49 protein-coding genes, 2 tRNA genes and 1 pseudogene (1 of these 52 only partly in view) are annotated in these 57165 nt (G+C 69.5%); 33 read left to right on the top strand and 19 right to left on the bottom strand.

Annotated features, from left to right (window positions below):
* On the top strand, positions 1 to 285 hold the 3' end of the coding sequence (locus VFF97_RS10435) for a glycoside hydrolase family 6 protein (protein ID WP_325033435.1). It extends 1350 nt beyond the left edge of the window; 285 of the gene's 1635 nt are visible here — the last part of the coding sequence; the start codon falls outside the window, past its left edge; the stop codon is at positions 283 to 285.
* A 47-nt stretch (positions 286 to 332) separates the two neighbouring features.
* On the opposite strand, the gene VFF97_RS10430 is transcribed toward VFF97_RS10435, so the two are convergent.
* Positions 333 to 1748: a DEAD/DEAH box helicase gene (locus VFF97_RS10430; protein WP_325033434.1), complete on the bottom strand. Its 1416-nt coding sequence runs from the start codon at positions 1746 to 1748 to the stop codon at positions 333 to 335.
* Positions 1749 to 1977: 229 nt separating this feature from the next.
* On the opposite strand from VFF97_RS10430, the gene VFF97_RS10425 reads away from it, so the two are divergent.
* From VFF97_RS10425 to VFF97_RS10410, 4 genes are all read left to right on the top strand, one after another.
* Complete coding sequence (locus tag VFF97_RS10425) at positions 1978 to 3027, top strand: biotin/lipoate A/B protein ligase family protein (RefSeq protein WP_325033433.1); 1050 nt, start codon at positions 1978 to 1980, stop codon at positions 3025 to 3027.
* On the top strand, positions 3024 to 3926 hold the full coding sequence (locus tag VFF97_RS10420; protein WP_325033432.1) for a site-specific DNA-methyltransferase: 903 nt from the start codon (positions 3024 to 3026) through the stop codon (positions 3924 to 3926). The genes VFF97_RS10425 and VFF97_RS10420 overlap by 4 nt, the downstream gene beginning before the upstream one ends.
* 4 nt (positions 3927 to 3930) lie before the next feature.
* A complete protein-coding gene (locus tag VFF97_RS10415) occupies positions 3931 to 4917 on the top strand; it encodes an LLM class F420-dependent oxidoreductase (RefSeq protein WP_325033431.1) in 987 nt (328 codons plus the stop codon).
* A gap of 219 nt (positions 4918 to 5136) precedes the next feature.
* Complete coding sequence (locus tag VFF97_RS10410) at positions 5137 to 5994, top strand: hypothetical protein (protein ID WP_325033430.1); 858 nt, start codon at positions 5137 to 5139, stop codon at positions 5992 to 5994.
* Between the two features lie 82 nt (positions 5995 to 6076).
* Here VFF97_RS10410 and VFF97_RS10405 read toward each other — a convergent pair whose 3' ends face one another.
* Positions 6077 to 7654 (bottom strand): carboxylesterase/lipase family protein, encoded by a 1578-nt coding sequence (locus VFF97_RS10405; protein ID WP_325033429.1) that lies wholly within the window; start codon positions 7652 to 7654, stop codon positions 6077 to 6079.
* A 35-nt stretch (positions 7655 to 7689) separates the two neighbouring features.
* Between VFF97_RS10405 and VFF97_RS10400 the strand changes: the two genes are divergently transcribed.
* Positions 7690 to 9933: a glycoside hydrolase family 3 C-terminal domain-containing protein gene (locus VFF97_RS10400; RefSeq protein ID WP_325033428.1), complete on the top strand. Its 2244-nt coding sequence runs from the start codon at positions 7690 to 7692 to the stop codon at positions 9931 to 9933.
* Positions 9934 to 10028: 95 nt separating this feature from the next.
* Here VFF97_RS10400 and VFF97_RS10395 read toward each other — a convergent pair whose 3' ends face one another.
* Entirely contained in the window at positions 10029 to 11456 is a 1428-nt protein-coding gene (locus tag VFF97_RS10395) for an amidohydrolase family protein (protein ID WP_325033427.1), read from the bottom strand.
* Between the two features lie 174 nt (positions 11457 to 11630).
* On the opposite strand from VFF97_RS10395, the gene VFF97_RS10390 reads away from it, so the two are divergent.
* Positions 11631 to 12338, top strand: coding sequence for an SDR family NAD(P)-dependent oxidoreductase (locus VFF97_RS10390; RefSeq protein ID WP_325033426.1), 708 nt, complete (start codon positions 11631 to 11633; stop codon positions 12336 to 12338).
* A 148-nt stretch (positions 12339 to 12486) separates the two neighbouring features.
* Here VFF97_RS10390 and VFF97_RS10385 read toward each other — a convergent pair whose 3' ends face one another.
* A complete protein-coding gene (locus VFF97_RS10385; protein ID WP_325033425.1) occupies positions 12487 to 13389 on the bottom strand; it encodes an NAD(P)-dependent oxidoreductase in 903 nt (300 codons plus the stop codon).
* Positions 13386 to 14768, bottom strand: a complete 1383-nt coding sequence (locus VFF97_RS10380) for a Xaa-Pro peptidase family protein (RefSeq protein ID WP_325033424.1) — start codon at positions 14766 to 14768, stop codon at positions 13386 to 13388. Before VFF97_RS10380 ends, VFF97_RS10385 begins: the two co-directional genes overlap by 4 nt.
* Before the next feature lie 239 nt (positions 14769 to 15007).
* Here VFF97_RS10380 and VFF97_RS10375 point away from each other — a divergent pair, with 239 nt between their 5' ends.
* Positions 15008 to 15700, top strand: a complete 693-nt coding sequence (locus VFF97_RS10375) for a helix-turn-helix domain-containing protein (RefSeq protein WP_325033423.1) — start codon at positions 15008 to 15010, stop codon at positions 15698 to 15700.
* Positions 15701 to 15711: 11 nt separating this feature from the next.
* Here the strand turns inward: VFF97_RS10375 and VFF97_RS10370 are convergent, their stop codons facing one another.
* Both VFF97_RS10370 and VFF97_RS10365 read right to left on the bottom strand, forming a co-directional pair.
* The gene (locus VFF97_RS10370) at positions 15712 to 16770 is read right to left on the bottom strand and encodes a zinc-dependent alcohol dehydrogenase (RefSeq protein WP_325033439.1); all 1059 of its coding nucleotides are present in this window, start codon (positions 16768 to 16770) and stop codon (positions 15712 to 15714) included.
* Between the two features lie 5 nt (positions 16771 to 16775).
* The gene (locus VFF97_RS10365; protein WP_325033422.1) at positions 16776 to 17087 is read right to left on the bottom strand and encodes a Dabb family protein; all 312 of its coding nucleotides are present in this window, start codon (positions 17085 to 17087) and stop codon (positions 16776 to 16778) included.
* 148 nt (positions 17088 to 17235) lie between these two features.
* On the opposite strand from VFF97_RS10365, the gene VFF97_RS10360 reads away from it, so the two are divergent.
* Complete coding sequence (locus tag VFF97_RS10360; RefSeq protein ID WP_325033421.1) at positions 17236 to 18267, top strand: 2-dehydropantoate 2-reductase; 1032 nt, start codon at positions 17236 to 17238, stop codon at positions 18265 to 18267.
* On the opposite strand, the gene VFF97_RS10355 is transcribed toward VFF97_RS10360, so the two are convergent.
* Positions 18257 to 19093: an alpha/beta hydrolase gene (locus VFF97_RS10355; protein WP_325033420.1), complete on the bottom strand. Its 837-nt coding sequence runs from the start codon at positions 19091 to 19093 to the stop codon at positions 18257 to 18259. The genes VFF97_RS10360 and VFF97_RS10355 overlap by 11 nt on opposite strands.
* A gap of 196 nt (positions 19094 to 19289) precedes the next feature.
* On the opposite strand from VFF97_RS10355, the gene VFF97_RS10350 reads away from it, so the two are divergent.
* Together VFF97_RS10350 and VFF97_RS10345 are read left to right on the top strand one after the other, a co-directional pair.
* A complete protein-coding gene (locus tag VFF97_RS10350) occupies positions 19290 to 21296 on the top strand; it encodes a hypothetical protein (protein WP_325033419.1) in 2007 nt (668 codons plus the stop codon).
* Entirely contained in the window at positions 21293 to 22423 is a 1131-nt protein-coding gene (locus tag VFF97_RS10345) for a glycerate kinase (RefSeq protein WP_325033418.1), read from the top strand. Before VFF97_RS10350 ends, VFF97_RS10345 begins: the two co-directional genes overlap by 4 nt.
* Positions 22424 to 22441: 18 nt before the next feature.
* On the opposite strand, the gene galE is transcribed toward VFF97_RS10345, so the two are convergent.
* Positions 22442 to 23419: a UDP-glucose 4-epimerase GalE gene (galE, locus tag VFF97_RS10340; RefSeq protein WP_325033417.1), complete on the bottom strand. Its 978-nt coding sequence runs from the start codon at positions 23417 to 23419 to the stop codon at positions 22442 to 22444.
* Between the two features lie 246 nt (positions 23420 to 23665).
* On the opposite strand from galE, the gene VFF97_RS10335 reads away from it, so the two are divergent.
* The 3 genes from VFF97_RS10335 to VFF97_RS10325 all read left to right on the top strand — a co-directional run bounded on the left by VFF97_RS10335 (position 23666) and on the right by VFF97_RS10325 (position 27025).
* Positions 23666 to 24778 carry an NDMA-dependent alcohol dehydrogenase gene (locus VFF97_RS10335; RefSeq protein ID WP_325033416.1) on the top strand — a complete coding sequence of 371 codons (1113 nt, stop codon included), beginning with the start codon at positions 23666 to 23668 and terminating at the stop codon, positions 24776 to 24778.
* Between the two features lie 19 nt (positions 24779 to 24797).
* Entirely contained in the window at positions 24798 to 26246 is a 1449-nt protein-coding gene (locus tag VFF97_RS10330) for an aldehyde dehydrogenase family protein (RefSeq protein WP_325033415.1), read from the top strand.
* Positions 26247 to 26341: 95 nt separating this feature from the next.
* Positions 26342 to 27025: a ThuA domain-containing protein gene (locus tag VFF97_RS10325; RefSeq protein WP_325033414.1), complete on the top strand. Its 684-nt coding sequence runs from the start codon at positions 26342 to 26344 to the stop codon at positions 27023 to 27025.
* A gap of 107 nt (positions 27026 to 27132) precedes the next feature.
* On the opposite strand, the gene VFF97_RS10320 is transcribed toward VFF97_RS10325, so the two are convergent.
* The 3 genes from VFF97_RS10320 to VFF97_RS10310 all read right to left on the bottom strand — a co-directional run bounded on the left by VFF97_RS10320 (position 27133) and on the right by VFF97_RS10310 (position 30461).
* Positions 27133 to 27543 carry a GIY-YIG nuclease family protein gene (locus tag VFF97_RS10320; protein WP_325033413.1) on the bottom strand — a complete coding sequence of 137 codons (411 nt, stop codon included), beginning with the start codon at positions 27541 to 27543 and terminating at the stop codon, positions 27133 to 27135.
* 183 nt (positions 27544 to 27726) lie between these two features.
* On the bottom strand, positions 27727 to 29370 hold the full coding sequence (pgm, locus tag VFF97_RS10315; protein ID WP_325033412.1) for a phosphoglucomutase (alpha-D-glucose-1,6-bisphosphate-dependent): 1644 nt from the start codon (positions 29368 to 29370) through the stop codon (positions 27727 to 27729).
* Positions 29371 to 29462: 92 nt separating this feature from the next.
* Positions 29463 to 30461: an Ltp family lipoprotein gene (locus VFF97_RS10310; RefSeq protein WP_325033411.1), complete on the bottom strand. Its 999-nt coding sequence runs from the start codon at positions 30459 to 30461 to the stop codon at positions 29463 to 29465.
* A 292-nt stretch (positions 30462 to 30753) separates the two neighbouring features.
* Between VFF97_RS10310 and pheA the strand changes: the two genes are divergently transcribed.
* The 4 genes from pheA to menC are packed head-to-tail and all read left to right on the top strand — an operon-like array spanning position 30754 to position 34399.
* Positions 30754 to 31713: a prephenate dehydratase gene (gene pheA / locus VFF97_RS10305; protein ID WP_325033410.1), complete on the top strand. Its 960-nt coding sequence runs from the start codon at positions 30754 to 30756 to the stop codon at positions 31711 to 31713.
* Positions 31713 to 32156, top strand: a complete 444-nt coding sequence (locus VFF97_RS10300; RefSeq protein WP_325033409.1) for a pyridoxamine 5'-phosphate oxidase family protein — start codon at positions 31713 to 31715, stop codon at positions 32154 to 32156. Before pheA ends, VFF97_RS10300 begins: the two co-directional genes overlap by 1 nt.
* A 7-nt stretch (positions 32157 to 32163) precedes the next feature.
* Positions 32164 to 33267 (top strand): M20 family metallopeptidase, encoded by a 1104-nt coding sequence (locus VFF97_RS10295; RefSeq protein ID WP_325033408.1) that lies wholly within the window; start codon positions 32164 to 32166, stop codon positions 33265 to 33267.
* A 22-nt stretch (positions 33268 to 33289) separates the two neighbouring features.
* Complete coding sequence (menC, locus tag VFF97_RS10290) at positions 33290 to 34399, top strand: o-succinylbenzoate synthase (RefSeq protein WP_325033407.1); 1110 nt, start codon at positions 33290 to 33292, stop codon at positions 34397 to 34399.
* Between the two features lie 19 nt (positions 34400 to 34418).
* Here the strand turns inward: menC and VFF97_RS10285 are convergent, their stop codons facing one another.
* Positions 34419 to 35510 (bottom strand): LLM class flavin-dependent oxidoreductase, encoded by a 1092-nt coding sequence (locus tag VFF97_RS10285; RefSeq protein ID WP_325033406.1) that lies wholly within the window; start codon positions 35508 to 35510, stop codon positions 34419 to 34421.
* Between the two features lie 200 nt (positions 35511 to 35710).
* Between VFF97_RS10285 and VFF97_RS10280 the strand changes: the two genes are divergently transcribed.
* The 5 genes from VFF97_RS10280 to VFF97_RS10260 all read left to right on the top strand — a co-directional run bounded on the left by VFF97_RS10280 (position 35711) and on the right by VFF97_RS10260 (position 42157).
* Positions 35711 to 36718 (top strand): LacI family DNA-binding transcriptional regulator, encoded by a 1008-nt coding sequence (locus VFF97_RS10280; RefSeq protein ID WP_325033405.1) that lies wholly within the window; start codon positions 35711 to 35713, stop codon positions 36716 to 36718.
* Positions 36719 to 36966: 248 nt separating this feature from the next.
* Positions 36967 to 38757: a glycoside hydrolase family 13 protein gene (locus tag VFF97_RS10275; RefSeq protein ID WP_325033404.1), complete on the top strand. Its 1791-nt coding sequence runs from the start codon at positions 36967 to 36969 to the stop codon at positions 38755 to 38757.
* A 31-nt stretch (positions 38758 to 38788) separates the two neighbouring features.
* Positions 38789 to 40162 (top strand): ABC transporter substrate-binding protein, encoded by a 1374-nt coding sequence (locus VFF97_RS10270; RefSeq protein WP_325033403.1) that lies wholly within the window; start codon positions 38789 to 38791, stop codon positions 40160 to 40162.
* Between the two features lie 148 nt (positions 40163 to 40310).
* Complete coding sequence (locus tag VFF97_RS10265) at positions 40311 to 41279, top strand: sugar ABC transporter permease (RefSeq protein WP_325033402.1); 969 nt, start codon at positions 40311 to 40313, stop codon at positions 41277 to 41279.
* On the top strand, positions 41276 to 42157 hold the full coding sequence (locus VFF97_RS10260) for a carbohydrate ABC transporter permease (RefSeq protein ID WP_325033401.1): 882 nt from the start codon (positions 41276 to 41278) through the stop codon (positions 42155 to 42157). Before VFF97_RS10265 ends, VFF97_RS10260 begins: the two co-directional genes overlap by 4 nt.
* Positions 42158 to 42211: 54 nt before the next feature.
* Here the strand turns inward: VFF97_RS10260 and VFF97_RS10255 are convergent, their stop codons facing one another.
* A complete protein-coding gene (locus VFF97_RS10255) occupies positions 42212 to 43417 on the bottom strand; it encodes a diacylglycerol/lipid kinase family protein (RefSeq protein ID WP_325033400.1) in 1206 nt (401 codons plus the stop codon).
* Positions 43418 to 43480: 63 nt separating this feature from the next.
* Between VFF97_RS10255 and serS the strand changes: the two genes are divergently transcribed.
* The 5 genes from serS to VFF97_RS10230 all read left to right on the top strand — a co-directional run bounded on the left by serS (position 43481) and on the right by VFF97_RS10230 (position 48517).
* Positions 43481 to 44746 carry a serine--tRNA ligase gene (gene serS, locus VFF97_RS10250; RefSeq protein WP_325033399.1) on the top strand — a complete coding sequence of 422 codons (1266 nt, stop codon included), beginning with the start codon at positions 43481 to 43483 and terminating at the stop codon, positions 44744 to 44746.
* Positions 44743 to 45651, top strand: a complete 909-nt coding sequence (locus VFF97_RS10245) for an HAD family hydrolase (protein WP_325033398.1) — start codon at positions 44743 to 44745, stop codon at positions 45649 to 45651. The genes serS and VFF97_RS10245 overlap by 4 nt, the downstream gene beginning before the upstream one ends.
* 160 nt (positions 45652 to 45811) lie before the next feature.
* Positions 45812 to 45896, top strand: a tRNA-Ser gene (locus VFF97_RS10240).
* 16 nt (positions 45897 to 45912) lie between these two features.
* Entirely contained in the window at positions 45913 to 47205 is a 1293-nt protein-coding gene (locus VFF97_RS10235) for an LCP family protein (RefSeq protein WP_325033397.1), read from the top strand.
* A 40-nt stretch (positions 47206 to 47245) separates the two neighbouring features.
* The gene (locus tag VFF97_RS10230; protein WP_414684249.1) at positions 47246 to 48517 is read left to right on the top strand and encodes an LCP family protein; all 1272 of its coding nucleotides are present in this window, start codon (positions 47246 to 47248) and stop codon (positions 48515 to 48517) included.
* Positions 48518 to 48527: 10 nt separating this feature from the next.
* Here the strand turns inward: VFF97_RS10230 and VFF97_RS10225 are convergent, their stop codons facing one another.
* The gene (locus VFF97_RS10225) at positions 48528 to 49229 is read right to left on the bottom strand and encodes a hypothetical protein (protein ID WP_325033395.1); all 702 of its coding nucleotides are present in this window, start codon (positions 49227 to 49229) and stop codon (positions 48528 to 48530) included.
* Between the two features lie 162 nt (positions 49230 to 49391).
* On the opposite strand from VFF97_RS10225, the gene VFF97_RS10220 reads away from it, so the two are divergent.
* A tRNA-Ser gene (locus VFF97_RS10220) sits at positions 49392 to 49483 on the top strand.
* Between the two features lie 327 nt (positions 49484 to 49810).
* Here VFF97_RS10220 and VFF97_RS10215 read toward each other — a convergent pair.
* On the bottom strand, positions 49811 to 50977 hold the full coding sequence (locus tag VFF97_RS10215; RefSeq protein WP_325033394.1) for a hypothetical protein: 1167 nt from the start codon (positions 50975 to 50977) through the stop codon (positions 49811 to 49813).
* 267 nt (positions 50978 to 51244) lie between these two features.
* Here VFF97_RS10215 and VFF97_RS10210 point away from each other — a divergent pair, with 267 nt between their 5' ends.
* Positions 51245 to 51646: a hypothetical protein gene (locus VFF97_RS10210; RefSeq protein ID WP_325033393.1), complete on the top strand. Its 402-nt coding sequence runs from the start codon at positions 51245 to 51247 to the stop codon at positions 51644 to 51646.
* Between the two features lie 487 nt (positions 51647 to 52133).
* Here the strand turns inward: VFF97_RS10210 and VFF97_RS10205 are convergent, their stop codons facing one another.
* Complete coding sequence (locus tag VFF97_RS10205) at positions 52134 to 52475, bottom strand: hypothetical protein (protein WP_325033392.1); 342 nt, start codon at positions 52473 to 52475, stop codon at positions 52134 to 52136.
* A 201-nt stretch (positions 52476 to 52676) separates the two neighbouring features.
* Between VFF97_RS10205 and VFF97_RS10200 the strand changes: the two genes are divergently transcribed.
* Positions 52677 to 53237, top strand: coding sequence for a hypothetical protein (locus tag VFF97_RS10200; protein WP_325033391.1), 561 nt, complete (start codon positions 52677 to 52679; stop codon positions 53235 to 53237).
* Positions 53238 to 53885: 648 nt separating this feature from the next.
* On the opposite strand, the pseudogene VFF97_RS10195 reads toward VFF97_RS10200, so the two are convergent.
* Positions 53886 to 55138 (bottom strand): annotated as a pseudogene (locus VFF97_RS10195) (IS3 family transposase).
* A gap of 332 nt (positions 55139 to 55470) precedes the next feature.
* Here VFF97_RS10195 and VFF97_RS10190 point away from each other — a divergent pair.
* Both VFF97_RS10190 and VFF97_RS10185 read left to right on the top strand, forming a co-directional pair.
* Positions 55471 to 55866 carry a tautomerase family protein gene (locus tag VFF97_RS10190; RefSeq protein WP_325033390.1) on the top strand — a complete coding sequence of 132 codons (396 nt, stop codon included), beginning with the start codon at positions 55471 to 55473 and terminating at the stop codon, positions 55864 to 55866.
* 131 nt (positions 55867 to 55997) lie between these two features.
* A complete protein-coding gene (locus VFF97_RS10185) occupies positions 55998 to 56375 on the top strand; it encodes a hypothetical protein (protein ID WP_325033389.1) in 378 nt (125 codons plus the stop codon).
* A gap of 34 nt (positions 56376 to 56409) precedes the next feature.
* On the opposite strand, the gene VFF97_RS10180 is transcribed toward VFF97_RS10185, so the two are convergent.
* The gene (locus VFF97_RS10180) at positions 56410 to 56961 is read right to left on the bottom strand and encodes a DUF6578 domain-containing protein (RefSeq protein WP_325033388.1); all 552 of its coding nucleotides are present in this window, start codon (positions 56959 to 56961) and stop codon (positions 56410 to 56412) included.
* Between the last annotated feature and the right edge of the window lie 204 nt (positions 56962 to 57165).

The raw sequence follows: 57165 nt of genomic DNA, 5'->3' as shown, positions 1-57165 counted from the left end.
ACGCGGCTCGGCTCCGGGTGGGCGGCTGCCGTCGTCATCGAGAACACGGGCTCGACGACCCTCAACCCGTGGCAGCTGTCGTGGACATTCGACGGAGACCAGCGCGTCAACGCCGTGGTGGTCGGCAAGTACGTCCAGAACGGTGCGAACGTCACCGTGACGCCGCACAAGCTGATCGCGAAGCTCGCCCCCGGGGCGAAGACCGCGTTCGCGATCAAGGGCAGGGGTGCGGCATCCGAGCCGTGGCTGTTCCGGCTCAACGGGCAGGCGTGCCTGTCGAAGTGATCGGTTGACCGGGCCTCCGTCCCGCGGAGGCCCGGTCAGGTCAGTCCTCAGCCGCGCGCGCGACGGCGGGTGCCGGCACGACGGATGTCGTCGACGGTGCTGCCGGTCGTGAACCGCTGACCCGCGGGGCGCGGAGCGGCGGTCGTCGCCGGACGCGCCGCGGCGGGCTTCGAACCGCCACGACGGCCGCGCGAGCGCTGATCCGAGCCGCCGCGGGCGGGCGCGGCATCCGTCTTCGGCTTCTTCTTCGCGGCCGGACGCTGCTGCTGCGGCGCGGGAGGAGCGGGCTTCACGTGCGGCGCACGCTCGCCGACGAGCTCCGCGACCGCGGCATGCGCCGCCGTCACCGGCTCGAGTGGGGCGGTGACGCGCGCCTTGCGCAGGAGGTCCTTGACCTCGTGGCGCTGCGCGTCGAGCGCGACCGTCACGACGAGACCCTCCGCGCCGGCGCGGGCTGTGCGGCCCGAGCGGTGCAGGTACGCCTTGTGCTCGACCGGCGGGTCGACGTGCACCACGAGCTCGACGTCGTCGACGTGGACGCCGCGGGCGGCGACATCCGTCGCGACGAGCACGCGCACGCCGCCCTGTTCGGCGGGAGCGCCGAACGCGGCGAGGTTGCGCTCGCGCGCGTTCTGCCCGAGGTTGCCGTGCAGGTCGACGGCGGGGATGCCGGCGGCCGTCAGCTGCTTCGCGAGCTTCTTCGCCTGGTGCTTCGTGCGCGTGAAGAGGATCCGTCGTCCGAGGCCCGATGCGAGGTGGCGCACGAGCGCGGTCTTCTCGTCGGACTCCACGACGAACACGCGGTGGGTCATGACGCCCTGCGGCACGCTCGACTCATCGACCTCGTGGCGCACTTCGTCACGCAGGAAGCGCTTCACGAGCACGTCGACGCCGCGGTCCAGCGTCGCGCTGAACAGGAGGCGCTGACCGTGCTTGGGCGTCGCGCTCATGATGCGCGTCACACCCGGGAGGAAGCCGAGGTCGGCCATGTGGTCGGCCTCGTCGAGCACCGTGATCTCGACCTCGCCGAGATCCACGATGCCCTGCTTCATGAGGTCTTCGAGACGACCGGGGCATGCCACCACGATGTCGACGCCCGCGCGGAGCGCCTGCTCCTGCGGACGCTGGCCGACGCCGCCGAACACCGTCGTCACGCGAAGTCCCGCGGCATCCGCCAACGGCTTCACCGTCGCGGCGATCTGCGTCGCGAGCTCGCGCGTGGGCGCCAGCACGAGACCGCGCGGATGCGACGGCCGACGCCGACCGCCCGCGAGGCGCGCGACGAGCGGCAGCGCGAACGCGATCGTCTTGCCGCTGCCGGTGCGGCCGCGGCCGAGAACGTCACGACCCGCGAGCGAGTCGGGGAGCGTGTCGCGCTGGATGGGGAAGGGCTGGGTCTTGCCGTCGGCTTCGAGCACGGCGGCGAGGTTCTCGGGCACGCCGAGAGAGAGGAAAGAAGACATGGATGCTTTCATGCAGACGCACACACGCAGGATCGGCGGTGCGAGAGGTGGCGACGGCGCGGGTTCGCGCATCGGTTCGCCGTTCGAAAAGAGCCGCGGCCGCAAAGAGGGCCGGGGAGCGTGACGACGACGCAGCGGTTCAGAGTGAGCCGCGGCATCCACCGTAGCAGTCCCCGCCGTGCGGTCGCTGACAGCACCACGGTTCCGGCGCCGCAATAGGGTTGTCCCCATGCACGGTGAGTACAAGGTTCCCGGCGGCAAACTCGTCGTCGTCGACTTCGAGGAGCAGGACGGTCGCATCGCGCACTTCCACCTCGCGGGTGACTTCTTCCTCGAACCCGACACCGCGCTGGACGACATCGACGCCGCGGTCACCGGGCTGCCGATCGAGGCGGATGCCGCGACCATCGCCGCCGCGGTGCGCTCCGCCCTACCCGAGGGGGCGCAGCTGCTCGGCTTCACGCCCGAAGCGGTCGGCACCGCGGTGCGCCGCGCGCTCGTGACCGCGCCCGGCTGGCGCGAGTTCCAGTGGGAGATCGTGCACGAGGCTCCGGTGTCGCCGCGCATGAACCTCGCGCTCGACGAGGTGCTCACGGCGCGCGTGGGCGACGGCCGCCGCAACCCGACGCTGCGGCTGTGGGAGTGGAATGAGTCCGCCGTCGTCATCGGGTCGTTCCAGTCCGTGAAGAACGAGGTCGACCCCGAAGGGGCCGCGCGCCACGGCTTCGACGTCGTGCGCCGCATCTCGGGCGGCGGAGCGATGCTCATGGCGGCGAACTCGATCGTCACGTACTCGCTCTACGTGCCGTCGTCGCTCGTCGCGGGCATGACGTTCGCCGACTCGTACGCGTTCCTCGACGACTGGGTGCTGCAGGCGCTCCGCTCGATCGGCATCGACGCGACGTACCAGCCGCTCAACGACATCGCTTCGCCGCAAGGCAAGATCGGCGGCGCCGCGCAGAAGCGGCTCGCGAACGGGGGAGTCCTGCACCACGCCACCCTCTCGTACGACATGGACGGCCAGGTCATGACCGAGGTGCTGCGCATCGGCCGTGAGAAGCTCAGCGACAAGGGCACCGTGTCGGCCGCGAAGCGCGTCGACCCGCTCCGCCGCCAGACTGGGCTCTCGCGCGAAGCGATCATCGAGAAGTTCAAGGAGACGTTCGCGAACCTCTACGGCGCCGTCCCCGGGCACATCACCGAGGACGAGTACGCAGAAGCGGCGGAGCTCGTGCGCACGAAGTTCGCGACGGACGCCTGGCTGAACCGCGTGCCATGACCCAGGCGGCCGCCGCCGCACCGCAGCCCGGCGCGGTCGAGATCCATCACGGTGACAACCTCACCGTGATCCGCGGCTTCGCCGACGCGTCGTTCACGCTCATCTACCTCGATCCGCCGTTCAACACCGGTCGACCCCAGCAGCGGGCGGTCGAGACGGCGCGCGCGGTGCGCGTTGCGGATGCCGCGGAGGCGGAGCATCCGTCGAATTCCGAACCCGTCGTCGTACGCCGGGGCTTCCACGGCCGCGAGTACGAGCGGCTGCGCGGCGATCTGCGCACATACGACGACCGCTTCGACGACTACTGGGGCTTCCTCGAGCCGCGGCTCACCGAGGCGTGGCGGCTGCTCGCCGACGACGGAACCCTGTACCTGCACCTCGACTACCGCGAGGCGCATTACGCGAAGGTCCTGATGGACGCGCTGTTCGGACGCGAGCGCTTCCTCAACGAGCTGATCTGGGCGTACGACTACGGCGGCAAGAGCAGGCGCCGCTGGCCCACCAAGCACGACACGATCCTCGTGTACGTGAAGGACCCCGCCCGGTACTGGTTCGACTCCGCCGCCGTCGACCGCGAGCCGTACATGGCGCCCGGGCTGGTGACCGCGGCGAAGGCCGAGCGCGGCAAGCTCCCCACCGACGTGTGGTGGCACACGATCGTGCCGACGACCGGACGCGAGAAGACCGGCTACCCGACGCAGAAGCCCGAGGGCATCCTCCGTCGCATCGTGCAGGCCTCGAGCCGCCCGGGCGACCGCGTGCTCGACTTCTTCGCGGGCAGCGGCACCACCGGAGCCGTCGCGTCAGCCCTCGGGCGCGACGCCGTGCTCGTCGACGACAACCCCGAGGCGATCGAGATCATGAGGAGACGGATGCCTCATGCCCGGGTCCTAGGCTGAGCCCATGCGATTCGGAACCTTCATCCCCCAGGGCTGGCGCTTCGACCTCGTCGGCATCGATCCCGCCGACCACTGGCGCGTCATGCGCGAACTCGCCCAGCGAGCCGACGAAGGCCCGTGGGAATCGCTGTGGGTGTACGACCACTTCCACACGACGCCCGTACCGAGCGACGAGGCGACGCATGAGGCGTGGACGCTCATGGCGGCATTCGCGGCGTCGACCGACCGCATCCGTCTCGGTCAGATGTGCACGTGCATGAGCTACCGCAACCCCGCCTACCTCGCGAAGGTGGCCGCGACGGTCGACATCGTGTCGGGCGGACGCGCCGAGATGGGCATCGGCGGCGGGTGGTACGAGCACGAGTGGCGTGCGTACGGGTACGGGTTCCCGCCGATCGGCCAGCGCCTCGCGCGGCTCGACGAAGGCGTGCAGATCATGCGCCAGGCGTGGACGACCGGCACGGCGACCCTCGACGGCAAGCACTACCAGGTCGACGGTGCGATCGTGCGGCCGCTGCCGCTGCAGGAAGGCGGCATCCCGATGTGGATCGCCGGCGGCGGCGAGAAGGTCACGCTCAAGATCGCCGCCAAGTACGCCGACTATGCGAACTGGTCGTCCGACCCCGAAGAGTTCTCGCACAAGAAGTCGGTCCTCGCCGAGCACTGCAAGACGCTCGGGCGCGACCCGTCCGAGATCACCCTCAGCGCGAACTTCAACACCGTCATCGGCGAGACCGAGAAGAACGTCGACGAGCGACTCGCCCGCATCGAGGAGCGGCTGCGCCCGCACCTCGGCGACCGCACCGAGCGGGTCATGGGCGAGTACCACTCGCGCCACTGGCTCGTCGGCACGCCGGAGCAGATCGTCGAGCGACTCACCGACCTGCGCGAGCGCGGGCTCCGGTACGCGATCCACTACTTCCCCGAGCACGCGTACGACCGCTCGGGCGTCGAGCTCTTCGAGCGCGAGGTCATCCCCGCGCTCGCGTGAGCCGTGACGCGTTCGCGTGAAAGCGCCGGGCTCGATTCAGTGGATTGGTCGGTAGCAGGGCCGTTTCCGCCGTTTCGGCCCGGCGCTTTCACGTAGCGGCGCTCCGCCCCCGAGCTTCGACCAGACAACCGGCTCTCCCCAGATCGGCGGGTCGGCCCGTCTCCCACATTCAGCCGAGTTCGGGCGTGGGCCGCTCATCCGTCGGCGCACGGTCGGGGGATGACTCCTATCTCCCACCATGCGGGAACGACGACCGCGACCCGGTTCCTCACCCGGCGCGCCCTGCTGCGCGCGGGGTGGACCGATCGGCAACTCGCTGCCGCGGTCGCCGATGGCCGATTGCTCAAGCCCCGACCGAATGCGTACCTGCCACCCGGCGTGCACACAGACACGATCGACGCGTGTGCGCTCGGCGGCCGTCTCACCTGCGTGTCGGAACTGGCGAGGCGCGGAGTCTTCGTGCTCGAGCAGCCCGCCCTTCACGTACACCTTCACGAGAACCGCCGCCGCGCGCCCGTTCTCGCGCGTCCCGTGCGACGTCACTGGGACCGTCTGCGTCGCATGCCACCGCTGGGCGCGACGTCCGTCGGGGCCTTCGACGCCGTCCTGCAGGCGGTCCGATGCCAGCCGCCCCGTGCCGCCGTGGCGACGCTCGACTCCGCGCTGCACCTCGGCGCCCTGCATCCCGACGACCTGGACGAACTGTTCCGGCAGCTCCCGCGCCGTCATGCGGTCCTCCGCAAGCTCATCGACTCCCGGGCCGAATCCGGTCCCGAGACCCTGGTGCGGCTGATGCTCCGCTCGCTCGGAGCGAGGTTCGACGTCCAGGTACGGATCCGCGGTGTCGGCCGAGTGGACTTCGTCGTCGACGGCTGGCTGATCGTGGAATGCGACAGCGAAGCGTTCCACTCGACGTGGGAGGACCAGCGTCGCGACCGCCGCCGCGACCAGGCGGCGGCGGCCCTCGGTTACAGCACGTATCGCCCGATCGCCGAGGACATCATGTGGCGTCCGGAGGAGGTTCGCGCTGCATTGGCGGGTCTCCTCGGCTCCCGTAGGCGGGGTCGCCGTCGGTGAATGCGCCGGGCTCGATCGCGCATCAGAGCCAGCGGGGCGCGCCGACCACGCGATTCAGCCCGACGCTTTCACGGGACCTCGATCAAACCCGCGGCGGCTCCTCCGACACCAAGGGCCGCACGCTCGCGTAGCCGTCGGGGTCGACCTCGGGGCCGGATGCCGCGCCGAACATCCTCGTCGCGCCGGGGCGCGCCGACCACGGCGTCCATCCGGGATCCTCGCCGCGGATGAGACGGACCGCTGCGCCGTGCACGGCGTCGGCCAGATCCTGCGGAGGCTCGGTGCCCGCGAGGGCGTCGACCCGGTCGGCGTCGAGGCAGTCGAACCAGAACGGCACGTCGAGGCAGTGGCACGCCCACCCTATCGCGGGTGATGTCCAGGTGAAGCGGTAGACCCACGTGGGGGCCTCCGACTTCGCCGCGGTTCTCGCGGCCGCGACGCGCACCACCGTCGATCGGAATGCGCGGTCGCTCACGTATCGGCCCACGAGCGCCGCATTCCCCTTGCTGTGCTGCTCGGCGTTCGCGGCGATGTACGCGCGGCGCGTGGCCCGGTCGAGGCCGAGCCGGCCGAGGGCGAGCGACGCGGGGACGAACCGCATGCTTCTCTTAGCGCGGTCGAGGAGCATCGTGAACTCGTCGTCCGTCGCGCCGAGCACGAGCGGCTTGTCCGCTCCCACGCCGTCCCGGATCGAGTCGGGCGTCGGCTGCTTGAGCAGCTCGCCGTCGACCATCGGTCCCCACGACGGACCCTCGTCGAGCAGCAGGTTGACCTCCGCGAGCCGATTGCGGGACTCGGGAGAGGCGGCGTCGCTCTGCAGCGCGAGGAGCTTCTCCTCTTCGACCGACGCGAAGCCCGAGCGCGTGGGTGCCACGTTCGCGAGCCGCGCGAGCTTGTCGGCGCGCTCCTCCGCGCGCTTGCGCGAGACATCCCCGAGGGCGCCCGACATCGACCACGCCGCGTGGAACAGGTGCTGTGCGGCGGGCAGGCCGAGGAGGGTCAGCACCGCGCCGCCGCCCGCCGACTGGCCGGCGATGGTCACGCGACCGGGGTCGCCGCCGAACGCCCCGATGTTGTCGCGCACCCACTCGAGGGCGGCGATCCAATCGCGCACGCCGCGGTTGGCGGGCGCGCCATCGATGTGTCCGAAGCCGTCGAAGCCCAGGCGGTACGACACCGTCACCGTGACAATGCCGTCCCGGTTGAACGCGCGGCCGTCGTACCACGGGCTGGCCGGCGAGCCGGCGATGTACCCGCCGCCGTGGATCCACACGACCACGGGCAGCTTCGCGTCCCCCTCGCCTGGTCGGGGCGTGAACACGTTGACGTTCAGCGTCGACTCGCCCGGCACGGACGGCTCGGGGATGAGCGTCACCTCGGGCTGCGGCCCGCGCAGGGGAGTCGGTCCGTAGGCGACGGCATCGCGCACGCCATCCCACGGGTCGGGCGGCTCAGGTGCTTCGAAGCGGAGATCGCCGACCGGCGGCTTCGCGAACGGGATCCCGAGGAATGCAGCGGATGCCCCGGGCTCACCCGGCTTGCCTCGCCACATGCCGCGGACTTCCCCGGGCGCGATGCGCACGACGGGTCCGACGACGGCACCGCCCTCGGAGACGGGCGCAGCGTCGACATCTTCGGAAGAGGGACCGGCGAAAGGCATGGCACGAGCGTATGCCGCGACGCGAGGATGAGCACATGACAGATGCGATCCCCACCGCCGCCGACCTCACTCTCGGGGAGAAGGCGTCGCTCACGAGCGGCGCCGACTTCTGGACGACGAAGTCCGTCGAGCGGGCCGGCGTGCCCTCGATCATGATGACCGACGGTCCGCACGGTCTGCGCAAGCAGACCGAGGCCGCCGATCACCTCGGCCTGGCCGGCAGCACCCCGGCCACGTGCTTCCCGCCGGCCGCCGGGCTCGGGTCGTCGTTCGACCCGGAGCTCGTCGAGCGGGTGGGCGAGGCGATCGCCGTCGAGGCCGCGATCGAGAACGTCGCCGTGGTCCTCGGTCCGGGCATCAACATCAAGCGCTCGCCGCTGTGCGGCCGCAACTTCGAGTACTTCTCGGAGGATCCCTTCGTCTCCGGGGTTCTGGGGGCGGCGATGGTGCGGGGGCTCCAGTCGCGCGGCGTCGGCGCCTCGCTCAAGCACTTCGCCGCGAACAACCAGGAGCACGACCGCATGCGCGTGTCGGCCGACGTCGATCCGCGGCCGCTCCGTGAGATCTACCTGCGCGGGTTCGAGCGCGTCGTCGAGGACGCGCAGCCGTGGACCGTCATGTGCTCCTACAACCGCATCAACGGGGTGTTCGCCTCTGAGGATCCGTGGCTGCTCACGAGCGTGCTGCGCGACGAGTGGGGGTTCGACGGGCTCGTCGTCTCGGACTGGGGTGCGGTGAACGATCGCGTCGCGGGCCTGCCTGCCGGACTGGACCTCGAGATGCCGGCGAGCGGCGGCCTCACTGACGCGCAGCTCGTCGCCGCGGTGCGCGAGGGGCGGCTCGACGAGGCCGCGCTCGACACCGCCGCCGATCGCGTGCTCGACCTCGTGCGCAAGGCCCGGCGGCGCCCGGTCGTCGAGGGTCCGCTCGGCGTCGACGCGCATCACGCCCTCGCGCGCGAAGCGGCGGGCCGCTCGATCGTGCTGCTCAAGAACGACGGCGCGGTGCTGCCGCTCGCACGCGACGCGAGGATCGCCGTCATCGGCGAGTTCGCGCGCACGCCGCGCTACCAGGGAGCCGGCTCCTCGCTCATCAACCCGACGCGCCTCGATACCGCCCTCGACGAGCTGCGGGCGCTGTCGAGGGGTGAGGTGTCGTTCGCACCGGGGTTCACGCTCGACGCGGGGACGGCGGAAGACACGGATGCCGCAACCGCACTCCGCGACGAGGCGGTGGCCGCCGCATCCGCCGCCGACGTCGCCGTCGTGTTCCTCGGGCTCCCCACGGCCGACGAGTCCGAGGGCTTCGACCGCGAGAGCATCGACCTCCCGGGCGACCAGCTCGCACTGCTCGACGCCGTCCTCGCCGCGAACGCGCGTACGGTCGTCGTCCTGTCGAACGGCGGCGTCGTCGCGCTGCCGTTCGCCGACCGCGTGCCAGCGATCGTCGAGGCGTGGTTGCTCGGTCAGGCCGGCAGCGGCGCGACCGCGGACGTGCTGTACGGGGTCGTCAACCCTTCGGCGAAGCTCACCGAGACGATCCCGCTCCGGCTCGAGGACAATCCGTCGTACGGGAACTTCCCCGGCGAGTTCGGGCACGTCCGCTACGGCGAGGGTCTGCTCGTCGGATACCGGTGGTACGACGCGAAAGACCTCGAGGTCGCGTTCCCGTTCGGGCACGGCCTTTCGTACACGACGTTCGCGTACGGAGAAGCCTCAGCGGCCGTGACCGTCGACGGCGACATCGAGGTCGCGGTGGCCGTGACGAACACCGGTCCGGTCGCCGGCCGCGAGGTCGTCCAGGTCTACACGTCGCTGCCCGTATCGTCCGTGCAGCGTCCGCCCCGCGAGCTCAAGGCGTTCGCGTCGGTCGCGCTCGAGCCGGGCGAGACGCGCGAAGTCGTCGTCACGGTCCGCCGCAAGGACCTCGCGTACTGGGACATCCGCACAGGTGGATGGGTCGTCGAGCGCGGCGCCTACGCGATCGAGGTGGCCGCCTCGAGCCGCGACGTGCGGGCCACGACCACGGTCGACATCGAGGGAGACCCGATCCGGATGCCGCTCACGCTGGACTCGTCGGTGGGCGAGGTGCTCGCGCACCCGGTCGTCGGCCCGTTCGTTCGTCAGGCAATGGAGTCGATGGTCGGCGGCGGGCAGCTCGACGAGGGGCTCGTCAAGATGATGGAGTCCTTCCCCCTCGGGCGACTCGCGCGGTTCCCCGGCGTCGGCGTCACGAGCGAGATGGTCGAGGGCCTCATCGCGATGGGCAACGCGTCTTAGACGGGAGGGGCCGCGACACGAGACGCGGATGCCCCGGCACATCGTCGGGCCGGGGCATCCGTGTGTCGTCCGGCGGCTCGCGCCGGAACGCGAGGTCAGGCCGGGGCCGCCTCGCCCTTGCGGTACTGGTACGGGTTGCTGAGGATCTCTTTCTCGGGGATCTCGGGGTTCATGCCCGCCTTCCAGGTCTCCTCGCCGAGCTCCCCCTTGAGGTACTCGATCGTGTTCTCGAGCTTGTTGCGGACGCTCGGCAGGTCGCCGGCGCACAGTTTGTTCTCGAATTTGATCGGCTCGCCGCCGACGAGCACGGTGTGCACGTCGCCGCGACCGGCCTGGTACACGATGTGCCCGTACGGGTTGACGATCGGCACCATCGTCGGGGACGCGTCGTTCTTGATGAGCACCACATCGGCGAGCTTGCCCTTCTCGAGGCTGCCGATCTGGTCCCACTTGCCGAGCGCCTTCGCGCCGCCTCGAGTCGCCCAGTCGACGACCTCCTCGACGCGGATCGTCGCATGCGTGACGGTGTCGCCGGTCTGGTGCGCGATGTAGTGCTCGAGCGCACGGTCGGCGCCGATCGTGGTGCGCATCGCCGAGAACATGTCGGCGCTGAACCACACGCTCGTGTCGATCGACATGGAAGCGGGGATCCCGTGCTTGCGCAGCGCGAACGCGGGCGGGTAGCCCTGACCGCACGTCTGCTCGCTCTCCGTCGCGAGCGACACGCTTCCGCCGGTGGCCGCGATCTTCTGATACGACTCGTCGCTCAGCGTCGCAGCGTGCACGTAGATGTAGCCGGGCTGCATCACGCCGTGGTCGTACATGAGACGGATGCCGTTGTCATTGGTCGCACCCCACACGCCGGCGTGCGTCGTGACAGCGAGCCCGAGGTCGCGCGCGAGGGCGAACGCGGGGGCTTCGGGGAAGCTCTCGTCACCGGGCACGTCGAACGCGATCTGCGCGCCGAAGAGGGTGTCGCGGGCCTTCTCGATGATCGAGCGGACGGCCGGCTCCTGCGACCACTCCCACGGCGCACCCGCAAGATTGCCGTACGCGAGCACGAAGCGGCCGGGGGAGGAGGCGAGCGCCTCGAGCGCGGCCTCACCGTGGTCGGGCGTGCGCAGGCCGTGCGACCAGTCGACGCTCGTCGTGACGCCTGCCTCGACGGCGTCGAGGGCCGAGATGAGGTTGCCCGCCGCGACGTCCTCCGGCCGGAACTTCATGCCGTGCTCCAGGTAGTACCAGACGAAGTATTGCGTGAGGGTCCAGTCCGCGCCGTACGCGCGCATCGCCGACTGCCACATGTGGCGATGCGTGTCGACCATGCCGGGCATGATGATGCCCCGTTTCGCGTCGATCTCGAACGTGCCCTCGGGCACCTGCAGGTCGACGCCGACGTCCGCGATCTTGCCGTCCACCACGAGCACGTCGCCCTCGGGAAGCACCGTGTGGGAGTCGTCCATCGTCAGCACGATTCCGTCTCGGAAGACGATCGGCTGGTTCGGTGCGGGAGTGCCGGTCATGTGAGGCTCATCCTCCTTGATTGCCGCCGTGCGGCGGTGCGTCATCGCACCGCGCCGTCGCCGTCGATCGGCACGCGAGACCGTGCTCGGGCCGACCCGGTCCAACTTGACTCAGGTTAAGCAATGCTGGACACTGCTGTCCAGTCCCACTTGTACCGTCGCAAGGGAGCGAGCGTGAGCACCAGGACCATCGTCATCGTCGGAGGCACCTCCGGCATCGGACTCGAGATCGCGAAAGACTCGATCGCGCGCGGAGAGAAGGTCGTCATCACCGGCCGCGACGAGACGCGCACGAAGCGCATCGCGATGGAGCTCGGTCCCGAGGCGACGGGCATCGCGCTCGACATCTCCGAACCCGCGACGATCGCCCACCAGCTTTCGTCCATCGGCCGCGTCGACGGGCTCGTGCTCGCCGCGATCGAGCGCGACGCCAACAACGTGCGCGACTACAGCATCGAGCGCGCCGTGCGCCTCGTGACCCTCAAGCTCGTCGGCTACACCGAGACCATTCACGCGCTGCTCGATCGACTGGAGCCCACGGTCGACACCGGCATCGTCCTGTTCGGCGGTCGCGCGAAGGACCTGCCCTACCCGGGCTCGACCACCGTGTCGAGCATCAACGGCGGCGTGACGGGCCTCGTGAACACGCTCGCGCTCGAGCTCGCGCCGATCCGCGTCAACGCCGTGCACCCCGGCATCATCGGCGACAGCCCCTTCTGGGCCACCAAGCCCGAGGGCGTGCTCGACGGCTACAAGAAGCACACCCCGGGCGGCGAGCTCGCCACGATGGCCGACGTCGTCGACGCGGTGCAGTTCCTGCTGCGCAACCGCGGCGTGTCGGCGGTCAACCTCTACGTCGACCGCGGGACGGCGCTCCTCTGACGGCCGCCGCCGCCCGTCGTTCGCGGATACTTCGTGAAAGCGCCGGGCTCAACCGCGCGACGGAGGCTCGGCGGCGGCCCGTTCGCACGATTCGGCCCGGCGCTTCGACCGCGGGCGAGGCCCACGGCGCCCCCGGCGGCGCACGACCTCACAGGTCGCGCCGGCTGACCTCGGCGATCGCACTCCAGTCGTAGTCCTTGAGCTCGGAGTCGGCGAGCGCCTTCTCGAACACCTCGATGAGCGCCGGGAGCGTCGCCGGGCGAACCCCTGTCGCCTCGGCGACCTGCTGCGCGAGGGCGAGGTCCTTGCGCCCGAGTGCGATGTGGAAGCCCGGGGGAGAGTAGTCCTGGCGCGCGATGATGCCGCCGTAGCCCGTATACACGACGCCGCCGAACAGCGTGCTCGACAGCAGCTCGGTGAACAGCGCCGGGTCGACACCGAGCCGCTCGGTCATCGCCACCGACTCGCCGATCGCCTGGAGCGCGTGGATGATGTCGTAGTTCACGGCCGCCTTGACGGCGTTCGCGACGGACGGCTTGTCGGCGAGCCGCCACACGCGCTTGCCCATCGCCTCGAGGTACGGCATGACGTCGTCGATCGCCGCGGGATCGCCGGCGGCGAGGATGTTGAGCTGTCCGGCGGCGGCGATCTCGGGACGCCCGAGCACCGGGGTCGCGATGTAGCGGCCGCCGGCTTCGGCGAAGGCATCCGCCAATCGGTCCGACATCGCCGGGCTGATCGACGCCATCATGACGTGCGTGCGACCCTCCGCGCGCGCGATGGCTTCGGGCGTGAAGACGGCGTCGACAGCCTCGTCGTTCGCGAGCATCGAGAACGAGACGTCCGCCTCGAGGGCGTGCGCGGGCGACTCGGCGGCTGTCGCGCCCGAGTCGACGAGCCGCTGCACGGGCTCAGGCGAGCGGTTCCACACACGCAGGTCGTGGCCCGCGGCCGCGAGGCGCCCCGCCATGCCGGAGCCCATCGTGCCGAGGCCGAGGAAGGCGAGGGCCGCGCGATCCTGGGTCCGGGCGTCCGTCACTGCATCCGTCACGCCTCGCCCCGCCCCCACACGGTGTTCTTGTGCGACTGCGAGTCGCGCTCGAGGTTGAGCGGACCGCCGACCGCGACGTAGCGGGGGCCCGCGACGAGCAGCTCCTCGGCCGGGAACTTCGTGATGACCTCGCAGCCGTCGGCCGTGACGACGACCTCCTCCTCGATGCGCGCCGCCCCCCAGCCGTCGGCCGACGGCCAGTAGGTCTCGAGCGCGAACACCATGCCCTCCTCGATCGTCTCGGGGTGGTCGAGCGAGGTGAGTCGCGAGAAGATCGGCTTCTCCCAGATCGACAGGCCGACGCCGTGCCCGTACTGCAGCGCGAATGCGGCCATCTCGTCGGGGAACCCGAACTCCTGCGCGGTCGGCCAGACCTGCACGATGTCGGCGGTCGTCGCACCCGGCTTCACGAGCGCGATCGCGCGGTCCATGTACTCACGGGCGCGCGTGTAAGCGTCGCGCTGCGCCGAGCTCGCCGAACCGACCGCGAACGTGCGGTAGTAGCACGTGCGATAGCCGTTCCAGCTGTGCAGGATGTCGAAGAACGCCGGGTCGCCGGGGCGGATGACGCGATCCGAGAAGACATGCGGATGCGGCGAGCACCGCTCGCCCGAGATCGCGTTGACCCCCTCGACGTACTCCGACCCCAGGTCGTACAGGGTCTTCGCGACGAGCCCGACCGCCTCGTTCTCACGTACGCCGGGGCGCAGGTAGCGGTAGAGCTCCTCGTATGCGGCGTCGACCATCGAGCACGCCTGCGTGAGGAGTCGGATCTCGTCGGGCGTCTTGATGCGGCGGGCCTCCATGAAGACCTGTTGCCCGTCGACGACCTTGATGCCTTCGGCCTGCAGCGCCATGAGCACGGGCAGCTCGATCACGTCGACACCGAGGGGCTCGTCGGCGACGCCGAACTTCTCGAGCTCGCGTTTGATCTTGCGCGCGAGGTCGGCGGCGATCTCGGCGTCGGGCGGGAACGCGCCGCGCAGCGTCGAGATGCCCGCGCGGGCGCCCGACTCGAGGCGCGGACGCTTCGCGCCCTCGTGCGGTGCGTGCGGATCGGCGTCCATCTCGGACGTCGTCACGTCGAGCCAGGGGTTGTACAGCGCGTGGTGCTTCGCCGCGGAGCCGAAGTCCCACACGATCGGGTCGGTGTTGCGCGTGAGCAGCGAGAAGCGGATGAGCTTGTCCATCGCCCACGTGCCGATGTGGGTTGCGCTCATGTACCGGATGTTGGAGAAGTCGAACGCGAGAAGAGCCCCGAGGTCGGATGCCGCGAGCTTCTCCTTCAGCCGCGCCAGCCGCGCATCGCGGAGGCGCTCCATGTCGACGCGCTCCTCCCAGTCGACGGCGTTGGTTCCGGTGGAGCCGGTGCTCTTCATCGAGTCCTCCTGTGTGACGAACCGTCGCGCCCCCAGCGCGAGTGTGAAGTCCAGCTTAACGGTATGTGCCGTTGGAAACGACCCTGATTCACGTGAATACGCGTCGGATGCGCCGCACCGGTCACTGGTGATACCCGCCCATCGGCTCTGGCTTGACACGGAAGCACGGCACCCGGTCCTAGAATGACGACGGGCGCCGAACGAGGCGGCTACAGGACCCGAAACGGTGGGGGGACACCATGCCCGACATGCTCGGCGCCCGGCTGCGCGAAGCGCGGCTGCAACGCGGGCTGAGCCTGCGAAGCGTCGCACAGGCGCTCGGCGTCTCCGCGAGCCTCATCTCCCAGGTCGAGATCGGCAAGACTCAGCCCTCCGTGTCGACGCTGTACGCACTCGCCAGCCACCTCGGAATCTCGCTCGACGAACTGCTCGGCATCACCGCGCCCAGTCACGGACCAGGTCAGCTCATCGGCCACAGCGGACCCGCGCTCCCCGACGTGCAGCGCGCCGAAGACAACCCCGTGATCGAGATGGAGAACGGCGTGCGCTGGGAGCGTCTCGCCGCCGGCGCGGGCGGGCCAGCCGACGCACTCCTCGTCACGTATGAGCCCGGGGCGAGCAGCTCGGTCGAGGGCAAGCTCATGCGGCACGCCGGCATCGAGTACGCGTACCTCCTCGAGGGCGAGCTCACGCTGCACCTCGAGTTCGACGAGTACGTGCTCCGCCCAGGCGATTCGCTCGAGTTCGACTCGATCCGCCCGCACATGTACTCGAACCGCGGCACGGTGCCGGCGAAGGGTGTGTGGTTCGTGGTGGGCCGCCGCCAGCAGAACCAGAGCCTGCGCGACGCCCCGGGCGAGGTCGCGACCCCGTCCGACTCTCCCGCGTCGGCGGTCGACGTGCTCCGCGCGATGGACGATCTCGGCGCGTAGAACTCCCGCGGTCAGCCGTCGGCGCGGTGCACGGCGGGCCGACGTTCCGTCGCCCACGGGTCGATGAGCGTCTTGATCTGCTCCGAGCTGCCCTTCAGCAGGGGATCGAGCGCACCGTCGATGAGGTCGCCGAGGGGCAGCACCTCGTGGGCGATGTCGGACCAGTCGTCGCGGCTCGCGAGCAGGCGGATCGCCTCGGGGAAGTCGTCGCGGAACACGTGCGCGACCGTTCCGACGATCGTGTACTCGCTCAGCGTCCATTTGCCGAGGGGCAGCTCGGGCTCGCCGCGCTGCACGCCGACGGGGACGATCGTCGACCCGGGCTTGGCGGCCTCGAGCACCGACGCGAGTCCCGGAGCCGAGCCGCTCACCTCGAAGAAGACGTCCGCGTCCATGCCGAGCTCGTCGAGCTTGTCGACGATCGGCATCGTGCCGGCCTCGAGACCGGCGTACGCGCCGAGCCGCTTCGCGAGCTCGAGCCGTTCGGGGTCGCGGTCCACCGCGAGGATGCGCGCGCCCGTCGCGACGGCGGCGACCGTGATGAAGGCTCCGATGCCGCCCACGCCGACGATGACGGCGTCCTGGCCCGCGCGCAGTCCGCTGCGCCGTGTCGCGTGCACGCCGATCGCCATCGGCTGCGCCATCCCGAGCGTGTCGGATGCGAGGCCCGAGTCGGTCACGTCGAGCACGATCGACGCGGGTGCGACGACGAAGCCGGCGAGCCCGCCGTCGTGATGGAACCCGATGGTCGAGTAGCTGCGGCACAGGTTCGTGCGGCCCTCGCGGCACGGCTTGCACTCGCCGCACGAGACGCCGGCACCGCACACGACGGATGCTCCGACCTCGAGTCCCTCGACGCCCGGGCCGAGCGCCTCGACGACTCCCGCGAACTCGTGTCCGAGCGTCACGGGCGGCTGCGCGAGCACGAGCCCGCGCCCGAACTCCGTCGCGTCGCTGCCGCACACGCCGCACACCGTGACGCGGATGAGTACCTCGCCCGGTCCGGGTTCGGGCACCGGCTTCTCGTCGATGCGGAGGTCGCCCACGGAGTGGAGGACCGCCGCGCGCATGTCGGTCACCTCAAGTGCCCTTCCTCGATCGGCAGCTGCACGGCCGTGCGCTCCGCGATCATCCGTCCGAGGTGCGAGTCGTACACCGCCTTGTGGGCGGGGTGATCGAGGTAGGCCTCGAGGGCCGCCGCATCCGCCACGACCGCCGCGACGCCGTAATCGGCTCCGCCCGGACGCAGATGAAGGTTGGGTCCGCAGACGTAGGACCACAGCACGGGGATCTGCGCGGCCATCTCGGTGAGCGCCTGCGTCAGGCCGGCGACGTCGTCGTCGGTGACCTCGTCCTTCCAGCGGAAGGATGCGATGTGAAGGATCATCGTGCCATCTCCTCGTCGAGTTGTTCAGCGCCAGTGCACACGATTCCGCGGAATCACCCGCAAAAGCCCAGCATAGTGCCGCACGAGTGTACATCGTCGCTGTAGCATGGGCCACGCCGCGATGAAGCGGCGGAAACGGAGGAACGGCATGGCCGACCCGCGCATCGCCGTGCTCGGAGCGGGCGCCAACGGAGCCTCGATCGGGGCCGACCTGACCGCCGCCGGGCTCGATCCGCTTCTCATCGAGCAGTGGCCCGCGCACGTCGAGAAGATGCGCGTGGACGGCCTGCGGATCCTCTCGCCCGACGGCGACCTGCACGTGCGGCCCCGCGTGATCCACCTGTGCGAGGTCGCCGAGCTCACCGAGCGGTTCGACGTCGTGCTCATGCTCATGAAGGCGTACGACTCGCGCTGGGCGGCGCACCTCATCGAGCCGTACCTCGCGCCCGGGGGTCTCATGGCCGGCGTGCAGAACGGCATGACGGCCCGCGTGGTCGAGGAGGTCGTCGGCGCCGACCGCACGATCGGCACCGTGATCGAGTGCTCCGCGACGATGGACGAGCCCGGCATCGTGCACCGCCACACGGGCGTCTCGCGCTCCTGGTACGCGGTCGGGGCGCTCCCGGGTGGTCCGACCGAACGCGCCGCCGAGATCGGCGAGCTGCTCGGGCACTCCGGCACGGTCGCCTACATGGACGACATCGAGTCCGCGAAGTGGATGAAGCTCGTGAGCAATTGCACGCTGCTCGTGACGTCGGCGATCCTCGGGCTGCCGATGCTCGACGCGTTGCACACGCCCGGCTACCGCGATGTCATGGTCGCCGCCGGGAATGAGGCGCTCGCCGTCGGGCAGGCCCTCGGCCACCGGGTCCTTCCGATCTTCGGGCTCGAGCCGCACGAGGTCGCCGACCCCGCGACCGTCGTCGACACGATGACCGACAAGCTCTTCGCCGGATTCGTCGTCCCCGGTGCGACGACCACCGTGCTGCAGGACTGGCGCAAGGGCCGGCACTCCGAGGTCGACGACCTCAACGGACACGTCGCGGCCGAGGGCCGGCGGCGCGGCATCCGCACACCCGTCAACGACGTCGTCGTCGAGCTCGCGCACCGCATCGAGCAAGGCGGGCTCGAGCCCGACCCGTCGCTGCTGAAGCCGATGCTCGACGGCGTCAGGACTTGAGGAACGCGAGCAGCGCCTCGTTGACCTCGTCGCCGTGCGTCCACAGAAGGCCGTGCGGTGCACCTTCGATCTCGACGTACGTGGCGTCGGGCAGCAGTTCGCGGAACCGGCGCGCCGTGACGTCGATCGGCAGGATGTTGTCGGCCGTGCCGTGCAGGATGAGTGCGGGCACGTCGACCTTCGGGATGTCGGCCCGGAAGTCCGTCGGCCATGTGAGCGGCGCGGCGACGATCGCGATGTTGCCGGCGTGGTCGGCCACCTGCATGCTCGCATCCAGCGCCTGCTGCGAGATGCGCGAGCCGAGGTAGTCGTCGAGGTTGTAGAAGCTCTTGAAGAACTCCGCGACGAACGCGTACCGGTCCTGGCGCGCCGCGGCCGAGAAGCCGTCGAAGAACTCCTGGGGGCCCGCGCCGTCGGGGTTGTCGTCTGTCTTGAGCAGGTACGGCTGCAGTGAGCCGAGGAACGCGACCTTCGCGATGCGGTCGCTGCCGTAGGTCGAGAGGTACCGGCAGATCTCGCCCGTTCCCATCGAGAAGCCGACGAGCACGGCATCCGTCAGATCCAGCGTCTCGATCAGCACGCTCAGGTCGCTCGCGAAGGTGTCGTAGTCGTAGCCCGAGCCGGCCTTCGTCGACGCCCCGAACCCGCGCCGGTCGTACGCGATCACGCGGTAGCCGGCGTCGAGGAGCGCGGCCTGCTGCTTGCCCCACGACTCTCCGTTGAGCGGGTAGCCGTGGATGAGCACGACCGGCTGACCGGAGCCCTGATCGGTGTAGAAGAGCTTGACGTCGATCGAGTTCTCGGTTGCGACTTTGATGTGCGACACGTTCTCTCCTCACTTCGGCCGAGGGAGGGGACGGATGCCTCGGCCCTCCTCCGACGCTATTCCTCACGCGCGCCGTTGGCGATAGCATCCGCTCGTCTCGCACAGCGTCGTCGAGGAGGAGTCGGTGAACCCCAGTCCCGCGTCAGAGCCCGTCCGATCCCCGAGAAACCCCCGATCCCGCCGCCGGCTCCGACGCGTGCTCATCGGCGCACTCGTCGCCGCGGGTCTCGTCGCGGCGCCGCTCGCGCCCGCCGCAGCGGCCCCGAGCCCCGCGACGGATCTCGACGGCGTGTGCGTGACGCTGCGCGTGGGCGGCGGGTCGTCGAACCACGTCACGCGCGGGACGCTCGGCTACGGCACGTCGGGTTCGGCGGCGCAGGCGGCGAAGATCCGGTTCGAGGCCACGGCGCTCGGCCGCTACCGGCTCATCGACCACAAGGGGAGCGTGCTGTACCTCAGCGTCCTCAACACCGTGATGCCCGGCTCGAGCTACGGCGACCGCGCCGACTGGACCGTCACGCGCGACGGCAACTCGTACCAGATCGCGGCGACCCTCAACGGCAAGCGCATCGGGTCGTTCCTGGGTGCCCTGGTCGCGGCGAACGGGGCGTTCACGCTCGTGCCGGCGACCGGGTGTGCGACCGTCGCCGACGTCGCGACCGGTGTGAGCGGCGCCGCGCAGCCGGCGGTCAACCCCGACGGCACGCTCAACGGCTTCATCGACGCGCACACGCACGTCACGGCGGCGGTCGGGTTCGGTGGACGGATGCGGTGCGGCACGCCCTTCCACCCGGGCGGCGTCGAAGAGGCTCTCAAGGGCTGCCTCTCGCACTCGGCGATCGGCGTGAGCGGATATCTCGGCGCCCTCATCGCGCGCACCGACCCGTTCATGGACTACCGCGGATGGCCGACGTTCAAGGACTGGCCGACACCGCGAACCCTCCTGCACGAGCAGGCGTACTTCCGCGGCATCGAGCGCGCATGGCTGTCGGGCGAGCGCATCCTCAACGCGCTGCTCGTCGCAAACCGCGTGATCTGCGAGATCTACCCCACCAAGGTGACGAGCTGCGACGAGATGGAGCAGATCCGGCTTCAAGCGCAGTACCTGAAGGACATGCAGGACTACATCGACGCGCAGTCCGGCGGTCCGGGCGAGGGCTGGTTCCGCATCGCGAAGACACCCGCCGAGGTGCGGCGGATCGCCGCCGAGGGCAAGCTCGCGGTGATCGTCGGGGTCGAGAACTCGGAGCTGTTCGGATGCCGCGAGATCCGCGGCGTGCCGCAGTGCACGACCGCGCAGATCGACGCCGGCCTCGATGAGCTCGAGTCGTACGGCGTCAGTGGGATCTACCCCGTCCACAAGTTCGACAACGCGTTCGGCGGAACGCGTTTCGACGCGGGGACGCAGGGCGCCGCAGTGAACATCGGCAACAAGGTCTCCACCGGCCACTGGTGGCAGGTCGAGCCGTGCGAGACCGAGGCCCACGACAACGAGCAGCCGCTGCGCAGCGACGAGATCGCGGCGCTGCTCGGCTCGTCGGGACTGCCGGCCGGCACGATCGTGCCCGTGTATCCCGAGGGTCCGGTGTGCAACATCCGCGGCCTCACCGACCTCGGCCGGTACCTCATCGACCAGGCGATGGACCGCGGCATGATGATCCACATCGACCACATGAGCGTGAAGACGGCGGATGCGGTGCTCGACCTCGCCGAGCAGCGCGGATACCCCGGGGTCATCACGGCGCACACGTGGTCGGATCGCTCGATGATCGCGCGCATCGCGAACGTCGGAGGGTTCGTCGCCTCGTACGCGAACGTCGCCCACACGCAGGAGGGTCGCCCGGGCTTCCTCGACGAGTGGCGCGCCAACCGCGCGGCCGCCGCGCCCGGCGCGATCACGGCGTACGGATTCGGGTCCGACGTGAACGGGCTCGGCGACCAGGCGTACGCGCGCGACGATGCGGCGCAGCATCCGCTCGTCTATCCGCTCACCGCGCTCAACGGTGCGACGCTCGACCGCTTCACGATGGGCCAGCGCACGTTCGACATCAACGTCGACGGCGTCGCGACCTACGGACTGCAGGCCGATTGGACCGTCGACGTCGTGCAGGCCGCGGGGGCCGAGGGGCCGCTGCTGCGCCAGCAGCTCATGTCGGGCGCCGAGGCCTACGTGCGGGTGTGGGAGGCTGCGATCGCCTGGTGAGCACCGTGGGACCGGATGCCCGGACGATCGTGATCGCGCCCGACAGCTTCAAGGGCTCGATCGCGGCGGCGGATGCGGCGGAAGCGCTCGCCGAGGGATGGGCGTCGGTGCGACCGGCTGACCGGATCGTGCTGCGTCCGATGGCTGACGGCGGAGAGGGCACGCTCGACGCGTTCGCCGCCGCGGTGCCGGGCGCTCGCCGCATGCCGGTCACGGTGACGGGACCGGACGGACTGGCGACGGATGCCGCGTGGCTCCTGCTTCCCGCGACGGCGGATGAGCCGTGGGGCGTGGGCGTCGTGGAGCTCGCGTCCACGTCGGGCATCGAGCTGCTCGGCGCACGGCGCCTGCCGTGGGACGCCGACACGACCGGGTTCGGCGAGGCCATCGCGGCCGCGCTCGACCACGGAGTCACGCGCCTCGTGCTCGGCATCGGGTCGAGTGCGTCGACGGACGGCGGTTCGGGGCTGTTGACGGCGCTCGGCGTGAGATTCACGGATGCCGCGGGCGAGCCCGTCGCGCGCGGCGCCCGCGGGCTCGGTGCGGTGGCCGAGGCGGACCTGAGCGGCCTCCGGCCGCTGCCAGCCGGGGGTGCGGTCGTGCTCACCGATGTGACGAACCCACTGCTCGGCCGCTCGGGTGCGGCCGCGGTGTTCGGGCCGCAGAAGGGGCTCGCCGCGCACGAGGTCGCGGCCGCCGATGCGGGGCTCGCGCGCCTCGCGGCGCTCCTTCCGGCAGATCCTTCCGCCCCGGGCGCCGGCGCGGCGGGCGGAGCGGGCCTCGCGCTCCTCGCGTGGGGTGCGCAGCTCGTGCCGGGTGCGAGCGCGGTCGCCGAGCTCGTCGGGCTGCCGGCGGCTGTCGCCGACGCGGCGGTCGTCGTGACGGGCGAGGGCTCGTTCGACGCGCAGTCCGCCTCGGGCAAGACGCCCGCTCACGTCGTCGCGCTCGCGGCGTCGGCCGGCGCGCGGGCGGCTCTCGTCGCGGGGCGGATCGCCGCGGCATCCGATGTGTCGGGTTTCGCGGCGGCCGTCTCGCTCACCGAGCTCGCGGGATCGACGGATGCCGCGCTCGGCGAACCCGCACGCTGGCTGCGCGCCGCGGGCGCGAGCCTCGCGCGCCGGCTGTGACGGCGGCGGGCGGCGGGGTCAGCGCGCGGTGCGACGCGCCTCCCACCCTGAGCGCACCATCTCGTCGACCGTGTGGCGCATGCGCCAGTCGAGGTCGCGTGCCGCGAGCTCGCCGGACGCGACGATGCGGTCGGGGTCGCCCGGGCGTCGCGGACCGATCTCGGGTGTGAAGTCGATCCCCGTGACGCGGGCCATCGCGTCCATGATCTGACGCACCGACAGGCCGTCGCCCGAGCCGAGGTTGTACGCGGGCTCGAGGGGCTCGCCCGCCGCGAGGCGCTGGGCCGCCACGACATGCGCGAGGGCGATGTCGTGCACGTGCACGTAGTCACGCACGTTCGTGCCGTCGGGCGTCGCGTAGTCGTCGCCGTTGATACGGGGCGTGCGGCCGTCGAGCAGCGCCTCGAACACGAGCGGGAAGAGATTGTGCGGGCTCGAGTCGTAGACCTCGGGATCGGCGGAGCCGACGACGTTGAAATAGCGCAGCGACGTGTGGCGAAGCGGATGCTCCGACTCCGCCGTCGCGACGGCCTGGTCGCGCAGCAGCCACTCTCCGATGAGCTTCGACTCGCCGTACGGCGACGCGGGGCGCTTCGCGGTGTCCTCGGTCACGAGGTCGACGTCGGGCGTGCCGTAGACGGCCGCGCTCGACGAGAAGACGATGTTCGAGACATCCGCCGCCGCCATCGCCTCGAGCACGATGCGCGTGCCCTCGACGTTCTGCGCGTACGTGTGGAGCGGGCGCTGCACCGACACCCCCGCGTACTTGAACCCCGCGACGTGGATGACGCCCTCGACGCCGTGGTCGCGCAGCGTGCGCTCCACGAGCTCGCGATCGAGAATGGAACCGCGCACGAACGGCACATCGGCCGGCACGAAGTCCTCGTGGCCGCTCGACAGGTCGTCGATCACCACGGGGGACAGGCCCGCATCGCCGAGAGCGCGCACGACGTGTGCGCCGATGTAGCCGGCGCCGCCGGTCACGAGCCAGGACATGTCCCTCCTCAGGGGGTCGGGGCGCGCCGCATCCGCCGGATCGCCCCGGCCATTCTCCCCGATGGGCGCCCGCTCGCCCGAACCCGCCGTCCCCGTTCTCGGCGACTCGACAGAAAGGGCGGGACGGGGAGGCGGCACTCACTCACGGCGTCTCCCACCTGGTGAAATCCGCACCGTTCGCGCGCCGACGTCCGCCGTATGGTCACGAGAGATCGACAACCCGACGACCTCGACGAGGAGGACGATGTGAAGACGCGTGCCGCCGTGCTGTGGGAGTACGGACAGGACTGGCGCATCGAGGAGATCGAGCTCGACGACCCCGGCGAAGGCGAGGTGCTCGTCAAGCTCGCGGCGACAGGGCTCTGCCAGTCCGACGAGCATGTGCGCACGGGTGAGCTGCCGTTCGACGCACTCCCCGTGATCGGCGGGCACGAGGGCGCCGGAATCGTCGAGAAGGTCGGGCCCGGCGTCACCGACCTCGCGGTGGGCGACCACGTCGTGCTGAGCTTCATCCCCGCGTGCGGCAAGTGCGAGTCGTGCGCCACCGGTCACCAGAACCTGTGCGACGAGGGTGCCGGCATCGGGGTGGGCCTGCAGCGCGACGGCACGTCGCGCCACCACGTGAACGGTCACGACGCACGGCTCATGTGCATGCTCGGGACCTTCTCGCCGTACACGGTCGTGCGCGAGACCTCGGTCGTGAAGATCCGCGACGACGTTCCGCTCGACAAGGCGGCATTGGTCGGATGCGGCGTCACCACCGGCTGGGCGACCGCCGTCTACGCGGCGGGCGTCAAACCCGGTGACACGGTGGCCGTGCTCGGCATCGGCGGCGTGGGCGCGAACGCCGTGCAGGGTGCGGCGATGGCGGGTGCGAAGCAGATCCTCGCGATCGACCCGTCCGAGTTCAACCGCGAGGAGGCGCGGACCTTCGGCGCGACCCACACGTTCGCGAGCGCCGCGGAGGCGCGGGACGCGCTGCCCGGACTCACATGGGGGCGGATGGCGAACTCCGCCATCATCACCGTCGACGTGGCGACCGGCGAGATCGTCGGCGACGCGCTCTCGCTCGTCGGAAAGCGCGGCACCGTCGTGCTGACGTCGCTCGCAGACGTCACCGACACGACGATCAACGCCCCGATGTTCGAGATCACGGCGTACGAGAAGCGCCTCGTGGGCGCGTTGTTCGGCAGCGCGAACCCGCGCTACGACATCCCGCGGCTGCTCGATCTGTACATGGACGGCGAGCTGAAGCTCGACGAGCTCGTGACCCGCACGTATGAGTTCGACGACATCAACCAGGGCTACGTGGACATGCGGGAGCACCGCAACATCCGCGGCATGGTCCTCTTCGACTGACGCGACGACAGGAGATCGCATGGCTTTCACCGGACAGCTCTACATCGACGGCGAGTGGACGACGGGATCCGGCGGCGGCACGTTCGAGACGTTCGACCCGTCGACCGGTGCCGTCATCGGCACGGCTGTCGAGGCATCCGCATCCGACGTGGACGCCGCGGTCGACGCGGCCGCGCGCGCCTTCGACGATCCCGCGTGGCGCGACATGACCCCCGCCGCACGCGGCAAGCTGCTGTGGCGCATCGCCGACCTCATCGAGCAGCACGCCGACGAGCTCGGCGAGCTCGAGAGCCGCGACGTCGGTCAGGTCGTCGGGTTCGCGCGCGGCAGCATGGCGGGCGCGGCGGACATGTTCCGCTACTTCGCTGGGTGGACGACGAAGCTCGACGGCACCGTCAGCTCGATCTCGGTGCCCGGCTACCTGCACTACACGCGTCGCGAGCCGGTCGGCGTGTGCGCGCTCATCACGCCGTGGAACTTCCCGCTCGCGATCGCGGTGTGGAAGCTCGCGCCCGCGCTCGCGACCGGCAACACGGTCGTGCTGAAGCCCGCCGAGCAGACGCCGCTCACGACCACGCGTCTCGTCGAGCTCGTCGAGGAGGCGGGCGTGCCGAAGGGCGTCGTGAATCTCGTGACGGGTGGACCGGAGGTGGGGCAGGCGCTCGTCGACCACCCGCGGGTCGACAAGGTGTCGTTCACGGGCTCGACCGAGGTCGGGCGCTCGATCGTGCGCGCGTCGGCGGGCAACCTCAAGCGCGTGAGCCTAGAGCTCGGCGGCAAGGCCCCGAACATCGTGCTGAAGGATGCCGACATCGACCAGGCGGTGATCGGCAGCATGCTCGGGGGACTCTTCAACAGCGGCCAGGCGTGCGCCGCGTACAGCCGGTTCTACGTGGACTCCAGCCGCGTCGACGAGTTCACCGACAAGCTCGGCTCGGCGATGTCGAACATGAAGCTCGGTCCGGGCCTGGCTCCCGACACGCAGCTCGGACCGCTCGTGTCGGAGGAGCAGCTCGCACGCGTCGAGGGCTACGTGAAGGGCGGCATCGAGCAGGGCGCCGAGGTGGTGCTCGGGGGCAAGCGCGCGGACGGCGACCTCGCCGCCGGCTTCTTCTTCGAGCCGACGCTCTTCCGCGGCGTCACGCACGACATGACGATCGCGCGCGAGGAGATCTTCGGACCGGTGCTTCCCGTCATCTCGTACGACGACCCCGAGGAGCTCGTCGCGCGGGCGAACGACACCGACTACGGGCTCGTCGCGTGCGTGTGGACGAAGGACGTCGCGCTCGGGCATCGGCTCGCACACGGCATCCGGGCCGGCGAGGTCTACATCAACTCGATGCCCACGCTCGACCCGGCGGCCCCGTGGGGCGGCTTCAAGGCGAGCGGGTGGGGGCGCGAGATGGCCGCGAACGCGCTCGACGCCTACACCGAGACGAAGGGCATCTGGGTGAACCTCGGCGGCTGAGGGTTCGGCCCAAAACCCGGACCCTGAGCGAGGAGCGAAGCGACGAGACGAAGGGCCGCACCGGACGACGTCTTCGGCGGGTAGGTTCGACACTCATGGTCCCCAACGACTCCCCGAACCCGACCGCCGTCATCGCGAGCGGAGGCGGGCGTTACAGCGACCCGCATCACGCGTTCGCCGTGACGTCGGCGCGCATCGCGGAGACGCTCACCGACGACGGCTGGACGGTCACGGTGTTCGGCGATCCCGCAGCCGCCCTCGTCGCGCTCGGGGGCGCGGATCTGCTCGTGATGAACGCCGGTCCGGGCGAGGGTGGAGGCGAGATCGATCCGGATGCCGCATCCGGCCTCGCCTCGGCGCTCGCGCGTGGGATCGGCGTGCTCTCCGTCCACAGCTCGCTGCTCACGCTCCGCGACGTGCCGTTCTGGCGCGAGACGATCGGCGGGGCGTGGGTGGACGCGTCGTCGTGGCACCCCGACATCTCCGACGCCGACATCCGGATCGTGGACCGCGACCACCCGATCACAGCCGGCGCCGACGACTTCACGCTCTACGACGAGCGGTACACCGACCTCGTGATCGACGACCCCGGCATCCGCGTGCTCGCCGCCCATGAGCTCGACGGCGTGCGGCATCCGCTGCTGTGGGTGCGCGAAGCGGGTGACAGCCGCGTCGCCGTGTCGGCGCTCGGTCATCACGAACGGTCGTACGAATCGCGGGAGCACCGGATGCTCCTGGCCCGCGCCGCCCGCTGGGCCGCCCGCCTTCCCGGGCGCTGAGCAGGCGACTCACCCTTCCCGGTCGTTGAGGGAGCGGAGCGAGACGAAGCGTCGGCGTCGTTGTGCGCTTCGTCTCGTCGCTTCGCTCCTCGCTCAGTGTGCGGGGGTCACCCTTCTCGGCCGCTGAGCGAGCGGAGCGAGACGAAGCGCGGTGCTCGATCAGCGCCCTCGCGACCGACGACTCCAGCCCGGCACTCGTCGTACCGCCCGTCGATGAGCAGCTGCTTCTTCGCGCGAGACCACCCTTGAATGCGCTTCTCCCACCCGAATGCGTCCGCGACACGTTCGAAGCCGCTGAACCAGACGAGTTCGACCGGCAAGCGTTCGCGGGTGTAGATGGCGCCTTCGCCGTTCTGATGCTGCGCGAGCCTCGCCTCGAGATCTGTCGTGCTGCCCGTGTAGAAGGAACCGTCGGCGCACCGAAGGATGTAGACATACGCCATCTCCGGGACGGTAGTCAAATGAATCAGCGGTGACCGGACTATCCACAGGTGGGCGCCGAAGTCGCGTTCATCCACAAGTCCTCGCGAGGGACGTTTCTCCGGTCGCTGAGCGAGCGCAACGAGACGAAGCGCCGGCGTCGTGGTGCGCTTCGTCTCGTCGCTTCCCTCCTCGCTCAGCGTCCGGGTGGTACGCCCCTCCTCGCTCAGCGCCCGGGGGCCGCTCGTCGCTCAGCGTCCGGGTGGGGCGCGCCGCGCGTCTCACACCGCGCCGAGCGCCTCCGACACGACCGCGCGCGCCTCCTCCTGGACCTGGGCGAGGTGCTCGGGGCCGCGCAGGGACTCGGCGTAGAGCTTGTAGACGTCCTCGGTGCCGGACGGGCGCGCGGCGAACCACGCGTCATCCGTCACGACCTTGAGACCGCCGATCGCGGCGCCGTTGCCGGGCGCGTGCGACAGCTTCGCCGTGATCGGCTCGCCGGCGAGTTCCGTCGCCGTGACGGCCTCGGGTGAGAGCTTCGCCAGTGCCGCCTTCTGCGCGGGAGTCGCAGGCGCGTCGACGCGCTGATAGGCCGACGATCCGAACTGCGCCTCGAGCTCGGCGTACCGCTGCGACGGGGTCTTGCCCGTGACGGCGAGGATCTCGGACGCGAGGAGGCACAGGATGATCCCGTCTTTGTCGGTCGTCCACACCGCGCCGTCGCGCCGCAGGAACGACGCTCCCGCCGACTCCTCGCCGCCGAACACGATCGACCCGTCGAGCAGGCCCGGCACGAACCACTTGAACCCGACCGGCACCTCGTAGAGCCGACGCCCGAGGGCGGCGACGACCCGGTCGATGATCATCGACGACACGAGGGTCTTGCCGACCGCGGCATCCGTCGGCCAGTCCGGCCGGTGCGTCACGAGATAGTCGATCGCGACCGCGAGGTAGTGGTTCGGGTTCATGAGCCCCGCGTCGGGCGTCACGATGCCGTGCCGGTCGGCGTCGGCGTCGTTGCCCGTGAGCAGGTCGTAGTCGCCGCGCCGTGCGACGAGCGCGGCCATCGCGTACGGCGACGACGGATCCATGCGGATCTTCTCGTCCCAGTCGAGCGTCATGAACTTCCACGTCGGGTCGACATCGGGGTTCACGACGGTCAGGTCGATCCCGTACATCTCGGCGATGAGCGCCCAGTAATCGACGGATGCCCCGCCCAGCGGGTCCGCGCCGATGCGAATGCCCGACGAGCGGATCGCGTCCATGTCGATCACGTTCGCGAGGTCGCGCACGTACGCGTCGCGGAAGTCGTACTCGCCGAGCGCGTCGGCGTCGAGGTCGGCGAACCGCGTGCGGACGACGCCGTCGAGCCCCGCCGCGATCAGCTCGTTCGCTCGCTGCGCGATCCAGCTCGTGGCGTCGACGTCGGCCGGTCCGCCGTCCGGCGGGTTGTACTTGAAGCCGCCGTCGCGGGGCGGGTTGTGGCTCGGTGTGACGACGATCCCGTCCGCGCGACCCGGGTCGTCGGCGGCGCGGCCGCGGTTGTGGGTGAGGATCGCGTGGCTCAGGGCCGGCGTCGGCACCCACGAGTCGCGCGCGTCCACCCGCACATCCACCCCGTTTCCGACGAGCACCTCGATCGCGCTGCGCTCGGCCGGAAGCGACAGCCCGTGCGTGTCGCGTCCGAGGAACAGGGGCCCCGTGATCCCCTGCGAGCGCCGGTACTCGACGATCGCCTGCGTCGTGGCGAGGATGTGGTCTTCGTTGAAGCTCGTCGTCAGAGCCGAACCGCGGTGACCGCTCGTGCCGAACGCGACGCGCTGGGCCGGGTTCGACGCATCCGGTTTGCGGTCGTAGTACGCGGCGATCAGTTCGTCGACGTCGATGAGGTCGGATGCTTCGGCTGGCTGTCCTGCACGAGTCATGCGTTTAGTCTGCCGCGCGGCGCGGCGTTCTGTCGCCGGGTTGCATCGAGGCGGGAGAACCGCCACACGGCTCTCCCGCCTCGACGGGTGACTCAGTAGCCGACCGCGGCCAGCGCGAACTCGATCTGCTCCGGCGTGAAGCCTTCGAAGGCCAGCTGCTCGTACAGGCCCTGCCGCGAGAACGCCGTGAGCTCGAGATAGGACTCGGCCTTCTCGGCCGCTTCGGCGTTCCAGTCGGCGTCCACGAAGTCGACGGCGAACGTCGCGTCCTCCGTCGAGTACCCCTCGAACTCGAGCTGCTCGATGAGGCCGGTGCGGGAGAAGCCGGTGAGATCGAGGTACGACTGCGCCCGCCGGACCGCGTTCTCCTGGGCGAGCGTCAGCACGGGCTTCGGCGCCTCCGCGGTGACGAGGATCTCGGTGCCGGGGTCCGCCTGGCGGCCCTCCGAGAGCGTCTGCGTCAGGACGACCCAGTCGTCGCCGGTGCCGTCCGGCACAGCGAGCACGAATCCGGCGTCCTCCACCGCGGCACGGGCTTCCGCGACGGTCAGGCCGACGAGGCCCGGCACCGCCTCACGGTCGTCCACGGGGGCCGGTTCCTCGGCCACGGGCTCTTCGCGGGAGATCTGCGTGGTATCGGTGGGCGACGAGGCGCTGCTGAGGCTCGCGGCGACGGCACCGTTGATGGCGCTGATGACGATTCCGAGTGCGACGATCGCACCGGTCACGATCCACGCGACCTTCTTGTACCGGTCGTATCCGTCGAGCGGGCGTCCGTCCTTGTCGCGCGCGGCGCCGGCGAGGATCAGGATGAGATCGATCAGCCACCAGATGCCGAATCCGCCGAACGTGATCAGCTTCAGGATGCCGGTGCCGACCTTCCCCAGGTAGAAGCGGTCGACGCCGAAGACGCCGAGGAAGTACGACAGCAGCCACGCGGCGATGAACTGCTTGCCGGGAACACCGGGCGCCGCGGGCGCTTGGTACGGAGGCGGCGACGATGGCGCGGCGTACTGCGGTGCGGAGTACTGCGGCGTCGCGTCGGGGGCCGGCGCCGGCGCAGCCGGCGGGACCGGAGGAATGCTGTTCATGGACGTTCCTTCGTCGATGCGTCAATGGGGAAGGGATCGAGCGGGCGGATGCTCCCCTTGCGACTTCGCCCGCGCACGCGAACCCTCGCCGCATGCAGTGAAAGCGGCCGGGTGACTTCGCACCGACGAGGTGACCCACGGGGTTCAGCCGTATCGTTCGTGCTCCGTCGTCCCGACCGCTGACTCCATGCTCGCTGCGCACCGATCCTGCGGACGGGACGAAAGGCCCGTCGGTTTCGCATCGACCCGGACGCGGAGCGACGTGTCTTCGCCCCGGACTAGGCTGAACGCCGTGACCGACCAGCCCGAGGCTCCCCGTCGCCGCACGTACAGCTATCTCGGCCCGGCGGGCACGTTCACCGAAGCGGCGCTCGCTCAGGTTCCCGAGGCCCGAGACCAGATCTGGCGGCCCGTCCGCAACGTGGGCGAAGCGCTCAACGACGTCATCGACGGCACGTCCGACGCCGCGATGATCGCGATCGAGAACTCCGTCGACGGCGGGGTCTCGACCGCACAGGACGCGCTCGCGACCGTCCCCGGCCTCCGGATCGTGGGTGAGTATCTGGTCCCGGTCGAGTTCGTCCTCGTCGGCCGCCCGGGAACACGCCTCGAAGACGTGTCGCTCGTGGCGGCGCATCCGGTCGCCTACGCCCAGTGCTTGCAGTGGCTCACCAAGACCCTGCCCGCCCACGCGCATATCCCGGCCGCGAGCAATGTGGCCAGCGCCGTGGGCCTGATCGACGGGACGAGCGATGCGGATGCCGCGATCGCCCCGCCCGGGATCCTCGAGCACCACGAGCTCGAGCTGCTCGCCGAGAGCATCGGCGACAACCCGAACGCGGTGACCCGCTTCGTGCTCGTGGGGCGCACGGTTCCGCCGCCCCCGCCGACGGGGGCCGACAAGACATCGCTCATCGTGGAGTTGCCCGAAGACCGGCCGGGTGCGCTGCTCGAGATGCTCGAGCAGTTCGCGACGCGGGGCATCAACCTGTCGCTGCTGGCGTCCCGCCCCATCGGCGACGCCCTCGGCCGGTACCGGTTCGTGATCGATGCCGACGGGCACATCCAGGACGAGCGCATGGCCGACGCACTGCTCGGGCTCCGGCGCTTCAGCCCGAAGGTCGTGTTCCTCGGGTCGTACCCGCGCGCCGACAGGGTGGTCGTCCACTATCCCGAACGATATTCCGACGACGTGTTCGTCGAGGCCCGCGACTGGCTCCGCGGGCTGCTCAGCGGAGAACCGGAGGTCTGATGCCGACGAAGCTCGAACTCGATCCCACGAACGAGATCCACGCCCGCACGCTGGAGCGGCTCGAGACGGATGAGATCGGCTGGCTCGGCACGAACGGGCGCGACGGGTACCCGCACGCGGTGCCGGTGTGGTTCTTCTGGCACGAGGGCACGATCCTCGTGTTCGTGCAGCCGCACTCGGTGAAGACCCGCAACATCCAGGCCGACCCGAAAGTGCTGTTCCATCTCGAGACCGACGAGGTCGGCGACGACGTGCACATCATCCAGGGCACCGCCGTCATCTCGCCCGAGTCGACGAGGGTGTGGATCGACCGCCTCGGCGACGCGTACTTCGCGAAGTACCAGGCCGCCCTCGACCGCCTCGGATGGAAGATCGACCGCATCGAGGACGAGTACTCGGTCGCGGTCGTCATCACGCCCGAGAAGTTCATCGGCTGGCTGTGAGGCGCTCATGACGGCCGAACCCGTCACGGTCGGCGCGATCGTCGAGACGGTCCGCGCGCTCGTGGAATGCGAGTCGCCCTCGGCCGACCACGCGGCCGTCGCGCGATCGGCCGACGTCGTCGCCGCCGTCGGCGAACGGCTGCTGGGTGTGGCCCCTGAGCGCTTCGTGATCGACGGCGTCGCACACCTGCGCTGGCGATTCGGCGAGGAGACCCGCGTGCTGCTGCTCGCGCACCACGACACGGTGTGGCCCATCGGCACGATCGAGCGGATCCCGTTCGCGATCTCGGGCGACGTCATGACGGGTCCCGGATGCTTCGACATGAAGGTCGGCCTCGCGATGGCCCTCCACGTGATCGCGTCGCTCGACGACCGCGACGGGGTGACACTGCTCGTGACCGGCGACGAGGAGGTGGGCTCGCCGAGCTCGCGTCGCCTCATCGAAGACACGGCGCGCGGAGCGCGTGCCGCGTTCGTGCTCGAAGCGTCGGCCGACCGCGGCGCGCTCAAGCTCGAGCGCAAGGGCGTCTCGCTCTACGAGGTGGCCGTCGACGGACTCGCCGCCCACGCGGGCCTCGAGCCCGAGAAGGGCGTGAACGCGACGATCGAGCTCGCACACCAGGTCCTCGCCATCGCGGCGCTGGCCGACCCCGAGCTCGGAACCTCGGTCACGCCGACCGTCGCCGGCTCCGGGTCGACGACGAACACCGTGCCGGCGCGCGCTTCCGTCTGGGTCGACGTGCGTGCGCGCACCGCCGCCGAGCAGCAACGCGTCGACACCGCGATCCGCGCACTCGCAACGGTGACGCCCGGCGCGAGCGTGGCGGTGCGGGGCGGTGTCAACCGCCCGCCGCTCGAGGCTGCGGCATCCGCCTCTCTGTTCGCTCGTGCGCAGGCGCTCGCGGCGGGACTCGGTCTCGACCCGCTCGTCGGCGTGGCGGTCGGCGGCGGAAGCGACGGCAACTTCACCGCCGGCATCGGCGTCCCGACCCTCGACGGCCTCGGTGCTGTCGGCGGGGGAGCGCACGCCGAGCACGAGCACGTCATCGTCAGCGAGATCGCCCCGCGCACCGCCCTCGTAGCCGCGCTCGTCGCGGACCTGGCATCGTGAGACACGAAGGGGGAACCGCCCGATGAAGATCGAAGGCTTCGAGCTGCGGCGCATCGCGATGCCGCTCGTGTCGCCGTTCCGGACGTCGTTCGGCACGCAGACCGCGCGCGACATCCTGCTGGTGAAGGCGGTGACGGATGCCGCATCCGGCTGGGGCGAGTGCGTGACCCTGCCCGACCCGATCTACTCGCCCGAGTACACCGAGGGCGCCGTCGACGTCATGAAGCGGTTCCTGATCCCTGCGCTCGCGGCGGCGGGGGTGTCGGATGCGCCGGCGATGGCCGAGGCGCTCAAGAAGTTCAAGAGCCACCGCATGGCGAAGGGCGCGCTCGAGATGGCGGTGCTCGACGCCGAGCTGCGCGCCGAAGGGCGCTCGTTCGCGCGCGAGCTCGGCTCGGTGCACGACCGCGTGCCCTGCGGGGTCTCGGTCGGGATCATGGACTCGATCCCGCAGCTGCTCGACGCCGTCGGCGGTTACCTCGACGCGGGGTACGTGCGCATCAAGCTCAAGATCGAGCCGGGGTGGGACATCGAGCCCGTCCGCGCCGTGCGCGAGCGCTTCGGAGACGATGTGCTGCTCCAGGTCGACGCCAACACGGCGTACACGCTTCGCGACGCGCGCCACCTCGCGAAGCTGGACGAGTTCGACCTCCTGCTGATCGAGCAGCCCCTCGAAGAGGAGGACATGCTCGGCCACGCCGACCTCGCGAAGGTCGTGAAGACGCCCATCTGCCTCGACGAGACGATCACGTCCGCCCAGACCGCGGCCGCCGCGATCCGTCTCGACGCCACCCAGGTCATCAACATCAAGCCCGGTCGCGTGGGCGGATACCTCGAGGCCCGCCGCATCCACGACCTCGCGGCGGCGCACGGCGTGCCGGTGTGGTGCGGCGGCATGGTCGAGTCGGGCATCGGGCGCGCGGCGAACGTCGCGCTCGCGTCGTTGCCCGGATTCACCCTCCCGGGCGACGTGTCGGCGAGTGACCGCTTCTATGCGACCGACATCACCCCGCCGTTCGTCATGCGGGACGGGCACCTCGACGTCCCGCAGGGTGCGGGCCTCGGCGTCGAGCCGGTGCCCGAGATCCTCGACGAGCTCACGACCTCGGTGGAGTGGGTGCCCGCCGCCTGACGTCCGCCGCGGCGCTCGCTCAGCCGGCGAGGTCGAGCTCGTCCGCGAGCAGCTCGAGCGTCTGGGTGCGGCCGGGTGCGGCATCCGTCGGCTCCGCGTCGTACGACGCCGCGATCGGCGAGATCATGACCTCGTCGACGTCGTACTGCTGCGCGAAGGACGACAGGGCGGATGCCACGTCAGCCCCCGTGCCGACGAACCACTTGGCGCGGGCGGAAGCCATGACGGACTGCGCGAGCCCGTCGAAGCTCTCGTTCGCCTTCGCCTGCTCGACCGTCTCGAGCGGCACGAGCGGCATGTTCGTGCGCAGGCGCGCCATCATGTGGAGCTGGGGGAGCGCGCGATCCTCCGCCTCCTCGGCCGTCGGCGCGGCGATGACGTTGGCGGTGAGGAACGTGCGCGGCTCGGGGTAGCGCTCGTTCGGGCGGAACTCCGAGCGGTACAGCGCGAGGATGCGCTCGAGCCCCTCGCCCGAGAAGTGGTTCGCGAACACATACGGCAGTCCGTAGGCCGCAGCGAGGCGCGCGGAGTAGTCGCTCGATCCGAGCAGCCACACCTCGGGAACGGTCGTCGCGGCGGGCGTCGCGTGCACGCCGTAGGTGCCGCCCGACGAGTGGCTCGACGAGTTCACCAGCCGGACCGTGGCGCCCTCGCTCGACACGAGCGCCACGATGTCGGCGACGTTGTCGGGGAAGCGGTCGACGTCGCTCGTCGTGCCGCTCTGCCGCAGCAGCTGCGTGATGACGGGGTCGCTGCCCGGGGCGCGGCCGATGCCGAGGTCGATGCGCCCGGGAGCGAGCGCTTCGAGCGCCGCGAACTGCTCGGCCACGACGAGCGGCGAGTGGTTGGGCAGCATGACGCCACCCGATCCGACGCGGATGCGCTCGGTGCGCGCCGCGGCTGCCGCGACCAGCACGGGCGGGGTGGTCGACGCGACGGCGGGCATGTTGTGATGCTCGGCGAACCAGTAGCGGCGGTATCCGAGGCGATCGGCGGTCTGCACGAGATCGACGGATGCCGCGACCGCCTCCGCGCTCGTCTGCCCCGCGCGCACCGGCACGAGGTCGAGAACCGAAAGGGCGAGGCGGGGCGCAGACGTGGAAGTGCTCATCTCCGAGAGCAACCCGCGGACGCATCCGCTCATTCCTGTTCCCACCTGTTCCCATCTGCGCGAGTGCACGACTTCGCGCCCGATGCACGACGTAGCCACGTCGCCATGCGGTGCACTCGACGCCACGTCGTGCACTCGCGGCCTGGGGAGCCCTTGCGCCCACTTGCGCGTGTACGCAAGTTCTTGCGTACACTGAGCGCATGTCGAAGCGTCTCGCCGAAGTGGCGCGCAAGGTGGGGGTCAGCGAAGCGACCGTCAGTCGCGTGCTCAACGACAAGCCGGGGGTCTCGGATGCCACGCGCCAGGCCGTCCTCACGGCCCTCGACGTGCTCGGATACGAGCGCCCGACGAAGCTGCGCGGAGGGCGCGCGCGCCTCGTGGGGCTCGTGCTTCCCGAGCTGCAGAACCCGATCTTCCCCGCGCTCGCCGAGATCATCGGCGGCGGTCTGACGCAGAACGGCTACACACCGCTGCTGTGCACGCAGAACGCGGGCGGCATCACCGAATCCGATTACGTCGACCTCCTCTTGCAGCAGCAGGTGTCGGGTGTGGTCTTCCTCGGCGGCAATTACAGCCAGGCGGATGCCCCGCACGCCCACTACGAGCGACTGCGCCAGGTGAACCTCCCGACCGTGCTCGTGAACGCGCGCATCGACTCGCTCGACTTCGCGACGGTGTCGACCGACGACGGGGCCGCGGCGGAGCAGGCGATCCAGCACCTGCATCAGCTCGGCCACCGTCGCATCGGGCTTCTGCTCGGTCCGCCCGATCACATCCCTTCGCAGCGCAAGCTCGCCGCAGCCCGGCCGCTGCTCGAGAAGCTCGGGTCTCCCCTCGACGAAGAGCTCGTCGTGCGGGGCCTGTACTCGCTCGAGTCGGGTCAGGCCGGTGCTTCGCGCCTGTTCGCGTCCGGCGCGACCGCGATCGTGTGCGCGAGCGATCCGCTGGCACTGGGTGCCGTGCGCGCTGCCCGTCGCGCGGGTCTGCGTGTTCCGGAGGACGTGAGCATCGTCGGGTTCGATGACTCCGCGCTCATGAGCTGCACCGAACCGCCACTGACGACCGTGCGCCAGCCGATCGAGTCGATGGGCCGCACCGTGATCGAACTGCTCCTCTCGCAGGTCGCCGGCACGACCGAGGCCGGCGACGAGCTGCTCTTCGAGCCCGAGCTCGTCCTGCGCGGTTCGACCGGCCCCGTCCCCGAGTAGACCCCCGCGCTTCACCGCCCGGTCGCCGAGCGAGGCGCGCAGCGACGAGACGAAGCGCGCGCCGTCCGCGGTGCGCTTCGTCTCGCTCGCTCAGCGTCCGGGAAGGAGCCCGCGCACGCGTCGCTCCGCCCTGCGAGCGCGCTCACCAAGCCAACAGATAATCGCGATCTTGCAAAGAGTCATCAAACTCTTGCGCACATCAAGCGGACGCACTACCGTCATCCCTACCGAACTTTCGTTGATTCCCGATGACGAGGAGCTCAGTGGACAGCGACGTCCTGACCCGCACGAGCGAGGCAGCTGAAACCCGCGGCGTTCTCACGCCCCGCACCGACGACCCGCAGTGGTGGCGGTCCGCCGTCATCTACCAGGTGTACGTGCGCAGCTTCGCCGACGGGAACGGCGACGGCACGGGCGACCTCGCGGGAGTGCGGCAACGGCTCGGCTACCTCAAGACGCTCGGCGTCGACGCGCTGTGGTTCAACCCGTGGTACCCGAGCCCGATGGCCGACGGCGGATACGACGTGCAGGACTATCGCGACATCGACCCGCGGTTCGGAAACCTCGCCGAGGCGGAGGCGCTCATCCAGGAGGCGCTGGCGCTCGGCATCCGCACGATCATCGACATCGTCCCGAATCACGTGTCCGACCAGCATCCGTGGTTCCAGGCGGCCCTCGCGGCAGGCCCCGGCAGCCCGGAGCGTGAGCGGTTCTGGTTCCACCCGGGCAAGGGCCCGAACGGCGACGAGATGCCGACGCGGTGGGTGTCGAACTTCCAGGGCGAGACGTGGACGCGCACGACGAACCCCGACGGGACGCCGGGGGAGTGGTATCTGCACCTGTTCACGCCCGAGCAGCCCGACCTGAACTGGAACCACCCCGATGTGCGGCGCGAGCACGAGGAGATCCTGCGGTTCTGGTTCGATCGGGGCGTCGCGGGCGTGCGCATCGACTCGGCGGCCCTGCTGATCAAGGATCCCGATCTGCCCGAGGTCGGTGAGAAGCAGGGCCCCGGCTCGCACCCCACCGAGGACCGTGACGAGCTGCACGACGTCTACCGCTCGTGGCGCGCGATCGCGGACTCGTACCCCGGCACGCGCGTGCTCGTGGGCGAGATCTGGCTGCCCGACATCGTGCGGTTCACGAACTACCTGCGCCCCGACGAGATGCACACCGCGTTCAACTTCGACTTCCTCGCGCGGCCGTGGGGCGCGCAGTCGTTCCGCGAGTCGATCGACGCGACCCTCGCGGCGCACGCCCCGGTCGGCGCCCCGAGCACGTGGGTGCTCAGCAACCACGACGTCACGCGCCCCGTCACACGGTACGGGCGAGAGGACACCGCGTTCGCCTTCCTCAAGAAGCGCTTCGGCGTGCCGACCGACCCCGAGCTCGGCCTGCACCGCGCTCGTGCGGCCGCACTCCTCGTCGCGGCCCTGCCCGGCAGCCTCTACATCTACCAGGGCGACGAGCTCGGCCTGCCCGAGGTCGAGGACCTCCCGATCGAGCTCATCCAGGACCCGATGCACCACCGGTCCGGCGGCATCGATCCGGGGCGCGACGGATGCCGCGTGCCCCTGCCCTGGTCGGGCGACCGCCCGCCCTTCGGGTTCAGTCCCGACGGCGTCGAGACGTGGCTGCCGCAGCCCGAATCGTGGCGCGCGCTCACGGTCGAGGCGCAGGAGGCGGACCCCGCGTCGACGCTGAACCTGTATCGCGAGGCGCTGCGCGTGCGCCGCGACCTCGATCCCGACGTGCCGCTCGAGTGGTGGCACGACGCCGTCCCCGCCGGCACGCCCGGCGCCGACGACGTCTTGTCCTTCCGGCGCGGCGACTTCGCGTGCGTCGTGAACACCGGCGAGAGCCCCGTGCCGCTGCCCGTCGGCGCGGAGCTCCTGCTCACGAGCAGCCCGCTCGACGGCGGTCGGCTCGCGGGCAACTCCACAGCGTGGCTGCGTGTCTCCGACGAGACCACGGATGCCGGCGCATCCGACGCGGCGACGGGCACCCCGCACACCCCGGAGGGTCCCGCGGCAGCGTGACGCGGCATCCGCCACCAAGAAAGGAAAGACGATGAAGTCACCAGCAAGGGTCCTGCTCGCCGGTGTCGCCGCGGTGGCGACCGTCGGCGCACTCGTGGGCTGCTCGACGAGCAGCAGCGGAGGAGGCGACGAGAGCGGCAAGGTCGAGCTGCGCGTCGCGACCTTCCCGCCCGGAGCGGACGCCGCGGCGTACGAAGCGTTCGCCGCCCAGGAGAAGCAGTTCGAGGACGAGCACCCCGACATCGACATCATCGGCGTCGAGTACGAGTGGGAGGGCCCGACCTTCGCCGTGCAGCTCGCCGGCGGCAGCCTGCCCGACGTGTTCACGGTGCCGTTCACGGACTCCAAGACGCTGCTCGAGAACGGTCAGCTCATGGACGTCACCGCCGAGATCAAGGAGCTCGGCTACGAGGACGCGTTCAACCCGATCATCCTCGACGGGGTGAAGGACTCCGACGGCAACATCTACGGCTTCCCGCGCCAGGCCTACGCGATGGGCCTGCACTACAACCGCGACCTCTTCGAGCAGGCCGGACTCGACCCCGACCAGCCGCCCACCACGTGGGAGGAGGTGCGCGAGTACGCGAAGAAGATCACGGATGCCACGGGCAAGGCCGGCTACGCGCAGATGGCGATCAACAACACCGGCGGCTGGCAGCTCACGGCGCAGACCGTCGCGCGCGGCGGTCGCACCCAGGTCGACAACGAGGACGGCTCGGCCGAGTCGACGATCGACAACGAGGGCACCAAGGCGACGCTCGAGTTCCTCCACGACCTCAAGTGGGAGGACGGCTCCTTCGGCTCGAAGGTCGACCTCGACTGGGGCACGATCAACCAGGAGTTCGCCGCGGGCAACATCGGCATGTACACGTCGGGCTCCGACGTCTACACGGCGCTCGTGCGCGACTTCGGTCTCGAGCCCGACGTCTACGGGCTCGCGGTCGTGCCGATCGAGGGCGACGACCCCGGCACGCTCGGCGGCGGCGACATCGCCGTGATCAGCCCGACGGTCGACGATGCCACCAAGGCCGCGGCGGTCGAGTGGATCGACTGGTACTACATGCAGAAGCTCCTCGACGAGGATGCCGCGGTGCAGGACGCGAAGACGCTCAACGAGTCCGGCCAGGCCGTCGGCACGCCCGTGCTCCCCGTGCTGAGCCGCGAGCTGTACGAGGAGTCGCTCGTGTGGATCGAGGACTACATCAACGTGCCGCGCGACCAGATGAAGCCGTTCACCGACAGCATCTGGGACCAGACGCCGGTCGGCGAGCCGAAGAAGGCGACGCAGGAGATCTACGCGCTGCTCGACACCGTCGTGCAGACGGTGCTCACCGACGAGAACGCCGACATCGACGCGCTCCTCGCGCAGGCCCAGGCCGACGCGCAGGCGATCCTCGACCAGTGAGAAGCGGGGCGGATGCCGCGACGCGCCCGGTCCCGGCATCCGCCCCTTCGTTCATTGCGACGCTTCGACGAGCCCAGCGACCGACATCGGTCCGTGAGCGTGTCGAAGGGTCGACCCCACCCGTGCACAAGCTGAACGAAAGCCCCGCATGACTGCGACCCTTCCGGAACGGCCGGCCGCGGCATCCGTCGCCCCCGCCCCGCCCCCCGAGCGCCCACGCACACGGCGCACACCGCTCACGTGGTACCGCGGCGGCGGCCTCGCGAACCTGCTGTTCGTGCTGCCGATGGTGTTCGTGTTCTTCTTCTTCTCGTGGTCGCCGATCGTGCAGTCGGTGATCATGAGCCTGCAGAAGACGAACCTCATCGTGAGCGAGTGGGTCGGGTTCGACAACTACATCGCGGTGCTCAGCGACCCGCAACTGGGTCGCGCGGTCATCAACACCCTGTACTTCGCGCTGCTTGCGCTGCTCTTCGGGTTCCCGCTGCCCCTGTTCATGGCGGTGCTCATGAGCGAGGTGCGGCGTGGCAAGGGCCTCTACTCGGCGCTCGCGTACCTGCCGGTCGTGATCCCGCCGGTGGTCGCGGTGCTGCTGTGGCGCTTCTTCTACGACTCGTCGCCGAACGGCGTCTTCAACACGGCGCTCTCGTGGTTCGGCATCCCGCCGCAGCCGTGGATCTCGTCGGCGGTGCAGGCGATGCCCTCCCTCGTGCTCGAGGCGACGTGGGCGGCGGCGGGCGGGTCGATCATCATCTACCTGGCGGCACTGCTGTCGGTGCCGCCTGAGCTGTACGACGCGGCCGAGGTCGACGGTGCCGGCATCTGGCGCAAGGTGTGGCACGTCACGTTGCCGCAGCTGCGCGGAATCCTCTTCATCATGCTCATCCTGCAGGTCATCGCGACCGCGCAGGTGTTCCTCGAGCCCTTCCTGTTCACGGGCGGCGGGCCGGCCGGGGCGACGAAGACGATCCTGCTGTACATCTACGACAAGGCGTTCCGGAACTCCCTCGGCGGCGACTACGGCGAGGCGACGGCGGTCTCGGTGCTGCTGGCGATCGTGCTCGCGATCCTGTCGTGGCTGTACTTCAAGCTGACGAACCGTTGGAGCACCTCATGAGCGAGCGCACGATCGTCTCGGCATCCGAGCGCCGCCGGCCCGGCACCCGCACGGGTCTCACCGTCACGCACGTCTTCCTGTTCGCGACGCTCGTGATCGCGGGGCTCGGCCCGATCCTGTGGCTCGCGAAGGCCGCGGTCACTCCCACGCAGGACACGCTGCAGCAGCCGTTCGCGCTGTGGCCGAACGGCATCGACTGGGAGAACCTGTCGACGGCCTGGAACGACATCCACATCGATCAGTACTTCTTCAACACGATCGTGATCGCGGCGGGGGCGTGGCTCACGCAGCTGTTCATCGCGACGACGGCCGGCTACGCGCTGTCGGTGCTGCGGCCGAATTACGCGCCGATCCTCAACGGGCTCGTGCTCGCGACCCTGTTCATCCCCGGCATCGTGCTGCTCGTGCCGCTGTACCTCACGATCGTCAACCCACCGCTCCTGGGCGACGTGAGCCTGCTCAACAACTACCTCGCGGTGTGGCTGCCGATGGGCGCGAACGCGTTCAACATCCTGCTCGTGAAGCGCTTCTTCGACAGTCTCCCGCGCGAGGTGTTCGAGGCGGCGAAGACCGACGGCGCCGGACCCTTCCGGCTCTTCTGGTCGATCGTGCTTCCGATGTCGAAGCCGATCCTCGGAGTGGTGTCGGTCTTCGCGATCATCGCCGCGTGGAAGGACTACCTGTGGCCGATGCTCGTGCTGCCCGACCCCGCCGTGCAGCCGCTGTCGGTGCGCCTGCCGGCGGTGCAGTCCCAGACGGAGCTCGACGTCTTCCTCGCCGCGCTCGCGATCGCGACGCTCATCCCGATCGCGATGTTCCTCCTGTTCCAGAACGTCTTCCTGCGGTCGGCGGGGCTCGGCGGCGCGGTCAAGGGATGACGGATCGACGGATGCCGCGCGCGAACGCCCGCGCGGCATCCGGTCAGCCCGTGATCAGAGTGCCGAGACGTCGTGCCCCTTCGGCACCGTCACGATGAGGTCGCGCGGCGCGATGCGCGTGCGTACGTTCACCGCCTCGCCGAACTCATCGCCGTCGAGCTGCACCGGCTGCGCCTCGGTGGGCGCGAGCTCGATGCCCTCGCCGCGCGTGTAAAGCACGGAGTTGTCTCGCGTCGTGATCGCGAGCACCTTGCGGCCCGCGCGGAAGCGGCGCAGCACACTGTTGTCCCACGCGACCCGCCGCCACACGAAGAGCCAGCCGAACGGGCCCTTGGGCTGGAAGATCACGATGTCGAGGGCCCCATCGGTCACGGATGCCTCGGGGATGAGCTCGAGGCCGGCGGGGAGCGACCCGCAGTTGGCGAACAGCACGCTCTGCACGCGCGCGGCGTGCAGGCGGCGACCGGGAAGCTGGTACACGACGCGGAAGGGCTTCGCGTTGGCGAGCGAGCGCGCCGCGCCGTCGACGTACGCGACCCATCCGACCGTCTTCTTGAGCTGCGGGTTCGTGTTGGCGATCATCGCCGCGTCGAGCCCGATGCCTCCCATGACGACGAACGCGTGCTCGGCGATCTCGCCGTCGGGGCGCTGCAGGCGCGCCCATCCGAGGTCCATCTCGAGCGTCTCGCCGTCGAAGGTGGCGGCGACCATCGCATCCGGATCGTCGAGCGGCAGCCGCAGATTGCGCGCGAGGAGGTTGCCGGTTCCGCTCGGCACGATCGTCAGCGGAACACCGGATCCGCCCATCGCCTCGCTCACGGCGCGCACCGTCCCGTCGCCGCCCGCGACGAGCACCGCGTCGACCTTCTCGTCGAGGGCCTGCCGCGTCACGTCGTCGCCGAGGTCTTCGACCGTCGTCTCGTAGAACAGCGGCTCCGCCCATCCGGCGGCCTTCGCGTGGTCGGCGACGCTCTTGCGCAGCGCGTCGGCGTCGACCTTCGTGGGGTTGTACACGAGTGCGGCGCGCTTGCGCGGCTCGTCCTCGGCCGGGAACGGCTTCGGCTCACCCTCCTCGCCGACGCGGCGGGCCTCGCCCTCGCGTCCGGGCTTGTCGGGCTCGACATCCTCCGGCTCGCGGATCGTGTCGTCAGGTGCCGCGGCCCGCTCGGGATCCGGCGCATCCGTGTGCTCGTGCACGTCGGCGGGCTGGTCCGGATCGTCGCGGCGGGGCTCGTCCCCGGACCCGGATGCGGCTGTCATGGCTCCAACCCTAAGACCGCACCGCCACGGTGTGCGTGAAGTTCGCCCGACTAGACTCGTGGGGTGATCGATCCAGTGCTTCTTCGCGAGAATCCCGAGCTGGTCAGGCGCTCGCAGGAGGCCCGGGGGGAGTCGCCCGACACGGTCGACGCCGCGCTCGCCGCCGACCGGGCCCGCCGCCAGGCCATCGCCGCCTATGAGGAGCTGCGCGCGCAGCAGAACGCGCACGGCAAGCGCGTCGCGCAGGCTCCGAAGGAGGAGAAGGCGGCGCTCGCCGCCGAGGCGAAGGAACTGAGCGTCCGGGTGAAGGAGGCCCAGCAGGCCGTCACCGTCGCCGAGCAGGCCGCCGACGAGGCGATGGCGCGCATCGAGAACGTCATCATCGACGGTGTGCCGGCGGGGGGCGAAGCGGACTTCGTCACGCTGCGAACGCACGGCGAGGTTCCCGCGTTCTCGTTCGAGCCGCGCGACCACCTCGAGCTCGGCGAGCTGCTCGGCGCGATCGACATGGAGCGCGGCACCAAGGTGTCGGGCAGCCGCTTCTACTTCCTCACCGGGATCGGTGCGCGCCTCGAACTGGCGATCATGATGCTCGCGCTCGATCGCGCGCTCGAGGCGGGCTTCACGCCGCTCACGCCGCCCACGCTCGTGCGGCCCGAGGTCATGCGCGGCACCGGGTTCCTCGGTCAGCACTCCGACGAGGTCTACCACCTCGAAGACGACGACCTCTATCTCGTCGGCACGAGCGAGGTGCCCCTCGCCGGGTACCACATGGGCGAGATCATCGACCTCTCCAAGGGCCCCAAGCGCTACGCCGGCTGGTCGACGTGCTACCGCCGCGAGGCGGGGTCGTACGGCAAGGACACGCGCGGCATCATCCGGGTGCACCAGTTCAACAAGCTCGAGATGTTCGTCTACACGACCCTCGAGGACTCGGAGGAGGAGCACCTGCGGCTCCTCGCCCAGCAGGAGCGGATGCTGCAGGACCTCGGCCTCTCGTACCGCGTCATCGACGTCGCCGCGGGCGACCTCGGCTCGAGCGCGGCGCGCAAGTACGACATCGAGGCGTGGGTGCCGACGCAGCAGGCGTATCGCGAGCTCACGTCGACGTCGAACTGCACGACCTACCAGGCGCGTCGCCTCGACATCCGTCACCGCCCGGACGGCGGCAAGACGCAGCACGTCGCGACGCTCAACGGCACGCTCGCGACGACCCGCTGGATCGTCGCGCTGCTCGAGACCCACCAGCGGGAGGACGGCTCGGTCACCGTGCCGGAGGTGCTGCGGCCGTACCTGGGCGGGCTCGAAGTCATGGAGCCCGTGTCTTGACCGAAGCTCATCTTCCGCCCACGGGCAGCGTCAAGGTCGTCAAGCCGAAGAAGGCGGCCAAGCTCGTCGAGCGGGTCGCGCGCGACACGGAGGATCCGACGGTCGTCGTCGAGCGGCTGCTCATCGTGCTCGACATCGACGGCACCGTGCTGCTCGAAGACGAGTCGCTCAGCCCCGGTGTCGTCGAGGCCGTGGAGCACGCGCACAAGGCGGGCCACGAGGTCATGATCGCGACCGGGCGCAGCTGGGAGGGCACGCGAGGCATCCTGCGCGTGCTGCAGATCGCGCCCGAATACGTCGTGTGCTCGAACGGCGCGGTCGTGCTCAAGCGCATCGACGCCGACGAGCTGAAGTACGAGCGCTTCCACACCGAGACGTTCGACGCGCGCGAGGTGCTCACGATCCTGCACGAGCATCTGCCCGAGGCCCGGTACATGGTCGAGCTGCCCGACGGGCACCGCCTCTACACCGAGTACCTCGAGGACTGGAACCTCGTGAACGCGCGCCGCGTCCCCTTCGATGAGCTCGGCGCGCAGCCGGTGTGCCGCGTCGTCGTCGTCTCGCCCGACAAGCGCGAACGCGACTTCCTCGAGCTCGTGGAGCGGATCGGACTGAACCAGGTCTCCTACGCGATCGGCTGGACCGCATGGCTCGACATCGCGCCGAAGGGGGTCGACAAGAGCACGGGCCTCGAGATCGTCCGTCGCGAGCTCGGCATCGATCCCGCGCACGTGCTCGTGATCGGCGATGGCCGCAACGACGTCGGCATGTTCCGCTGGGCCCTCGAGAACGGCGGTCGTGCCGTTGCGATGGAGCAGGGGCCGCAGGAAGTGCGCGACGCGGCGGGCGAGACCACCCTGTCGGTGCACGACGGAGGCGTGGCCGAGGTGCTCCGCAAGCTCTAGCGTGGGCGCGCTCCCATCCCGGCCACTGAGCGGATCGGTTGAGCCTCCGCACGCGCGTCTTTCAGAGCTTGTCCAGACACCGTTGGAACAATGGCACGACAGCGCTGTCGGCTAGACTCGACGCCTGATCGACGGATGCCGCGAAGCCGGCTTCCCGACGGGAGGGTTGTCCGAGCGGCCGATGGAGCTGGTCTTGAAAACCAGTGGGCAGCGATGTCCCGTGGGTTCGAATCCCACACCCTCCGCTAGAAGAGAGCCCGTGTGACCAAGACGACCCGGCCCGCACGACGTGGGCGCCGCACAGTGGCGCGCCACGGCGAGCTGTCGTCCCCGCATCCGTTCTCTCTGCTTCTGAAGGTGCTCGGCGTGATCGTCGCCGTGGTGCTCGCCTCCGGTGCGGGGATCGCCGCATACGCCGCGTACGACATCACGGCGAGCTTCGCCGAGGGGGCGGTCGACCTCGAGGACCAGGGTCCCGTCCCGCCCGACATCGGGGCGATCGAGAGCGAAGTCGACCTCTTCATCGCGGGCACCGATGCGTGCGAGCCCGAGTACGCGCAGTTCTTCGGCAGCCGCTGCACCGGCGCCGATGCGGGCGGCGAGCTCAACGACGTCAACCTGCTCGTGCACATCTCGGCCGAGCCGCGCCGCGTGACGGTCGTGTCGTTCCCGCGCGACCTCATGGTGCCGATCCCGTCGTGCACGCGCGCCGACGGATCGCAGACGTCCGCGATGAGCAAGCAGATGATCAACTCCGCCTACATGTACGGCGGCCTCTCGTGCGTCGTGAAGACGGTCTCGCAGCTCGCGGGGCGTCCGATCCCGTTCGCCGCGAAGGTCACGTGGGGCGGGGTCATCGAGATCACCAACGCGATCGGCGGCGTCGAGGTCTGCATCGGCAACGGCGGCATCCGCGACCGCTACACCGGCATCGACTGGCCGGCCGGTCCGCGCACGATCTCGGGCCTGGAGGCGCTGCAGTTCCTGCGCACGCGTCACGGTCTCGAGAACGGCAGTGATCTGGCCCGCATCAGCAACCAGCAGCAGTACATGTCGCGCCTCGCGAAGAAGATCATGAGCGAGGACGTGCTGTCGGACCTGCCGACGCTCCTCAAATTGGCGACCACGGCGGTCGACAACGTCACGCCGAGCGAGTCGCTCACCAACCCCGTGACGCTCATGCAGATCGCACTCGCGGTGAAGAACGTCCCGTTCGACGACATCGTCTTCGTGCAGTATCCCGTCAACGCCGACCCGTCCGACCCGAACCGCGTCGTGCCGAACTACGAGGCGGCCGAGCAGCTGTGGGCGGCGATCGACGCGAACGTGCCGATCAGCCTCACGGGCGACCCGAGCCGTGGCGGCGGCGTGATCGTGGTCGACCCCCAGCCCTCGGACCAGCCGGCCGAGACTCCCGCTCCGACCGAGCCGACGCCCGGTGCGACCGAGACGGCGACTCCTGCGCCGACGCCGGTCGAGCTGCCGTCGTCGATCTCGGGCTTCAGCGCCGACCAGGAGACGTGCTCCGCGGGCAATCTGAGGGCCAACGGCTGACGTGGCGGGTGGTTCCGCGCGGCGCGGGCCGCGGCATCCGATCGCCCGTCACGGGGCGCTCTCGGCACCCAACCCGCTTCTGCAGCTTCTGGCGATGCTCGGCGTCGTCGTGCTCGTCGCGGTCGTGAGCGCCGTCGGCGTCGGCGCCTTCGCCGTGTGGGACACCGCGCGAGCGGCCGCCGACCACGCCGTGGACCTCGAGGGGGATGAGCCGCTGCCACCCACGATCGGCGAGATCGAAGGCGGCGTGAACGTGCTGCTCGTCGGCACGGACTCGTGCGAGGGCGCGAATGCGGCGCTCTCCGGCGCGTGCCAGGCCGGCGACACCGAGGGCGAGCGCAACGACGTCACGATGCTCCTGCACATCTCGGACAACCCCCGTCGCGTGACGGTCGTCTCGTTCCCACGCGACATGCTCGTGCCGATCCCCGCGTGCCCGCGGGCGGACGGCGGCGAGTACTCGGCGATGAGCTCGCAGATGCTCAACGCCTCGTATATGTACGGCGGCCTCGCGTGCACGGTGAAGACGGTCGAGGCGCTGACGGGCGAGGACATCCAGTTCGCCGGCGCGATCCGCTGGACCGGCGTGATCAACATGTCCGATGCGATCGGCGGCGTCGACGTGTGCGTGACGGGCGATGTGCACGACCCCCACACGGGTCTGACGCTCACCGCCGGCACGCACACCCTGCAGGGCGTCCAGGCGCTCCAGTTCCTGCGCATGCGGCACGGCGTCGCCGACGGCTCCGACCTCGGGCGCATCTCCAACCAGCAGCAGTTCATGTCTTCGCTCGTGCGCAAGCTGCAGGGCGAGTCCGTGCTCTCGAACGCGTCGACGCTGTTCTCGCTCGCCACGACCGCGATGAAGCAGGTCACCGAGGGTCAGCTCCTGCTGAGCCGGTCGCTCACGAACCCTACGCTCATGGTGCAGATCGCGATGGCGGTGAAAGACGTCGACTACGCCGACATCGTCTTCGTGCAGTACCCGACGCGGTACATCCCCGGCAACGGACGCAGCGACGTCGTCCCCGTTCGCGATGCCGGCGATGTGCTCTTCGCCGCCCTGCGCGAGAACAAGCCGCTCGTGCTCACCGGTTCGACGAGCGCGGCAGCGGGTGCCCCCGAGGTGGCCGGTGAGGCCACGAAGCCGACGCCCGAGGCATCCGTCACGCCCACGCCCGGCACGACCGACGCGCCGGCGGACCCGACGGATGCCGCGACCCCGCCCCCCGCGGACGCCGCGGTCGAGCTTCCGTCGTCGATCACCGGCACGACGGCCGCACAGGTCACCTGCTCGCAGCCGCAGCGCTAGTCTTCGGCCGTCAGACGACGGCGAGGCCCTCGCGGTCGACGCGGCGGTGGTACCGCATGCCGGCCGCACCGCCGAGGAGCGCGCCGGCGAGCGTCACGACCGCGGCGCCCACCGCGGTGAGGATGCCCGCGGTCGTCGCGGTCTCGGGAGTCACCGGGATGCGCGGGAAGCCGCCGAGGGCGCCGAGGATGTCCCACTGGGCTCCGCCGACCGCCGTGACGACGGCGACGATGACGGCGATGACGATCGCCCACAGCCAGACGGCGAGTCCCTGCTTGACGCCGCTGAACCGGGCCATGCGTCCGGCGACGTAACCGCCGGCGAAGTACGCGATGAACAGCACGAGCGCGAGGGCGATCGCGCCGACGATGGTGGTGACGCCCATGTTGTCGGCGGCGGCGTTCGCGGCATCTTCCGCCGCATCCGGGGCGACAGCGCCGATGGCGCCGCCGATCGCGGCGATGAGGGCGGTCAGCAGGAGCGCGAGACCCATCGCGGCGATCCAGCCGAAGAACGCGGAGCCGAACTTGAACCCGCCGAAGCGCTCCTCTTCGCGGGCGAGGACCTCTTCGCGGAGGGGGCGATCGTCGGTGCGGGCCGGTGCGACGTCGCCGTCGTGACGGGCGGCCGCGGTGTCGCGGTCGTAGGTCGAGGCGTCGTCGAGGCGCTGGGTCGGGGCGACCTGCTCATGGCGGTCAGGAGTGTCGGTCATGGCCCCGAGTCTGGGGCCCGCGAGCCGTGCGGACAGCGGGGTTGCGGGCGCGGCATCCGGGTCGTATCCTCCGGCTTCCGGAGCCGCCGGCGGTTCTTGACGTGCACGGGTCCGGGTTATGATTGCTGAGCGCATCTGTATGGCTTCGGCGATCGGATGCCTGGAGACGTCGCATAGTCAGGCCTAGTGCACCACCCTGCTAAGGTGGAGTCCCCTCCGGGGGACCGAGGGTTCAAATCCCTCCGTCTCCGCCAAGTAAATGCCTGGTCAGCGCCGTTCTGCGTTGCCGGATCGGCCCTTCTGCGTAAACGCTGCGCAAGATTCTTTACGTGCATCGCCCCGGCGTCGCTCGCCTGGTGGCTCGTCTCACTTGGTGTTTCCGCGCGTTCAAGAGGTTCATCCGCGTTGAGGGCGGGGGAAACCATCCCTCGGTCTCCGCCGTGAAAGCACGAATGGGTGACGACGACGAGCCAACGTGCACGTGGGGCCCGTATGTGGACGGCGGTCATCGATGATCTACGATCGCTGTCCGTTCCTGGCCCGTAACCTGCTAGCTCGACCGATTGAGTCGTCGATTCCCTCTACTCGCGTCCCAGCAGGCGTTGCCTCCACGTCAACCGATCGTTCGAGTGTGTTGCCCGCCGGGGCATGGCATCGATTTCTGTGGCTCGCTGCACTCGGGAGAGGCGGTCCTCTCTTCGCTGTAGCGTCCAACCTCGCTGCGCCATCACCACTTGACCGAACCACCCCCACTTTGGCAGACGTGCCCAAAGGGGAAGGAGACCACTGATCAGGAGGAGTATCGACCAGGCCCCTGGTATCAGTCCGTAGATGAATGGTCCGGCGAACGCAGTCGCGAGCGGAAAGCTAATCGTGAGTGCCGACGCTCCGACGGCGGCTATTACGAGAATGAACGCGAAAGGGGTTCGTTCGTCCTTCCAGGTGGGCACCTCCAAGCGGAATCGCGCCAACCCGTGCAGCGCAATGAGCTCGAGGGACATGATCACAGAGAGCGACGCAGCCACAATCCAGACGTCGGCCACAGCGGCCGCGGGTGTTTGCGCGCCCAAGGCCCAGGCGAGGGGTACAGTCAGGGCCATGGCAATCGTGGCCAAGTACCAGGTCGCGACGGTCCAGCTTGCTGCTGGAGAGGAGTAGGGGCTCTCGCGAAACCGCGACATCACACTGGCAGACCGCTTTGTCGCAAGAGAGTGAACGGCCCGTGTCTTTGCGAGCGAGTCTTCGAGCTGCTTCTGACGTACCCGCCGAGACAGTGGCAGCACCTCGGCGAGGACGACTGTCACGGCTACCGCGACCGCTCCGAGTGCGATGCCCGCCACCGTGTCATTGGCTGCCGATCGATCGTCTGCGCCGGGTGCGACCAGAGCGAGAGTGCTCATCGTCGCCCACATGCTGGCGAGGAAGCCGCAGAGGCTGGCAGTACCGACCACAAACCCTGGCGCGAACTTCCCGACCTTCACCACCGAGAGCGCCAGCAGAGCGGTGACGAGCGTGGGAAGTACCGGATCGACTGTCTCAGCAAAGGGCACAGTGGGCTGAAGGAAAAGGTCGGGGCCGACGGAACGCGTCGGGTTCCGAACCAATTCGAAGAACCCTGTGAGCCACATGACGGTGGCTGCTCCGAGGAGGCCGCTCAGAATCAGCCCCCCTCCTCGAATGGCGACCCGTCGAAGGATGTCGGACTCGAGAACGTTGCTCGCCTGCTCCTTCGACATGGTTTCTGCCATGGCCGAATCATAGGCGTCTGGGTCTCGCCTGCCGGCACCTTCAAACTTGCATGCGTGCCCGACCAAGATCTACAAGCCCTGCCGCGAGGCCGGCTCTCGGCACCGGTTCCTCTTAGCCAACCGTCGCCGTCGCGCGTACTAATACTCGGCGTAAGGACGTCCCAACGTCGGGACCCGCCAGTCGCCGCGCAGCTCGGCCCACTTGGGTGGGTGGCGGCCCGAGTTGAGAGTGGCGCCGGACTCTCGATCCTGAGAGCTTAGAAGGCGATGGACATCGACAAGATCCGCAGTGCGGCGGAAGAGTGGGTTGCTGCCGGTAGAGACGAGGACGTGCTCCGCTACAAACGGTGTCGAATCGTCTATGAAGCGATTGGTGACGCATCCGGTGAGCTCATGGTTGAACTGGCAGCCGAGTTCGGCGCCCGGGCGGGCATCAGTGTCGTAAGCGTCAGGCAGCAGCGCGACGCCTGGCGCCTCGCGCTCCGTGGCTCCGTACCCACTGTTGAGACCATCAAGGCCGCGAGTCGACTGACGACCCAGGGGGTGAAGGGCCTCGCTGAAGCGCGCGACCGCCTGGCGAGCGTCAAGCGTTCCGAGGCGGACTTCATCGCTGAAGCTGAACGCATCTGGCGGGTGTTCGAGGCCGCGAAGAAAGCACGCGACCGGTAGCGGTGAGTACGCGAACCACGCCATCGCGCCGACGGGGCCATCGACGCCATCGGGCAGACTTGCGGCGATGACGGGGAGCGCGACCTCGAGCAGGTGCCCGCCTGGGCCCGGGGGAGACGCCGGCGCAAAGACGCCCAACACCGTCAACGACGCGACCTTTGTCGAATCCAGACTCCACTCGCTCCGAACGCGGAACGCGGCCGCATCTCGGTAAGCACCAACCGGACCATCCTGGGGGCCGCGCCTTCGTCATACATGCAATTGATTGAGAGGAAGGCTCAGGTCAGTTCCGACAGGGTCGACGAACTCGTCGAGGCACGTCGTGCCCGCGGCCTTGCTTCGCTCCGACTCGTTCGACGCCTACTTCATCGAGCGCCGAGAGCGACTATGTGTATTGGCCGAACGCGCCATGGGGAACGCGGTCCCACGGGATGTCGATCAGGGTGCCGAGCTGTCGACCCGGCACCAATGTCTCTGCCGAATACTTCTAAAAGCCCAGGCGTCGCATGTCCTCACTGAAGTCCGGCATAGCCGCGTCGCGACGCCTCCGTTCGGCCATGGACTCCTCCCATTGTTCTCGCGAAACGGAGTGGTCCGAGCTATCGACTTTCACGACGAGCGTGTCGATCATTTCCTTGCCGAAAAGCCCGCCCCGCCGTGTCCTGAATAGTCTCGCGCATCCGCCCCAACTCGATTCGAACGTCCAACCCTCCCGAACGTGGTCCACGACGGCTCGTTTGAGCAATTCAGCCACCGTCCGGTTGTACGCGTGTCGTGACAGATGGAGAAACAACTCGTACTGGCGGCGGTACTCGGCGTCACTCAACATGCCGCCAGGGTACTTGACGGGTGCAGGCCGGCGAGGAGTTACGTACGTCGCGCCTTCGTGCACACTCGGCGTGTTCGAACTCGATACTCGCTACGCGCGCGACTTGACTGCAGCCCTATGACAGAATGCGGCTACGAGAATCAGCGATCTGGCGGAGCCCGTGGCGGTTATCGCACACGCCGACGAGAGATTGGAGAACGGATGGACTTCTGGGGCGTTCTGCTCGTCATCGTAGGGATCGTGGTCGGGCTCTGGATCCTCTGGAAGCTGATCGGTGGAGTCGCGAACCTCGCACTATCGGGTCATGACAGGCGCTTCCGTGAGAGTCCGATCGGGGCTGCCATCATACGGATTGGAGAGCAATCCGGAACCAACGACGGTTCGCCTGCCGCGAAGGCACGAGCGGCGGCGATGTTCGAGGACATGCTTCGGCACAGCCCGTTCACCTTTGATGCAGATGGGATCTCTAAAGCTGAAGCAGTCGAGGGCTATGAGATCGCGGTTCGAGCAAGCCGGTTCCCGATCTCCGTCGAAGCGGCGTACGCCGTGACCGGCGCGGCAGATTACGAGGAGCTGTTGGACTGGTCCCAAGACAAGGCAGCTGTCGCGATGGCAAGTGCATTTGTAGCCCTTTACCCCAAATGGCCAACGGCTCATCGCACCGGATCACTGGAAGTCGCGAAGCTGGAGAGGGGTCGATGGGCAATGATGATGGTGCTTCTTGAAGGTCGCGCGCAACGCGAAGGACTGCTCGCCGCCTGACTGGCGACTGGACGGCACCCTCAACAATGCTCCGACCTTGTCGGAGTCTCGACCTCGGTGAGGAAGCTCAGCCTCCATAGCGCTTCGAGTGTCCTCCAGTGGCGCAGTCCCTCACTAAGCCGAAACCCGCGTAGGACAGTGAGGAGTCTGGCGACAGCATCAGAAACCCTTGCGAAAGCACTCGAATCGAGACGAGTCTGAAGTAGTGGCCGCCTCCCACGCGAGGGACATCGTCGGTGGGATCCTGCGTAAGAAGCGCGTAACCTGAACGCCCCCCAACACCCCTAACCCTCCACGAACACGTCCGTGAACCCCCGCAACTCAACGGAACCACGGCTGAACGCGCGCGACCATCCGCGTAGGGGCCCGGGTGCAATCCCTCCGTCTCCGCCAAATAAATGCCTGATCATCACCAATTCGCGGCGCCGAGTCGGCTGATCTGCGTAAAATCTGCGCAGGACTCTTTACGCAAAACACCTGGTGTCGCTCTCGCTCGTGGCCGCCCGCCCCTCTTTCCGCAGGTTTGAAGGGTTCGTCCACGTCAGGGGCCGGGGAAACCATCCCTCGGTCTCGAGCGTGAGACACGGGGTGGCGACACAGGTGTGGGCCTGACTCACCCCGGCATGTCCGGAGAGTTGTTTGTTGGTGTCAGCCGGCTCTCTCGACCGGTTCGATGCGAGCGTAGTCGAGCTGCTCGACCTCGAGTGGGGTGAGGTCGTCGATCGAGCCGTGGGTGCGTTCGGTGTTGAACCACAGCACCCAGGACGCAGTCGCCGCCTCGACCTGGTCGACGTCCCGCCACGGGCCGTCGTGGTGGATGAGTTCGGACTTGTAGAGCCCGATCTGCGACTCTGCGAGAGAGTTGTCGTAGGCGTCGCCGACGCTGCCGACGGACGGATCGATGCCCTCGTCGAAGAGCCGGTCGGTGAAGGCGATCGACGTGTAGACGCTGCCCGCATCGGTGTGATGCGTGAGCCCGCCGAACCCAGCGACGCCTTCACGACGGCGGGTCCACAGAGCCATGTCGAGGCAGTCCAGCACGAGCGGCGTGGTCATGCTCGTGGCGGCGCGCCAGCCGAGGATGCGGCGGGAGTGCGCATCGAACACGAACGCGACATAGACCCACCCCGACCACGTCCAGACGTAGGTGAAGTCGGCGACCCAGAGCTGGTTCGTGCGGAACCTCGCGAAGTGCCGGTCGACGAGGTCGGCTGGCCTGGTCTCCCGCAGATCCGTGTCGACCGGACGCTTGCGCTTCCCGCGGACGACGCCAGCGATCCCGAGTTCTCGCATGAGGCGTTCGACCGTGCAACGCGCGATGTCGTGCCCATCACGGCGGAGCCGCAGCCAGAGCTTGCGGGCGCCGAGAACCTTTCGATGGTCGATCCACGTCTGCAGGATGATCGGCTTCCACCGCTCATCCAACAGTTTCCGCGACGACGACCCGCGCCCGCGAGCGTCGTAGTAGGTCGATGGGGCGACCTAGCAGCCGTGCTGGGTGAGCACGGCGCAGATCGACTCGACACCCCATCGCAGCCCGCCATCACGGCGGTCCTTGTGGTCGCTGATGAACGCGACTATCGCTTCTGTGGCCGGTCGAGCTCGGCCGCGAAGAAAGCCGATGCCGCCTTCAAGATCTCGTTCGCGCGACGCAACTCGGCATTCTCCCGCTTGAGCCGCTTGATCTCCTCCGCCGCCTCGGTCGTGACCCCCGGCCGTTGCCCGGTGTCGACCTGGTTGCGGCGGATCCAGGTCCGGATGGTTTCCGGCGAGCCGATGCCGAGCATCTGCGCGGTCGCCGTCATCGCGGCGTACTCACTCGGATAGTCGGGCCGCAACTCGGCGACCATGCGGACAGCGCGCTCACGAAGCTCGCGCGGATACTTGCTGGGACGTCCCATGAGACAGATCCTTCCAAGGAATCTTGTCTCCGGACATGCCGGGGTGAGTCAGCCAGCAGCGCGGATACCGTTTCCATGCGCGCATCGCGCGGTTGACACGCCCTTTCGGGCGGCGGTGGCACCCCATCTGACTAATGGATTCGCGGCGAACGGGCGCGCCTTCCCTTGGTCAGACTTCAGAGCTCCCCGCTCTTGATCACAGTGGCGGGATCCTCATGCGGGTATCGCCCGGCTGCGGGACCTGCGCGGGCGGACGGGCACCTCCGACGACCGAAGACTGGCATCGCCTCGTACCGGTCTCCATACCTCGTACCGGTCTCCATAGTGGCGCAATGCCTGCCGCCCTTATCGAGGTTCGCCGCCAGTACTCCGTCGACGAGGAAATTGCCATCATCGACGCGGTCCACAGCGCCCTGGTCACGGCCTTCCGGATTCCGCCGGAGGACCGCAACGTCCGACTGATCGTCCACGAACCTCATCTCTTCGCCTGCTCGCCAGACCTCACTCATCCGGAGTATCGGACGATCGTCACCATCGACTGCTTCGCCGGCCGCTCGCTGGACGCGAAGCGCAAGCTGTACGCCGCGATCGTCGAGCGGCTGGGCGCGCTCGGCATCCCAGGGGATCACGTGTCGACCATCGTGCACGAGATCGACCGCCACAACTGGGGCCTCGGCGGTGGCCACGCCGCCAGCGATGTCGACCTCGGGTTCACCGTCAACGTCTAGGCCACCACAGATCACCAATCGGGCATTGCGCGAATGGGGCTCGTTGCGGGCCGCCGGGGGTGAGCCTGAAGCGGGGGCTCCTAGCCCCGGCGCAAGTCGTCAGCGCGTCGGCGCCGACCTAGAATGAGGCGGTGTCGCGCCTCCTGCTGATCCTGGGTGGCGGTCTTGCACTAGGCGCGATCGTGTGCGGGATTCAATTCTTCCTGATTCGTGCCGGGCGATTTCGACGCAACCCGTATCTCGGTCTCCCTGGATACTCATCCGAGACCGATAAGGTCTGGACGCGTGCCCACGAGGCCGCAGCACCGTGGATCGGTCGCGCTGGCGTTGTAGCCGCGGTCTCGGCGGCCGTCGCCGGCATCGGCCTTGCCACCGGCGCAGGGCTTGAAGGACGGGACGTCGTCACCGTTGCCAGCGCTTCAATCGGCGTCATCGCAGCGGGGCTCTACGTATTCGGAGCGAACTACGCCGCCCACCAAGCCACGAAACGGATGAGGCGACGGCGGTGATCGCGGTGCGACGCGATACCCCGTGCTGGGTCGTTCAGCGGTCGTCGATGTCAACCAGCCACCCGGCGAGTGATCGAGCCGTCCGGTCGCCGGGGGCATCGCTGGTGCTGTTGCATTCTGGCTGTGGCGCGGCTCCAACTACTTGCGAAGGCAGCCGCACGCCGCGGGCGGGCTCCAGCGTGGCGGTGCCGGGTCGAGGCACGATCTCGACAACGTAACGTGACGGGCGCGCGCCAGCGAACACCCCGCCGCCAAGCTCACGGCGTACCATCGGCCACTCTTCACCCTCAGCGGGCATGACGGCATCCGGTGGAGCGCCGTGACCAGGACGACGCAACGACCGACGCTCCTCGACCTCGTGCATGACTGCGTGCACGGCGGTCACGCGGCCGTGCACTCGATCGGCGAGTTCCTCTTCGTGGTGCGACTCGATCGCGTCCACCGTGGCGATCAGTGCCGAACCGAGCAGTTCGGCCAATGATGGATCCGGGGTTCGTGTGGCGACGCCGAAGTCGACCTCGTCTCCGACTCCGAATGCGTCACCGCAGCACGCCCACTCCCACTCCGTCAGCCACACGCGGGTCATGCAGGCCACGGTAGCGAGTGATCAGCTTCCCATCTGCACCGGCCCGAACATCGGTGGTCTATCTGTCGGCGACGCTCGAGAACCCGGCCAAAACGACGCTTGAAAACTAGGCCACCCAGACCAGATTGGGTGGGTGATCTCCTTGGAAGATTGGGCGTTGATCAGGCGGCTGGTCGCGGACGGGGTTCCGCAGCGCCAGGTCGC

The sequence above is a fragment of the Microbacterium sp. genome, from assembly GCF_035687345.1.
Taxonomy (GTDB): Bacteria; Actinomycetota; Actinomycetes; order Actinomycetales; family Microbacteriaceae; genus Microbacterium.
Note: the sequence above shows the minus strand (reverse complement) of the source record. Positions and strands in the feature narration are given on the sequence as shown.

Excerpts from the sequence above, each read along its gene's own strand:
- VFF97_RS10400 (WP_325033428.1), top strand. The coding sequence starts at position 7,690 with ATGACAGATGCGATCCCCACCGCCGCCGACCTCACTCTCGGGGAGAAG.
- galE (WP_325033417.1), bottom strand. The coding sequence starts at position 23,419 with ATGTCCTGGCTCGTGACCGGCGGCGCCGGCTACATCGGCGCACACGTC.
- VFF97_RS10255 (WP_325033400.1), bottom strand. The coding sequence starts at position 43,417 with ATGACAGCCGCATCCGGGTCCGGGGACGAGCCCCGCCGCGACGATCCG.
- VFF97_RS10215 (WP_325033394.1), bottom strand. The coding sequence starts at position 50,977 with ATGGCAGAAACCATGTCGAAGGAGCAGGCGAGCAACGTTCTCGAGTCC.
- VFF97_RS10180 (WP_325033388.1), bottom strand. The coding sequence starts at position 56,961 with ATGACCCGCGTGTGGCTGACGGAGTGGGAGTGGGCGTGCTGCGGTGAC.
- VFF97_RS10375 (WP_325033423.1), top strand. The coding sequence starts at position 15,008 with ATGCCCGACATGCTCGGCGCCCGGCTGCGCGAAGCGCGGCTGCAACGC.
- VFF97_RS10395 (WP_325033427.1), bottom strand. The coding sequence starts at position 11,456 with ATGACCGGCACTCCCGCACCGAACCAGCCGATCGTCTTCCGAGACGGA.
- VFF97_RS10210 (WP_325033393.1), top strand. The coding sequence starts at position 51,245 with ATGGACATCGACAAGATCCGCAGTGCGGCGGAAGAGTGGGTTGCTGCC.
- VFF97_RS10270 (WP_325033403.1), top strand. The coding sequence starts at position 38,789 with ATGAAGTCACCAGCAAGGGTCCTGCTCGCCGGTGTCGCCGCGGTGGCG.
- pgm (WP_325033412.1), bottom strand. The coding sequence starts at position 29,370 with ATGACTCGTGCAGGACAGCCAGCCGAAGCATCCGACCTCATCGACGTC.
- VFF97_RS10370 (WP_325033439.1), bottom strand. The coding sequence starts at position 16,770 with ATGCGCGCGGCGGTCCTCCACTCCGTGGGCGACCTCCGCATCGACGAG.
- VFF97_RS10280 (WP_325033405.1), top strand. The coding sequence starts at position 35,711 with ATGTCGAAGCGTCTCGCCGAAGTGGCGCGCAAGGTGGGGGTCAGCGAA.
- VFF97_RS10360 (WP_325033421.1), top strand. The coding sequence starts at position 17,236 with ATGGCCGACCCGCGCATCGCCGTGCTCGGAGCGGGCGCCAACGGAGCC.
- VFF97_RS10415 (WP_325033431.1), top strand. The coding sequence starts at position 3,931 with ATGCGATTCGGAACCTTCATCCCCCAGGGCTGGCGCTTCGACCTCGTC.
- VFF97_RS10430 (WP_325033434.1), bottom strand. The coding sequence starts at position 1,748 with ATGTCTTCTTTCCTCTCTCTCGGCGTGCCCGAGAACCTCGCCGCCGTG.
- VFF97_RS10325 (WP_325033414.1), top strand. The coding sequence starts at position 26,342 with ATGGTCCCCAACGACTCCCCGAACCCGACCGCCGTCATCGCGAGCGGA.
- VFF97_RS10425 (WP_325033433.1), top strand. The coding sequence starts at position 1,978 with ATGCACGGTGAGTACAAGGTTCCCGGCGGCAAACTCGTCGTCGTCGAC.
- VFF97_RS10200 (WP_325033391.1), top strand. The coding sequence starts at position 52,677 with ATGGACTTCTGGGGCGTTCTGCTCGTCATCGTAGGGATCGTGGTCGGG.
- VFF97_RS10275 (WP_325033404.1), top strand. The coding sequence starts at position 36,967 with ATGACGAGGAGCTCAGTGGACAGCGACGTCCTGACCCGCACGAGCGAG.
- VFF97_RS10205 (WP_325033392.1), bottom strand. The coding sequence starts at position 52,475 with ATGTTGAGTGACGCCGAGTACCGCCGCCAGTACGAGTTGTTTCTCCAT.
- VFF97_RS10410 (WP_325033430.1), top strand. The coding sequence starts at position 5,137 with ATGACTCCTATCTCCCACCATGCGGGAACGACGACCGCGACCCGGTTC.
- VFF97_RS10190 (WP_325033390.1), top strand. The coding sequence starts at position 55,471 with ATGCCTGCCGCCCTTATCGAGGTTCGCCGCCAGTACTCCGTCGACGAG.
- VFF97_RS10300 (WP_325033409.1), top strand. The coding sequence starts at position 31,713 with ATGCCGACGAAGCTCGAACTCGATCCCACGAACGAGATCCACGCCCGC.
- VFF97_RS10380 (WP_325033424.1), bottom strand. The coding sequence starts at position 14,768 with ATGAAGAGCACCGGCTCCACCGGAACCAACGCCGTCGACTGGGAGGAG.
- menC (WP_325033407.1), top strand. The coding sequence starts at position 33,290 with ATGAAGATCGAAGGCTTCGAGCTGCGGCGCATCGCGATGCCGCTCGTG.
- VFF97_RS10365 (WP_325033422.1), bottom strand. The coding sequence starts at position 17,087 with ATGATCCTTCACATCGCATCCTTCCGCTGGAAGGACGAGGTCACCGAC.
- VFF97_RS10260 (WP_325033401.1), top strand. The coding sequence starts at position 41,276 with ATGAGCGAGCGCACGATCGTCTCGGCATCCGAGCGCCGCCGGCCCGGC.
- VFF97_RS10225 (WP_325033395.1), bottom strand. The coding sequence starts at position 49,229 with ATGACCGACACTCCTGACCGCCATGAGCAGGTCGCCCCGACCCAGCGC.
- VFF97_RS10310 (WP_325033411.1), bottom strand. The coding sequence starts at position 30,461 with ATGAACAGCATTCCTCCGGTCCCGCCGGCTGCGCCGGCGCCGGCCCCC.
- VFF97_RS10285 (WP_325033406.1), bottom strand. The coding sequence starts at position 35,510 with ATGAGCACTTCCACGTCTGCGCCCCGCCTCGCCCTTTCGGTTCTCGAC.
- VFF97_RS10405 (WP_325033429.1), bottom strand. The coding sequence starts at position 7,654 with ATGCCTTTCGCCGGTCCCTCTTCCGAAGATGTCGACGCTGCGCCCGTC.
- VFF97_RS10330 (WP_325033415.1), top strand. The coding sequence starts at position 24,798 with ATGGCTTTCACCGGACAGCTCTACATCGACGGCGAGTGGACGACGGGA.
- VFF97_RS10420 (WP_325033432.1), top strand. The coding sequence starts at position 3,024 with ATGACCCAGGCGGCCGCCGCCGCACCGCAGCCCGGCGCGGTCGAGATC.
- VFF97_RS10265 (WP_325033402.1), top strand. The coding sequence starts at position 40,311 with ATGACTGCGACCCTTCCGGAACGGCCGGCCGCGGCATCCGTCGCCCCC.
- VFF97_RS10295 (WP_325033408.1), top strand. The coding sequence starts at position 32,164 with ATGACGGCCGAACCCGTCACGGTCGGCGCGATCGTCGAGACGGTCCGC.